We start from the raw sequence: 56,444 nt of genomic DNA on the forward strand, positions 1-56,444 counted from the left end.
CGAACGCGCCGCCCACCACATCTCGGACTACGTCTGAGATGTGGTGGAACCCCGGCGAGTCCCCACTTCGGGACCCGCGAGTTCCCAAAACGGGCCGGTACTCAGACCTGGTTCAGGTTGCCGTTCTTGGCGGCGTTCACCAGTGCGGCACCGTCGATCCGCAGGGTTGGCCCGGTTGGGTTTTTCGAGTCGCGCACAGCGTCGAGGGTGTGGGCCAGTTCGACGCAGCCGTTTGCGCTCGCGCCGCTCCGGCTGGATTTGCGCCACCTGGTCTGATTGATCATTTCCTCTTCTCCAGATCCCTTACCCCTGAGGCGATGAGTGCTGCGGAATCCTCCGGGGTCAGCGCCAAGTCGGTTACCTCGTCGAACATGGCGGCAAATTGCCCGACGTCGTTCTCATTCTCCACCCACACACCGCCAGCCGCGTCTTCCACGAACACAACGGGTAGGTCGTCAGCCGCGTACCCGATGATCATGAACGCTCCTTCCATCGTCGCGTACGCTCCGGCGCGGAATGCCACGACTTGGATGGTCACGTTGTCATGCTTGCCCATCTGCACCAGATGGTTGAGCTGGTCGATCATTACCGACGTGTCGCCGATGACGCGGCGGATCACCGCCTCGTCGATGAGCGCGTGCAGTTTCAGCGGATTGGCCTCGGTGAGCCGCACCTGTCGGTTCATGCGTGCGGTCACATAGCGCTCAGTCCGCTCAGAGACGTGGAACTGCCGGCCCGACGCGTTGATCGCTCGCGCATAGGCGACGGTCTGGAGGAGTCCCGGGACGACCAGCGGTGAGAGGGCGCGCTCGGTGTCCGCCTCGGCTTCCGCCCGAAGGAATGCGCGGAAGGCTCGCGAACTGCCGGCCGGTGTGACCACTCTCGTCGCGGGTTCGCCAGCGTCCTCCCACAGGACCGCTGCCTCGGCACGTTTCGCCTCATCGGCGCCGTAGAGACCAAGCAAGGCCTGGAGAGCAGGCCAGCCGGGACGGATCTGCCCTGTCTCGTAACGACTCGCCGTCGGTTCCCTGACCCGGAGCAGCTCGGCCGCGTCGCGCAGGTTGAGCCCGGCGTCGAGCCGGAGGCGTTCAAGGAGCTGGCCGAGTCGTCGCTTACGCCGGGTGGGGGTGGTCGGCACGCGCAGAGACTAGCGTGTGCTCACCGTGACTGTGGTGGCACTTAGAGTTGCTAGGCGTACTTGCGCCCCATATATTGCGTATCTGCCGTCCAGCCCCGTGGGCGGTCAGCGATGCGGAGGTCGATCCGAAATGAGCGTGGATTCCCTCGGGATCAGCGTGTGCGCAACGGATTCGCTCTACCTGGTGGTCAGCCGGGCGGAGGAGATGGCCGCCCTGGTGATCAAGACCGAGGGGACGCACTGCGAGATCCAGATGGACCGCGCGACCGTGCACGCGCTGCGAGACCAGCTTCCGGCAGTCCTCGCCGGTCTGAACGGGTGGGCGGCCGAGACCGAGCGGTGCCTCGCGGTCGGCGCCGCTCGGCGTCAGGCGGTCGACGTGGCGGCGCGGGCCCGGGAGGTCGCGTTGGCGGTCGAGCAGGCCGGCGAACCGACGTTGGCCGCGTCGCTGCGCCGGTTGGCCAACGATGCGAGCGCGAAAACGACGGCGGTGGAGGTGGCGGTGACCGCATTCGAGGACGCGGCGGTGGAGGTGGACGGTGCCGCGCACCGGCTGATCCATCTCACCGGGGAGGCCGAGGATTTCCTGCGGGGCCTGCGCGGAACCCGACCGGCGCACCGGTGAACGTGTGTGGCCAGGACCGGGTTGCCGGTTACGGCTGTGTGTCGATGATGGTGATCGGGTCGAGGTCGTCGGCGACGGTGCGGAGGGCTCGGGCCAGGTCGCGGCGGTCGGGGTTGGCGAGGCGGCCGGCGAGCAGGTCGTCGACGACGGGGCAGAGGTGGTCGCGGAGCACGATCAGGGCCGCCACCAGGCGGCGGTCCGGGTCCATCTGCGGAGCACCTCCGGCAGTTGAGGTTAGGTGCGCCGCGGGCCGATGCCTTGCCACCCAGGCAAAGCGACCGGGCCGGGAGGGGGTAGGGGGCGGGCAACTCGGCGGGAGCGTGAAAAGGGTGCCGCGGCGCGCGCCGCGGCACCCCGGTTCGACCTAGATGGCGAAGCAGTTGAGCGTGATCGGGGCGCCGCGCAGTGCGTCGGTGATGCCGGTGTAGGTGGTGCCGTCGAGTGGCAGGCCGATGTGGTCGACCACGCGCAGCGGACACCGGGACTGGATGAGCACGTTGGTGGCGCCGTCCCGGAGGGTGGCGTTGTCGATCGGCCGGACCAACTCGTCGAGGACGGTGTAGAGGTTGGTGTAGCGGACGGCGCCGATGGTGTCGTCGCCGGCGTTGAGGTTGTTCAGGAACGCCGAGCCGGCGGCCATCTGGTTGCAGGCCACGATGCCGAGGCAGTTGCCGAGGCCGAAGAACGCGGCCAGGTTGGCGATCACGGTGCCGTAGTGCGGTGCGGCCATGCTGACCAGGCTGTCCACTTCGGACGAACCGCCGAGGAACTTCACGTACTGCCGGGCGACCAGGCCGCCCTGCGAGTGGGCCACCAGGTCCACCCGGGCCGCGCCGGTCTGGGCGCGCACCCGGTCGGCGAAGGCGTCCAGGGCCCGCGCGGTGGCGGCGATGTCGCCGGTGCCCAGGTTCGGCAGCTCGAAGATGGACACCCGGTACCCGTCGTGCCGCAGTCGTGCGGCGAGCGGTTCGTAGAAGAACGCGGGACCGAAGGTGCCGTTCACGATGATCACGGGATCGGGCCCGGCGGCGGCCGCCGGAGCTGCTGGAATGACGAAGAGTGTTGTAGAAATAACGGAGAGTAGTGAGATGCCGATACGACGGATCACGGATGCCTCCATGTGCAGGACGTCGCTGGCCTGTGGTGATCCTCACAGTAAGACGCACCCGAAAGTTACTCAATAGTAACGAGGCAGAAAGTTACTGAACGGTAGCTGGACATCCTCACCGCCGGCCCCGCCGCGCTGCGCAGCCAAGTTCGCGCTCCCGAAACACGCAGGCATCCCCGGGTAACAACCCCTTCCTACGGTCGAGCCCGACCCGGAGGGAGGTGGTGCATGGCCGACACCCACTGCCCGTACTGCGCTCTGCAGTGCGGCATGCGCCTGACCGGTGCCGAGGTGGCGCCGCGCGAGTTCCCCACCAACCGCGGCGGCCTGTGCCAGAAGGGCTGGACCGCGGGCACCCTGCTCACCTCCGCCGCCCGGCTGACCACCCCGCTGGTCCGTACCGGCGGCGAACTGCGGCCGGCCAGCTGGGCCGCGGCCCTCGACCTGGTCGCCGGCACGATCACCCGGCTGCGCGCCGAGCACGGACCGGACTCGGTCGCGGTGTTCGGCGGCGGCGGGCTGACCAACGAGAAGGCCTACCTGCTCGGCAAGTTCGCCCGGGTCGCGCTGGGCACCGCGCAGATCGACTACAACGGCCGGTTCTGCATGTCCTCGGCCGCCGCCGCCGGGTTGCGCGCCTTCGGCGTCGACCGCGGGCTGCCGTTCCCGGTCACCGACCTGGCCGACGCCGACGCGGTGCTGCTGGTCGGGGCGAACCCGGCCGAGACCATGCCGCCGTTCATGCAGCACCTGACCGCCGCCCGGGACGCCGGCGGGCTGATCGTGGTCGACCCGCGCCGCACTCCGACCGCGGAGCAGGCCACCCTGCACCTGCAACCCGCACCCGGCACCGATCTGGCGCTGGCCCTCGGCATCCTGCATGCCGCGGTGGCCGGCGGGCACCTGCGCACGGACTACCTCGCCGCGCGCACCACCGGGTTCGACGCCGCCTGGCGGATTGCTGCCGGTGCCTGGCCCGAGCGGGTCGAGCGGATCACCGGGGTCAGCGCCGCCGACCAGCGCGCCGCCGCCGAGCTGCTGGCCCGGGCCGACCGGGCCTACGTGCTGACCGCGCGCGGCGCCGAGCAGCACGCCACCGGAACCGACACCGTGGGCGCCTGGATCAACCTGGCGCTCGCGCTCGGCCTGCCCGGCCGGGCCGGCTCCGGTTACGGCTGCCTGACCGGGCAGGGCAACGGACAGGGCGGCCGCGAGCACGGTCAGAAGGCCGACCAGCTCCCCGGCTACCGGCGGATCGACGACCCGGCCGCGCGGGCGCACGTGGCCGGGGTGTGGGGGGTGGCGCCGGAGTCGCTGCCCGGCCCCGGCCGCTCGGCCTACGAACTGCTGGACGCGCTCGGCACCGAAACCGGCCCGCGCGCCCTGCTGGTCTTCGGCAGCAACGTGGGCGTGTCCGCACCGGCCGCCGCCCGAGTCGCCGACCGATTGTCCACAGTGGATCTGCTGGTGGTCGCCGACGTGGTCCTTTCGGAGACCGCGGCCCGGGCCGACGTCGTGCTGCCGGTGACCCAGTGGGCAGAGGAGGACGGCACCATGACCAACCTGGAGGGCCGGATCCTGTTGCGCCGCAAGGCCATCGACCCACCGGAGGGGGTGCGCACCGACCTGGCCGTGCTGCACGACCTCGCCGTGCGGCTCGGTCAGCCCCCGGACCGGTTCCCGGCCGAGGCCGAGCCGGTCTTCGACGAGCTGCGCCGGGCCTCCGCCGGTGGCCCGGCCGACTACGCCGGGATCAGCTACCACCGGCTGCGCGCCGGCGAAGCCCTGCACTGGCCGGTGCCCACCGCAGAACATCCCGGCACGCCGAGGATGTTCCTGAGCTCCTTCGCCCACCCGGACGGCCGGGCCCGGTTCGTCCCGGTGGACCACACCGGACCGGCCGAGCCGCCCGACGCCGATTTCCCCTTGCAGGCCACCACCGGCCGGGTCCTGCAGCACTACCAGTCCGGCGCGCAGACCCGGCTGGTGGCCGAGCTGACCGCGGCGGTCGGCGAGGCGTTCGTCGAGGTGCACCCGGACACCGCGCGGCGGGCCGGGCTGGCCGACGGCGACGCCGCGCTGGTCAGCTCGCGGCGCGGCACCGTCCGTGCCCGGGTGCGGCACGTGCCGACCCTGCGGCCGGATCTGGTGTTCGTGCCATTCCACTTCCCGGACGAGCAGCGCGCCAACCTGATCACCAACACCGCGCTCGACCCGACCAGCCGGATGCCGGAGTTCAAGGTGTGCGCCGTGCGCATCGACCGGGCGGAGGCCCGGACATGACCCGGCGGGTGGTGGTCGTCGGCTACGGCATGGCCGGCGCCCGGCTGGTCGAGGAGATCCGCAGGCGCGACCCGGCCGGTGCGCGGGTGCACGTCACGGTGCTCGGCGAGGAACGGCATCCCGCCTACAACCGGGTGTTGCTCTCCGCGGTGGTCGGCGGGTCGATGACCCCGGACGCGGTGCGACTGCCGCGCCCGGCCGGCGTGGCGCCGCGGCTGGGCACCGCGGTGCGGGCCGTCGACCGCGCCGCCCGGCGGGTGCTGCTCGCCGACGGGTCCACCGTGGACTACGACGTGCTGGTGCTGGCCACGGGCAGCCGGCCATGGGTTCCGCCGACCGAGGGGTTGACCGGGGACGACGGGGAGCTTTCCGCCGGCGTTGCCGCGTTCCGCACGCTGGACGACTGCGAACGGATCCTGGCGCAGGCCCGCCCGGGCGCCCCGGTCGCGGTGCTCGGCGGCGGGCTGCTTGGCTTGGAGGCCGCGCGCGGGCTGGCGACCCGGGGCTGTCGGGTCACCGTGATCCACCCGGTCGGAAACCTGATGGAGCGCCAACTCGACCCGGCCGCCGGCCGGGTGCTCGCCCGGATCCTGACCGGGTTCGGCATCGAGCTGCGGCTCGGCGTGCTCGCCGCCGGCTACCTGCGCGGCGACGGGCTCAAGCTGGACGACGGCAGCCTGGTCCCGGCCGAGCTGGTCGTGGTCTCCGCCGGGGTGCTGCCGCGCACGGAACTGGCCGAGGCCGCCGGGCTCGCCGTCGACCGCGGCGTGCTGGTGGACGACGAGTTGTGCACCAACGATCCCCGGGTGCACGCGATCGGCGACTGCGCGCGGCATCCGGGGACCGTGGCCGGGCTGGTCCAGCCGGCCTGGGAGCAGGCGGCCGTGCTCGCCGACCTGGTCACCGGCGCCGACCCGGCGGCGCGCTACCTCGGCACCCCGGTGGTCACCCGGCTCAAGGCCCGCGACGTCGACCTGGCCGCACTCGGCGAGGTGCACACCGGCCCGGACGACACCGAGGCCGAGGTGCTCTGCCTGCAGGACACCGTTGGCGGCCGGTACGGGAAGTTGGTGATCCGGGACGGGCAGATCACCGGCGCGATCATGCTCGGCCTGCCGGACGCGGCGGCCACCGTCACCCAGCTCTACGACCGGGGCGTGCCGGCGCCGTCCGACCGGATCGCCCTGCTGCTCGGCCGGTCCGGGGCGCCCACCGCGCACAGCCCGGCCGACCTGCCGGCGTCGGCGTTGATCTGTCGGTGCAACACCGTCACCAAGGGACAGCTCGTCACGGCCTGGCGCGCCGGCAAACGCGACGTGGCCGGGCTGGCCGAATCCACCAGGGCCACCACGGGCTGCGGAAGCTGCCGGGACACCGTCCGCGGCATCGCCGAGTGGCTCGCCGCCACCAGCTGAGAAGGAGAACCCCGAGTATGAGTGCCACTCTGGAGGCCCCCGCGGCATCACCGGTCCGCCGTGGCGGCCGGTGGATCGACCACTGGGACCCGGACAACGAGGAGTTCTGGGCCAGCACCGGACGCCGGGTCGCCCGCAAGAACCTGATCTTCTCGATCTTCGCCGAGCACCTGGGGTTCGCCATCTGGGTGCTCTGGTCGGTGGTCGTGATCAATCTGGCCAACGCCGGGCTGCCGATGAGCCTGGCCGAGATGTTCTGGCTGACCGCGGTGCCGAACCTGATCGGGTCCACGCTGCGCATCCCGTACACGTTCGCGGTGCCCCGGTTCGGCGGCCGGCTCTGGACCGGGATCAGCGCCACGCTGCTGCTCATTCCGGCGCTGCTGCTGGCCGTCGTGGTGCCCAGCGGTTGGCTCGCGGCGGCGCCGCACGACACCCAGTTCTGGGTGCTGCTGGCCTGCGCGGCGACGGCCGGCTTCGGCGGCGGCAACTTCTCCTCGTCCATGGCCAACATCTCGTTCTTCTACCCGGAGAAGAAGAAGGGCTTCGCGCTCGGCCTGAACGCGGCCGGCGGCAACCTCGGGGTCGCGGTGGTGCAGCTGGTGGTGCCGCTGGTGGTGATCGTCGGGGTGCCGGTGGCCGCGGCCAAGCTGCCCAAGCACGAGGTGCACCTGGCCTACGCCGGCCTGTTCTGGGTTCCGTTCATCGTGGTCGCCGCGATCTGCGCGTGGCTGTTCATGGACAGCATCAGCGACGCGAAGGCGGACACCCGGTCCTACGCGAGCGCGTTGCGGCACAGCCAGACCTGGATCATGTCGATCCTCTACATCGGTACGTTCGGTTCGTTCATCGGCTACTCGTTCGCGCTGCCACTGGTGATCAAGAACACCTTCCCGGAGTTCCTGGCCGCCAACCCGTTCATCGCCACCTATCTGGCCGGTCTCGGCTTCATGGGCGCGCTGATCGGCTCGGTGGCCCGGCCGTTCGGCGGCTGGCTGTCCGACCGGATCGGCGGCTCGACGGTGACCTTCTGGTGCTTCGTCGGCATGGGACTGCTCACCGCGCTTGCCATCGCCGGGGTCAAGGCGCACAGCTTCGGGCTGTTCTTCAGCTCCTACATGGTGATCTTCATGCTGTCCGGCGCGGCCAACGGATCCACCTACCGGATGATCCCGCTGATCTTCAGCGCGCTCGGCCGCAAGGAGGTCGCCGAGAAGGGCGGTGATCCGGCCGCCACGGCGCTGCGGTTCAAACGGGAGGCGGCCGCGGTGATCGGGATCGCCGGTGCGATCGGAGCGTTCGGCGGCTTCCTGATCCAGGTCATGTTCCGCCAGGCCAGCCTGGACGTGACCGCGAAGGTCGCCGCCGCCAGCGCCGCGGAGAAGTCCGCCGTGGCCGCGGCCAACGCCGACTGGTCCACCTCGGCTCTGTGGGTCTTCCTGGCCGGCTACGTCGTGTTCGCCGGCATGACCTGGTTCTACTACCTGCGCAGGTCCTTCGCCGTCAACCGGGTGCCGAGCCTTGCCTACGCCCGGGTGTAGCTCAGAAACCGCCGCCCCCGTCGCCGTCGCCGCCGCCACCACCACCGTTATCCCAACCGCCGAAGTCCGGGACGTGGATTCCGATCACGGCGCCCAGGCTGGCAACCAGGCCGAGGGCCGCGGCATCGACCGGCGCGCCGTGGCCGGGCACCAGCGCGACGCCGGCCGCCGGGGCTGGGTCGTCGTCCGGCGTGCCGGACCACCGGCGGGTGTAGTCGCGGCGCAACCTGCGCAGCAGGCGGTGCCCGGCAATCGTGCGGCGGGACAGCCGCCACAGCACGACCGCGCCGGCGATGAGCGCGAGCAGGGCCTCGCCCGCGCCGCTGCGGGCGGCCAGCCGAACGATCGCCAGCACCACCGCCGCGGCCAGCACGGTCCGTCCGGCCAACAGCCGGAACCGGCCGGGTACCAGCCCGGCGTCGGCCAGCCGGGCGGCCAGCGCGGCCAGGCCGCGGCGCACCGCCGGGCGGCTGGGCAGCGCGCCCGGCCGGGCCTGGACGTGAATGTCGGTGTACACCGCCCGGACGAACGGCTCCAGCTCGGACCGGGACGGCAACGGCTTGTCCGACCGCTCGACCGTGCTCCGGTACCGGATCTCGAGCAGATCGGCGGTGTACAGCACGGTGAGCGCGGTCGCCACGGCTCCCCGGCCGCCGCGGTTCAGGTACCCGATCTCGGTCGGAAGCAGGTCCACCGACTTGGCCGCCGGCGGCAACAGCAACAGCGCCGCCGCGACGACCAGCAGCGCGGTGATCAGCAGAGCATCCATCGAACACCCCCAGGGCTCGAGGTTTCACCCAGTATGCGGCGATCACCGGTCAAGATCGATGCCAAATGGCACGCACTGCGCGGTGAGCTGCGGCGGGAGGGATCCGTAACAGCGTCGCAACTCGGGTGACCCGGGCCGGACACGGCCGGAACTGACGATGGCAGGTAAGCAGGAGGAGGGAATCGCGGATGGCGCGGACCGTGGTCGTGGTCGGCAACGGCATGGTCGGGCACCGGCTGGTGCAGGCCGTGCGGGACCGGGACGCCGAGGGTGCCTGGCGGGTCGTGGTGCTCGCCGAGGAGTCCCGGCCGGCCTACGACCGGGTCGCCCTCACGTCCTACGTGGACACCTGGGACCCGGGTGCGCTGCAACTGGACGGGGCCGAGCACGCCGGCGACCCGCTGGTCACGCTGCGGCTCGGCGACCCGGTTGCGGCCATCGACCGGTCCGCCCGCACGGTGCGGACCGCCGGTGGGTTCGTCCAGGGCTATGACCGGCTGGTGCTGGCCACCGGCTCCGCCCCGTTCGTGCCGCCGGTGCCCGGTGCCGACCTGCCCGGCTGCCACGTCTACCGGACCATCGACGACCTGGACGCGATCCGGGCCAACGTGCGCGACGCCGCCCGGAGCCGGGGCCGGCGGGCCGCGATGGTGGTCGGCGGCGGACTCCTCGGCCTTGAGGCGGCCAAGGCGTTGCGGGACATGGGACTGTCCCCGCACGTGGTCGAGCTGGGGCCGTGGCTGATGCCGCTGCAGGTGGACGAGGCCGGCGGCGCGCTGCTGCGCCGGCTGATCGAGCGGCTGGACGTCACCGTGCACACCGGAACCTCGGCCACCGCGGTGCGCCGCGACGGCGATCGGATGATCGCCACACTGTCCAGCGGAACCGAGCTGGACTTGGACCTGGTGGTGTTCTCCGCGGGCGTGCGGCCGCGCGACCAACTGGCCCGCGCGGCCGGTCTCCCGGTCGGCGAACGGGGCGGCGTCGTGGTGGATTCCGGTTGCCGCACCGGCGATCCGGACATCTTCGCGATCGGCGAGTGCGCCTGCCTCGACGGCCGGGTGTACGGGCTGGTCGCGCCCGGCTACGCGATGGCCGAGGTGGTCGCCGACCGGCTGCTCGGCGGCGCGGCCACCTTCCCCGGCGCGGACACCTCGACCAAGCTCAAGCTGCTCGGCGTGGACGTGGCCAGCTTCGGCGACGCGCACGGCCGCACCGAGGGCGCGCTCGAGGTGGCGGTCAAGGACGCGGTCTCCGGCTCGTACAAGAAGCTCGTGGTCTCCGACGACGCCCGCACGCTGCTCGGCGGGGTGCTGGTCGGCGACGCGAGCACGTACACCGCGCTGCGCCCGCTGGTCGGCCGGGAGCTGCCGGCCGACCCGGTCACGCTGATCGCACCGGCCGGCGATGGCGTGGCGATCGGGGCCGGCGCGCTGCCGGCGGACGCCCAGGTGTGCTCGTGCCACGCGGTGACCAGGGGCGCGATCGACGACGCGATCGCCGGGGGCTGCGCCGACGTGCCGGCGCTGAAGTCCTGCACCCGGGCCGGCACCGGCTGCGGGTCCTGCGTGCCGATGCTCAAGCAGTTGCTGGCCGCGGCCGGCGTGGCGCAGTCCACCGCGCTGTGTGAGCACTTCACGCACAGCCGCGCCGAGCTGTTCGAGATCGTGTCGTCCACCGGGATCCGCACGTTCAGCGAGCTGATCACCCGGCACGGCACCGGGCGCGGCTGCGACGTGTGCAAGCCCGCGGTGGCCTCGATCCTGGCCTCGCTCGGCAGCGGGCACGTGCTGGACGGCGAGCAGGCCAGCCTGCAGGACACCAACGACCACTTCCTGGCCAACCTGCAGCGAAACGGCACCTACTCGGTGATTCCGCGGATCCCCGGCGGCGAGATCAGCCCGGAGAAGCTGATGGTGATCGCCGAGGTGGCCCGGGACTTCGGGCTGTACACGAAGATCACCGGCGGGCAGCGGATCGACCTGTTCGGCGCCACGGTCGAGCAGCTGCCCCGGATCTGGCGCCGGCTGGTCGATGCCGGGTTCGAGTCCGGGCACGCCTACGGCAAGGCGCTGCGCACCGTGAAGTCCTGCGTGGGCACCACCTGGTGCCGGTACGGCGTGCAGGACTCGGTGACCCTGGCGATCGAGCTGGAGCTGCGGTACCGGGGCCTGCGCGCGCCGCACAAGGTCAAGGCCGCGGTGTCCGGCTGCGCCCGGGAGTGCGCCGAGGCCAGGAGCAAGGACTTCGGCGTGATCGCCACCGAGCACGGCTGGAACCTCTACGTCGGCGGCAACGGCGGGTTCCGGCCCCGGCACGCCGACCTGCTTGTGTCCGATGTGGACACCGAGACGCTGGTCCGGCTGATCGACCGGTTCCTGATGTTCTACGTCCGCACGGCCGACCGGTTACAGCGCACCGCCGGGTGGGTCGAGGCGCTGGACGGCGGCCTGGACCATCTGCGGGACGTGATCGTGCACGACAGCCTGGGCATCTGCGCCGACCTGGAGGCGGCCATGGCCCGGCACGTCGAGTCCTACAGCGACGAGTGGCGGGGTGTGCTCGAGGACCCGGACAAGCTGGCCCGGTTCACCTCGTTCGTCAACGCCCCGGGCACGCCCGATCCGATGATCGCCTTCCGTGCGGAGCGTGGCCAGCGCGTTCCGGTCCAACTCGGTGTTCCGGAGGTGGTGCTATGACGGTGCTGCACGAGGGAACGTGGACCCCGGTGTGCCGGGTGTCCGCGTTGCAGCCCAACCGCGGGGTTGCCGCGCTGCTGCCCGGCGGGGCGCAGGTCGCGGTGTTCCGCACCGTGGACGACGAGGTGTTCGCACTGTCCAATGTGGATCCGTTCAGCGGCGCTGCGGTGCTCTCCCGGGGACTGGTCGGCGACCGCGGCGGGGTGCCGGTGGCGGTGTCCCCGGTGTACAAGCAGGCGTTCGACCTGCGCACCGGGCGGTGTCTCGACGACGGCAACGTGTCGGTCCGGGTGTATCCGGTGCGCCTGTCGGACGACGGCACGGTGCTGGTCGGGGCGCAGTGACGCTGGCGGTGGAGGCACCTGGCGTGGAAATGCTGCCACTGGCCGGATACACCGTCGGCGTGACCGCGGCCCGGCGGGCCGACGAGCTGGGCGCACTGCTCGAACGGCGGGGAGCGAGCGTCCAGCACGGTCCGGCGATCCGGATCATCCCGGTGACCGACGACACCGAGCTGCTGCGGGCCACCCGCAGCCTGCTGGCCGAACCGGTCGACGTGGCGGTGGCGACCACCGGAATCGGTTTCCGCGGCTGGATGGAGGCGGCCGAGGGCTGGGGGCTCGGCGACGAACTGCGCGCGATGCTCGGCGGGGCCCGGGTGCTGGCCCGCGGCCCGAAGGCGAAGGGCGCGATCCGGGCGGCCGGGCTGGTCGAGCACTGGTCGCCGGAGTCCGAGGCCAGCGCCGAACTGCTCGAGTACCTGGTCGCGTCCGGAGTGGACGGTCAGCGGATCACGGTGCAGCTGCATGGCGAGCCGCTGCCGGAGTTCGTCGACACGTTGCGCGCGGCGGGCGCGGACGTGGTGGAGATCGCGGTGTACCGGTGGACCGGCCCGGCCGACCCGGCTCCGCTCGAGCGGTTGCTGGACGCCGTGCTGGCCGGCCAGGTGGACGCGCTCACGTTCACCAGCGCGCCGGCCGCGGCGAGCCTGCTGCGCGCGGCCGAGCGCGGCGGGCGGCTGGACGAGTTGGTGCGCCGGCTGCGGGACCAGGTGCTGGTCGCCTGCGTCGGCCCGATCACGGCGGGACCGTTGTCCCGCAACGGAATTCCGGTGGTGCAGCCGGCCAGGGCGCGGATCGGCTCGCTGGTCCGGGAGCTGGCGGTGGCACTGCCGGCCCGGGCGGTCCGGGTGCGGGTCGGGCGCAGCGGGCTGGAGCTGCGCGGTCAGGCCGTGGTGCTGGACGGTTCGCTGCGCCCGGTGCCGCCGGCCCCGATGGCGGTGCTGCGCGCGCTGGCCGGCGCGCCCGGTCACGTGCTGTCCCGGCGGGTGCTCTCCGGCGTGCTGCGCCAGCATTCCGGGCGCTCCGAGCCGGTGGACGAGCACGCGGTGGAGTCGGCGATCGGCCGGCTGCGGGCCGCGCTCGGTGAGCCGCGGCTGGTGCAGACCGTGGTCAAGCGCGGCTACCGGCTCGCCGTCGACGAGCGATGACCCTGGTCCTGGTGGCGCACGGCACCCGCGACCCGGCCGGCGCCGTGGTGATTCACGAGGTGGCCCGCCAGGTCCGCACCCGCCTGCCCGGCGTCCCGGTCCGGGTGGCCTACGCCGACGTCCGCCCGCCCTCCCTGCGTTCCGTCCTGCGCTCACTGTCCGGTCCCGCGGTCGTGGTCCCGGCCTTCCTCGCCTCGGGCTACCACGTCCGGGTCGACGTCCCCGCCCAGGCCGGCCCCGGCGTCACCATCACCCCGCCGCTCGGCCCCGCTCCCGCCCTGGTCGCCGCCGCCCACGACCGCCTGATCGCCGCCGGCTGGACCCCGCGGGACACCCTCGTCCTCGCCGCCGCCGGCTCCTCCGACCCCCGTGCCCTCGCCGACGTCCACCGCGCCGCGGTTCTCCTGGCCGCCCGCACCGGCACCCCGGTCCGGATCGGCTACGCCGCCACCGCCCACCCCCACATCACCGACGTCGTGTCGTCCGCCCCCGGCCGCGTGGCCGTGTGCTCCTGGCTCCTCGCCCCCGGCCGCTTCCACTCCGTCCTCACCACCACCGGCGCCCCCGTCATCTCCGCCCCCATCGGCCCGCACCCCAAGCTCGCCGACCTCATCACCCGCCGCTACCTCGAATCCCGCTGCTACTCCAACGCCGCCTGATCACCCAGCGCAACTCCATCGGTGCGCACTGTTACGGTGCCGCCATCCGCGCTGGCAGGGCGCATCGGCGCGATGGAGCGGTACGGTTGACCCGTGGAAGGAGTTCACATGACGGCCCTGCCCGACGACTGGCCGCATCTCCTACCAACTGAGGGTTGGACTCTGGCAGACATCGAAAGCCTGCCGGAGGGCTCCCCGATGGAGGTCATCGACGGAGTCCTCATCGTGAACCCAAGCCCGCTGCCCTTCCATCAGCGGATCAGCCGCCGTATCTCCAACCTGCTCGAAGCCTCGCTGCCGGCGGACTGGCAGGTGGAAATGGATGTCGACGTCCTGCTGGCCAAGGAGCCATTGACGTACCTGACACCCGATGTCGTCGTCTTCGACGGAACTCTCCCGCTGACGACTCATCCGATCCCGTGCGAGGCGATATTGCTCGTCGTCGAGGTGGTCTCGAAGGGGTCGCGGGTCCAGGATCGCGCCACCAAGCCGTTCGCCTATGCCGAAGCGGGTATCCCGCACTACTGGCGGGTGGAGACCAGGCAGAGTGGTGCGCTGGCCACCACGGTCCACACCTATCGCCTGGGCGCCGAAGGCTATGAGCGGACCGGTGAGCACACCGGGCGGCTCGTGACGGACTCGCCGTTCGCGGTGGACATCGCCCTGGATCGCCTCACCGACTGAGCTGATCGGGCCGTCTCTCCTCGACTGGCCGCCGCTCCTACCAGCGGTTACCTTCACGGCGGGGTCTCGGGAATAATTGAGCTCGCAACTACCTTGCACCAGCTGCACGGGTCGTCAGCCTGGCGGCCCACGAGAAGCGAGGAGGCCGGTCATGCCCGCCGTCACCGCCGACACGCTGACCCTGCCGCGGCTGCCCGAACTGCCCGAGGCCGGTACCGCCTGGCGCGGAGTGCGCCGGATCATCCAGGCCCGCAAGTTCCTCGAGGGCGAGGGCTTCCAGGTGCGCCGCCCGTTCCCCGGCGTCGACCTCTCCCTTGCCGACCCGTTCCTGCTGCTCGACCACATGGGTGCGGTCGAGTACGGCCCGGGCGAGGCCAAGGGTGCGCCGTGGCATCCGCACCGCGGCTTCGAGACCGTCACCTACATCATCGACGGCGCCTTCGAGCACACCGACTCGATCGGCGGCGGCGGCCTGATCACCGACGGGGCCACCCAGTGGATGACCGCGGGCGCCGGCATCCTGCACAACGAGATGCCACCGCAGGACATGATCGCCAAGGGCGGCCTGTTCCACGGCGTGCAGCTGTGGGTGAACCTGCCCAAGGCGCTGAAGATGGTGCAGCCGCGCTACCAGGACATCAAGGCCCGGGACGCGAAGCTGCTGTCCAGCGCGGACGGCGGCGCGTTGGTCCGGGTGATCGCCGGGACGCTGGCCGGGCACGACGGCCCGGGTGTGACCTACTCGCCGATCACCTACCTGCACGCCACGGTGAGCCCGGGCGCGCGGCTGGCGATGCCGTGGCCGGAGGACTTCAACGCGATGGTCTACGTCCTCTCCGGCCGGGGCACGATCGCCGAGGAGGGCCGCCCGCTCGAGGAGGGCCAGCTCGGCGTGTTCGGCCCCGGCTCCGCGCTGACCATGCGGGCCGCCGCCGGCCAGCCGGGCAACTCCGCCGCAGGCTGGGAGATCCTGGTGCTCGGCGGCCTGCCGATCAACGAGCCGATCTCCCGGTACGGGCCGTTCGTGATGAACACCCGCCAGGAGATCGTCCAGGCGATGGAGGACTTCCAGGCGGGACGGCTCGGCCAGATCCCGGCCGAGCACCTGGCCCACCGCAGCTCCGCCGACGAGAAACTGTGATGAGCGAGTCCGCGAGCGAATCCATGGGAAAATGAAGGAAGACATCAAGGAGTTGCTCGACCGCGGCCGGTTGTTCCGGATGTCCGGTGACCCGAGCAACGCGGTGCGGTACCTGTCCGAGGCGGCCGAGGCCGCCCCGGACGACCGCACCGTGCTCACCGAGCTGGCTCTGGCGCATTTCCAGGCCGCGGCGCTCGGCCCGGCCGAGGACGTGGCCCGCCGGCTGGTCGAGCTGGACCCGTCCGACGCCTACGCCCGCCTGCTGCTCGGCCGGGCGCTGGCCCGGCAGAGCCGGCACGCCGAGGCCGTGCCGCACCTGCGGATGGCCGCGGCGATGACCGACGATGCCTACGTGCACGACCTGCTCGCCCGCAGCGAGAAGCGAAGCTGACCGGGGCCGGCCGCGACCCGGACCGGTCAGTCGAACAGGTTCGGTTCCTCGAGCACGTCGACGGCGTCCCACCGGTACCGGCGCATGTTCACCCGCTGCCCGTCCGCCAGCACGCCTTCGGCGCGTAGCAGCTCCAGCTGCCGGTGCGCCAGGTGGTGCGCCGGTGTGCCGTCCGCCCGCAGCACCCGGTGCCAGGGCAGATCGGATCCGTCCTCGGCGAGGATCCGCCCGACCAGCCGCGGCGACGGCGCACCGGACAGCTCGGCGATGTCCCCATAGGACGCGACCGATCCCGGCGGGATGGCGGCGATTATGGTGCGCACCCGCTCGTGCAGCTGCTCGTCCATGCCGTGCACCTTCTCAGTTCGGTCCGACATGCCCAGCGGAGGTCCCGGATCCGGGCCGCCCGCCGTGTTTCCATCCTTGCGTGGCCACCGCGAAGGCACCGCGGCTCGTCCGTCGAGCCGGGACCGCCCGGCCTCGACCACACTGGGACGAGGCGGGCCGTAGGGTGCTCGCCGGCACCGAAGGGTTCCTGCGCGTGCTCGGCGGCCCGGGCACCGGCAAGACGACGCTGCTGGCCGAGGTGGCCGCGGACCGGATCCGTACCGGCGGCGTGGACCCGGAGCAGTTGCTGGTGCTGACCGCGAGCCGGCGCGCCGCCGCCGACCTGCGCGCCCGGATCGCGGCGCGGCTGACGGCCGGGGACGGCGCCGAGCAGGACGCCGTGCCGAGGACCGTGCGCGAGCCGATGGTGCGCAGCGTGCACTCCTACGCGTTCTCCGTGCTGCGCCTGCAGTCCGTGCTGCACGACCTGCCCAGCCCGCGGCTGCTGTCCGGTCCGGAGCAGGACGCGGTGATCCGTGAGCTGCTGGCCGGCGACGTCGAGAGCGGTGCCTGGAGCTGGCCGGCGCAGTTACGCCCGGCGCTGACCATGCCGGGTTTCGCCGAGGAGCTGCGCGACCTGATGCTGCGCGCGGCCGAGCGCGGGCTCGGGCCGGAGGATCTGATCGCGCTCGGCCGGCGGCACAAGCGCGCGGAGTGGGTGGCGGCCGGTCGGTTCGCCCAGCAGTACGAGCAGGTCACCCTGCTGCACGGGGCGGCGGACAGCGCGACGGTGCAGGCCAGCGCGCCCGCCCTGGACGCCGCCGAGCTGGTGGCGGCCGCGCTGCTGGCCTTCGAGACCGACGCCGAGCTGCTCGCCGCCGAGCGGGCCCGGGTGCGCTACCTGCTGGTGGACGACGCCCAGCACCTTGACCCGATGCAGTTCCGGCTGCTGCGCAAGCTCGGCCGCTCGGCAAAGGAGTTCGTGCTGGCCGGCGACCCGGACCAGGCCGTGTTCTCGTTCCGGGGCGCGGATCTGCGCCTGCTGGAGGGTGCCGACGAGCACGCAGGCGCGGCGACCGTCGTGCTGGACACCTCGCACCGGATGGCCCCGGCGATCGCCGCGGCCGTCGACCGGCTGGCCGCCCGGCTGCCCGGCCCGCGGCGCCGGGCCCGGCCCGCATCGGACACCGATCCGGGCGCGGTGGAGATTCGGCTGCACGCGACCGCGGCCGCGGAGGCGAACTGGGTGGCCGATCAGCTGCGCCGGGCCCGGCTGATCGACGGGGTGCCGTGGTCGGAGATGGCCGTGCTGGTCCGGTCGGCCACCCGGTCCATTCCGGTGCTGCACCGGGCGCTGGCCGCGGCCGGGGTGCCGGTGGCCACCTCGGGCGACGAGCTGCCGCTGGCCGAGCAGCCGGCGGTGCGGCCGTTGCTGACCCTGCTGCGGTGCGCGGCGGTGCCGGCCGCGCTGACCGCCGAGTCCGCCGTGCTGCTGCTCACCTCGCCGCTTGGCGGGGCGGACCCGTTGGCACTGCGCCGGCTGCGCCGCGGGCTGCGCCGGCTGGAACTGGCCGCGGGCGGCGAGCGGCCCAGCGACGACCTGCTGGTCGAGGTGCTGGCCGGGGACGACCGGCTGGCCGCGCTGTCCGACACCGAGGCCGCGCCGGTGCGCCGGGTGGCCGGCCTGCTCGACCTGGCCAGGCAGGCCATCGAGGAAGGTGCCACGGTCGAGCAGGTGCTGTGGAACGTGTGGCAGCGCAGCGGGCTGGAGCAGCGCCTGGCCGGCGCCGCCGCGCGCGGCGGAACCATTGGCGCGCAAGCGGATCGTGACCTCGACTCGATCGTCGCGCTGTTCCACGCGGCCGAGCGGCACGCCGACCGGCTACCCGGGTCCGGCGTCGCCGGGTTCGCCGATCACCTTGCCGCACAACGGATCGCCGGGGACAGTCTGGCGCCGTCCGCGGTGCGGGACGACGCGGTCGCGGTGCTCACCGCGCACGCCGCGGCCGGCCGGGAGTGGACCGTGGTCGCCGTGCCGGGCGTGCAGGAGGGCAGCTGGCCGGACCTGCGGCTGCGCGGATCGCTGCTCGGCGTTGAGCGACTGGTCGACCTGCTGTCCGGAGTGGACAGTGTGGCGAGCGTGTCGCTGACCGCGCCGCTGCTGGCCGAGGAGCGCCGGCTGCTGCTGGTCGCGGCCAGCCGGGCCCGGCGCAAGCTGTTCGTCAGCGCGATCCGCGGTGAGGACGAGCAGCCGTCCCGGTTCCTGGCCGAGCTGGCCGGGGCCGATGCCGCGGACGCCGCTGAGGCGGTCGTGCCGCTCGCCGCCCCGCAGCGCGCCCTCGCCATCGCCGATCTGGTCGGCGAGCTGCGCCGGGCGGCCTGTGACGAGCACGTGCCGGCCACCCGGCGCCGGCTGGCCGCGGCGCAGCTGGCCCGGCTGATGGCCGCCGGGGTGCCCGGCGCCGACCCGGACGGCTGGTACGGCGCGGCCGCGCTGTCCAGCTCGGCTGCCCTGCGCGGTACCGACGAGCCGGTCGCGGTGTCTCCGTCGGTCGTGGAGCAGCTGGACCGGTGCCCGCTGCGCTGGCTGGTCGAACGGCACGGCGGCGCCGACCCGGCCGAACTGGCCGCGGTCACCGGGATCCTGGTGCACGCGCTGGCTGAGGCCGTCGCGTCCGGCAAGGACGAGACCGAGGTGCGCGCCGAGCTGGACCGGGCCTGGGACGCGGTGGACGCCGGCGCGCCCTGGTTCTCCCGCCGGGAGCGCACCCGGGTGCACGCCATGCTGGACACCTTCCTGGACTGGCTGCGCGCCAGCCGCACCGAGCTGACCCAGGTGGCCGTCGAGCGCGACATCAGCATCGACCTGCCGGCCGAGCCCGGCGCCCCCCGGGTCCGGCTGCGCGGCCGGGTCGACCGCCTGGAGTCCGACCCGGACGGCCGCCCGGTGGTGGTGGACATCAAGACCGGCAAGGTCCCGGTCTCCGACGCCGAAGCCCGCGAGCACCCGCAGCTCGCCCTCTACCAGCTCGCCGCCGCCCACGGCGCGTTCACCCAGGACGGCCTGACCGAGGCGCCCGGCGGCGCGCGCCTGCTCTACGTCGCCAAGCGGCACCGCAGCACCGTGGCCGCCGAGCGCACCCAACCCCCGCTCGACCCCGACACCACCCGCCAGTGGCTCACCCTGGTCAGCAAGGCCGCCGCCGCCAGCACCGGCCCCACCTACACCGCGACCGAGAACCCCGACTGCCCCCGCTGTCCCGCCCGCACCACCTGCCCCATCCACCCCAGCGGCCGCCAGGTCCCATGATCGGTCCGGGCGAGCTGGCCGCCGCGTTGGGGTTGGTGCGGCCGACGGAGGAGCAGGCGGCGGTGATCGCGGCGGCGACGGAGCCGGCGCTGGTGGTGGCCGGGGCGGGGGCGGGGAAGACCGAGACCATGGCCGCCCGGGTGGTGTGGTTGGTGGCCAACGGGTTCGTGACGCCGGATCGGGTACTGGGGTTGACGTTCACCCGCAAGGCGGCGCGACAGCTGGCCGACCGGGTGCGGTCGCGGTTGCGCCGGCTGGCCGGATCGGGGCTGCTGGACCGGCTGGATCCGAGCGGGGTGCGCACGACCGCGGTGCTGGCCGGGGAGCCGACCGTGTTGACGTATCACGCGTACGCGGGGCGGCTGGTGGCCGAGCACGGGCTGCGGCTGCCGACCGAGCCGGGGGCGCGGCTGCTCACCGAGACCGCGTGCTGGCAGTTGGCGCACCAGGTGGTGGCCGGCTGGTCGGCGGATCTGGACACCGACTGGGTTCCGGTGACGGTGACCCGCTACCTGCTGGCGCTGGCCGGGGAGCTGGCCGAGCACCTGGTGGACCAGCGGCGGCTGGCCGAACATGCCGAGCGGCTGTGCGTCCTGATCGAGAGCGCGCCGCGGGCGCCGCGGCAGCGCGCCGAGTTGGCCAAGGAGCTGCGCGACATCGTTGCCGCGCAACGGTTCCGCGTGGCGATGCTGCCGCTGGTGGCGGCCTACGCCGAGCGCAAGCGCCGGGCCGGCGCGCTGGACTTCGCCGACCAGATGTCCCTGGCCGCGCGGCTGGCCAGCGAGCATCCGGAGGTGGCGCACGGCGAGCGGGAGCGCTACGGCGTGGTGCTGCTCGACGAGTACCAGGACACCGGGCACGCGCAACGGGTCCTGTTGCGCTCGCTGTTCGGCGGCGCGGCGGCGATGCCGGTCACCGCGGTCGGCGACCCGGCGCAGGCGATCTACGGCTGGCGCGGGGCGAGCGCGGCCAACCTGCCCCGGTTCGCCACCGACTTTCCGGCCGCCACCGGGCGCCCCGCGAGCCGGTACGGCCTGCTGACCAGCTTCCGTAACCCGGCCGAGGTGCTGGCCATGGCCAACGCCACGGCCGCGCCGCTGCGTGCCGCCGGGCTCGCGGTCGACGAACTGCGTGCCCGGGACGGCATGGTGCCGGCGGACATCCGGTACGCGCTGCTGTCCGATGTGGACACCGAGGTCGGCTGGCTGGCGGACGCCGTCGCGCACCGTTGGAAGTCCACTGTGGACGATGAGGGCCACCCGCCGACGACGGCGGTGCTGGTCCGGCGCCGGGCCGACATGGCCGGCCTGGCCGCGGCACTGCGCGAGCGCGGGCTGCCGGTCGAGGTGGTCGGGCTCGGTGGCCTGCTGGACGAGCCCGAGGTCCGGGATCTGGTCAGCACGCTGCGGGTGCTGATCGACCCGCTGGCCGGCACCGCGGCCGCCCGGCTGCTCACCGGCGCCCGGTGGCGGATCGGCGCCGCGGATCTGGCCGCGCTGCACCGCCGCGCCGTGCAGCTGGGCAAGGCGTACGAGCCGGAGCCGCAGACCCCCGCGCCGGGCGGTGTTCCGGCATCGCTGTTCCGCGAGGGCGCCGAGCAGGCCGGCCTGGTCGACGCGCTGGACGACCCCGGCGAGCCGGACGGCTACACGGCCGAGGGATACCGGCGGATCCGGCGGCTCGGCGCCGAGTTGACCGCGCTGCGTCGCCGGCTCGGCGCGCCGCTGCCCGAGCTGGTGGCCGATGTCGAGCGCACCATGCTGCTGGACATCGAGGCCACCGCCCGGCCCGGGGTGGTCGGCCGGGCGCACCTGGACGCGTTCGCCGACGTGGTCGCCGACTATGCCGCGACCAGCCCGTCGGCCAGCCTGCCGGCGCTGCTCGACTACCTGGCCGCCGCGGAGAGCGCCGAGGACGGGTTGGAGCCCGGCGAGGTCGAGGTGGCCGAGAACCGGGTGCAGATCCTCACCGTGCACTCGGCCAAGGGCCTGGAGTGGGACATCGTCGCCGTGCCGCACGTGGTGAACGAGACCTTCCCGAGCCGCAGGCGAACCTCGTGCTGGCTGCGCAACGTCACCGAGCTGCCCGCGGAGCTGCGCGGCGACGCGGCGGACCTGCCGCGCCTTGACCTGTCCGGAGCCACCGACCGCAAACAGGTGGAACAAGCCCTGACCGGGCATGCCGACGACTTCGCCGCCCGCGAGCTGCTCGAGGAGCGGCGGCTGTTCTACGTCGCCCTGACCAGGTCGGCGCGCACCCTGCTGCTGTCCGCGCACTGGTGGGGTCGCACCGGCGCCAAGCCGCGCGGGCCGTCCGACTTCTTCACCGAGCTGCTGTCCACAGCGGACGAGTCGGTGATCGACCAGCGGGCGGACGCCCCGGAACCGGGCGTCGAGAACCCGCTGTTGGCCGTCGAGCGGACCGCGTCGTGGCCGCTGGATCCGCTGCGGGACCGGCGCGGCGGCGTCGAGGAGGGGGCCGGCCTTGTGCGTGCGGAGCTGGCCGCGCTGGACGGCACGGCCGAGCAGCTCACGCTCACCGACGACCCGGACGGGTGGGTGCGCGACACCGACGTGCTGATCGCCGAGCGGGCCGCGGTGTCCGCCCGCCGCGAACGGGTGGCGCTGCCGGACCAGCTCTCGGTGAGCCAGCTGGTCGAGCTGGCCGCGGACCCGGACGCCCTGGCCCGCCGGCTGCGCCGGCCGCTGCCGTTCCCGCCCAACCCGGTCGCCCGGCGCGGCACCGCGTTCCACGTGTGGCTGGAGCGGTGGTTCGGCTCGCGCGCCCTGCTCGACGTGGACGAGCTGCCCGGCGCGGCGGACGGCGGCGCCGCGCCGGACGCCGACCTCGAGGAGCTCAAGGCGGCGTTCCTGGCCAGCGGCTGGGCGAACCGGGTGCCGCACGAGGTGGAGGTGCCGTTCGTCTGCGAGCTGGACGGGGTCTCGTTGCGCGGCCGGATGGACGCGGTGTTCGCCGACCCGGACGGCGGCTGGACCGTGGTCGACTGGAAGACCGGCGCACCACCGGACGCCGCGCACCTGCCGGCGGCGACCGTCCAGCTCGCCGCCTACCGGCTGGCCTGGGCGGGGCTGTCCGGCCTGCCGGTGGACCGGGTGCGCGCGGCGTTCCACTACGTGCGGCACGACCACACGCTGCGTCCGGCTGACCTGCTGGACCTGCGCGGGCTGCGTGGCCTGCTCCGTTCGGTTCCGACGCGGTGATCGGGGGTTGCTAACCTCCGCCTGGTGAAGAGGTTGCCGCGGCTGACCGACCGGCTCACCGACCGCCCGGACCACTCGCTGGTCGGCGTGATCAGGATGCCGGAGAACCTGGTCAACCCGTTCGCCTCGATCATGCGCCGGGTGATCTGGGCGCTGCTCGCGCTGTTCGCCGCGGTCATGATCGTCTACATCGACCGGGACGGCTACCGCGACGTCAACGAGGACGGCCTGTCGTTCCTGGACTGCATCTACTACGCGACGGTGTCGCTGTCCACCACCGGGTACGGCGACATCACGCCGGTCTCCCCGACCGCCCGGCTGGTGAACGTCCTGGTGATCACCCCGTTGCGGGTGCTGTTCCTGATCGTGCTGGTCGGTACCACCCTGGCGGTGCTCACCGAGCGGTCCCGGCAGGTATTCAAGATCCAACGGTGGAGGTCGAAGGTGCGGGACCATGTGGTGGTCGTCGGGTACGGCACCAAGGGGCGCTCCGCGGTCAGCGCGGTGCTGTCCGACGGCACCCCGGCGGAGCACATCGTGGTGGTCGACACCGACCAGTCGGTGCTCGACGCCGCGTCTTCACTGGGTCTGGTGACCGTGCACGGCTCGGCGACCCGCTCGGACGTGCTCCGGGTGGCCGGCGTCCCGCTGGCCCGGGCGGTGGTGGTGGCCACCAACCGGGACGACGCGGCGGTCCTGGTCACCCTGACCGCGCGGGAGCTCGCGCCGCGGGCGCAGATCGTGGCCGCGGTGCGCGAGGCGGAGAACGTGCACCTGGTCCGCCAGTCCGGCGCCAACCAGGTGGTGGTGTCCAGCGAGACCGCCGGCCGGCTGCTCGGCCTGGCCACCCAGACCCCCACCGTGGTGGAGATGGTCGAGGACCTGATCACGCCGGGGGAGGGGCTGGCGATCGCCGAGCGGGACGTGGAGACGCAGGAGATCGGCGGATCCCCGCGGCATCTGCCGGACATCGTGCTCGGCGTGGTCCGGGACGGGAAGCTCTACCGGATCGACCACCCCGCCGCCGACGCCTTGGAGAACGGCGACCGCCTGCTCTACGTCAAGAAGGTCACCCCCGCCGAAGAAGACTGACCGGCGCCGGGCCGCCTCGGGTGCGGGTGGGTTGCGGGTGCTGGGCCGGTCGGTTGCGGTTCGGGACAGGGTGTTGGGGTCGGCGCGGGGGTCTGCGACGATCCGAGGGTGCGGATACCCCGCGTGCCCTCCAGCTTCCGGCTGCCGCCCGGTAACGCGCGCTGGGGTGCCCTTTCGGCGGGAATTCTGTTACTCAGTGTGATACTGGCGGTGCTGGCCAGCACATTCGGGCTGATGGGAGCGGCTTCGGGGGAGAGCGCACACCGGCAGGTGGACGCCCGGGTGGTGCGCGGCGAGCCGTGTGCCGGGGCGGGCCGGATGGAGATCATCCGGTACACGATGGACGGCCGGGAACGGCTGGGCCGGCTCGACGGGTGCGGGCACGAGGCCGACGAGACGCTGCAGGTGACGGTGGGCACCGACGAGGAGGTCGCGACCGGGCATCTGGCCGAGGCGGCGGCGGGCCAGGGCCGGTACGGGCAGCGGCTGGGCGAGGTCATGCTGGTGCTGGCCGCGATTGCCGGGGCGGGGTACGGCCTGCTACTCCGCCGGACTAGTCCGCCTCCTAGTCCGCCTCCTAGTCCGCCTCTCCGGAATTAACTGCTGTTGTTGCGTTCCAGCCGGTGGTGCGGTTGGCGGATCGATTGTGGCTGGGTGTCGTCACGGTGCCCCTGAGGTTGGCGTTGGTTGGGCCAAGACTTGCGTCGGTGATCCACTGTGACTGGCTTTATGCCACTTGGGCTGAGGCGACCAACCAGGTGTTGCACTCGAAGGTGCGGTTCTTCTGGGCGCCCTGTTCCCACCAGGCAATCGCGTGCGCGTCGGTGCCGTGGTCGCGGGGCTCGCCCGGGGTGTGGTCGCCCCGGTCCTGCGTGGTGCGCGCCTCGGTGAGGATCGTGTTGTTCACCGAGCCACGCGGCCAGGCCGCGGCCAGGAACATCCCGGAGAAGCACTGGGCCTGCAACTCGGTGCGCCGGGACAGTTCGAGCCCGGCCTCGGTGTCCGGGCCGGCCTCGTACTGCGCCCGGTAGAACGCCTCGAGCACGCCGGACTGCGCCTGCACGTGGTGACCGAACTCGTGCGCGAACAGGGCGAGGTACACCCCCGGCCGGGCGCCGTACAGGTCGGTCTGCAGCGTCCCGAACGGCATGTAGATCGTCTTGTTGCTGGGGCAGTAGAACGCCGCGAAGCTGCGCCCGGAGTTTCCGGTGCACGGGCTGCTGGTCGCCGTGCCGGCCGGCACCTCGAGGTTGGGCCGGGAGTACGGCAGCCCGGCGCGCTGCAGGATCGGCGCCCAGGCCGCTTCCAGGCAGGGGATGGCGCTGGCGAAGAACTCGGCGGCCGCCTGCGGGTTGGTTGCCCACCGGGACAGCGTGCAGGTCACCGGCCCGGCGCCGAATTCCCCGGCGAACAGCGGGTTGTCGCCGAGCGCGAGCACCGGCCGCGGCCCGGCCGGGGTGGTCCGGGTCGTCGTCGTCCTGGCGGTGGTCGTCGCCCGGGTGGTGGTCGTGGTCCGCCGGGCCGCCGTGGCCCGCGTCGTGGTGGTGCGGGTGTCGTCCGCGGCGCCTGCGCGCGGCCGTTCGCTGGTGTACGGGTAGTCGTAGCCGGTGTCCGCGACCGGGGTCCGCTTGCCGCTCATGGCGACCAGGCCGATCAACCCGGCGCTCACCACGAACGCGGCGACCAGGAGCGCGGCCACCACGGCACCGGCGTTCGACCGGCGCGGCGCGTAGCCGCCCGGCCGGGGCGGCAGGGCCCACGGCGGCACGGTGGACACCGGCGGGCGCCATCCGGGCGGCGGTGGGTAGCCGGGTCGTGGCGGCAGCGGCCGGGCCAACGGCGGTGGCATCACCGGCCGCGGCGGGGGGTACGGTCCGCGCCCCGGTGGGTACGGCCCCCGCGGCGGGACCGGGCCCTGTGGCGGGTACGGCCCCCACGGCGGCGGCTGGTTCATCCTCGTCCCCCCAAGTCTTTCGGAACCGCCGGTGAGCATAAGGGCGCTCGGCTATCGTCCGCAGGCGTGTCCGCAAACTGGGGGATTCCCGCCGCCGCGCTGGTCGCCGTCGCGGCATTCGGTGCGGCGCAGCCGTCGATTCCGCCACCGCCGGAGGGCGGACCGTCCATCGACCTGCCGGTGCGGCCGAAACCGTCCGGCGGAACCGGCTTGCTGGAACCGACCCGGCCCCCCACACCGTCCACACCGGACAGTGGGCGGTCGCGCCCGCTGCTGCCGCAGAGCCTCAACATCGCGCTGAAGATCGAGCGGGACGGCGCGCTGACGGTGACCGAGCAGGTGTTCGTGCAGGCCCGGTCCACCATGACCCGTCGGGCGCCGCTGCGGATCCGGGCCGGGGCGGACCGCGAGCGGGTGTTCGCCGTGCGCGACGTCCGGCTCGACGGCAACGGCAGCACCGAGGTCACCGCCGACGAGTTGGTGCTGCGGCTCGGCGAGGGCGCCAGCACGGTGACCTACACGGTGGACGGTGCGGTGACCGATCTCGGCGACCGGCTGGAGGCGCGCTGGCAGGTCGCCAGCGGTTGGGACGTCCCGATCCGGACGCTGCGGGCGTCGTTCATCGCACCGGACCCGCCGCAGGGGTTCGTCTGCCTTGCCGGCGCGACCGGGTCGGACACGCCGTGCGAGTCCGCGGGCACCGACCATCGTCAGGTGTTGCGGGTGGTGCAGCAGAACCTGGCGCCGGGCAACCGGATCGACCTCGCGGTGGATCTGCCGGCGCAGACCGTGCCGGCGGGCGCGCGGTTCGACGCCGGCTCGATCGCGCCGAGCGCGTTCGCCATGACCACCCCGGGTGGGATCGGCCTCGGCGCGCTGTTCCTGTTGGTGCTGGCCGGTTTCCTGGTGCTGTGGCGGTTCCGCGGCCGGGATGCCAGGGCGCTGGCCACCGAGGTGGGACCGGTGGACCTGGTGTTGCGGGACGGCGAGCGGGTCGCGTTCGCCTCGCCGGACGGCCTGCTCCCGGGCCAGATCGGCACCGTGGTCGACGAACGGGTCGATCCGGCCGACCTGGCCGCGACGGTCGTCGACCTGGCGGTGCGCAACTACCTGTGGATCGCCGAGGCCGGCGCCGGGGACTGGCGGCTCGTCCGGCGCAACCCGCCGGACGAGGCGCTCACCGGCTACGAGCGGGCAGTGCTCGACGCGCTGCTGCCGGCCGGCGCCGAGCAGGTGACCGTCGCCGCGCTGTCCACGGTGGACCTGTCGGCGGCCAGGTCGGCGCTCTACGCCGACGTGGTGGCCCGCGGCTGGCTGCGGCGCCGGCCGGATCGCGAGCAGCTCGACCGGCTGGCGCTGGCCGGGGCGGCGACGGTGCTGGCCGGGATCGCCCTGACCCTGGTGCTGGCCCTGACCGTGGGGCACGCCCTTGTCGGGCTCGCGGTCCTGATCGGCGGCGTCGCGGTGTTGCTCGGCACGCGCTGGCTGCCCGGCCGGACCCGCCGGGGCAGCGTGCTGGTGCAGCAGATCCGCGGCGTGCGTGGCTACCTGGCCACGGCCGCCCCCGACTCGGTTCCGGAGCCGGACCGGGCGTCGGTGGGGTCCCGTTCGCTGCCCTACGCCGTGGTGCTCGGCGATGCCGGGCGCTGGCTGTCGATGGCCGGACCGGGCCTGTACTGGTACGAGGGCCAACCCGGCAACGTGCCCAAGCTGCTCGGCGCGCTGACCGACGCGCTGAACCGAGGCCGCTGAGATCACCCAGGGTGACGTCCGATAACCTTTGGTGAGGACATAAGTTACTCGTCAGTAGGTTTCCGGCCGATTTAATCCGTTCGGCCATGTTCCACGTATCTGCTGTTGCGACGGTTCTATCAAAGCTGAGGAGCAACGTTGGCCAGACGGTTCAGGCTGGGTGCCGCGGTTGCCGGCATCGCGGTCGTCGGGATGCTTGCGGCCGCGCCGGCCAGTGCGGAAGGGGTCAGTGGGACGGCGCCGGGCACCGGCACCGAGGGTTTCCGGGTCAACGTCGGCGGGGTGGGGGACAACCCCGAGACGATGCTGATCGACCTCAAGCTGGCCAACGGGGCGAACCTCAAGGTCTACTGCGTGCAGATCCGCACCGATCTCGACAACAGCCGGGAAGCCATGGTCGAGGTGCCGTGGGAGCAGTTCCCGGACACCGGCTCGCCGTTCGCGCGAAACAGCGACCGGCTCAACGGGGTGCTGCACAACGGTTTCCCGGTCAAGTCGCTGGCTGAGCTGACCAAGGCGCTTACCGCCGCGGGTGTGCGGCTCTCCGACGGGCTCTCCGCGGAGGAGGCGATCACCGCCACCCAGGCCGCGGTCTGGCACTTCAGCGACGGCACCGACCTCAACGAGGCCGATCCGCTCGTCGACCTGGACAACCGGGCCATCGAGCAGGATGTCCTCGCCCTGTACCGGTTCCTACTTGACGACAAGAACACCGGCGGCGCGGTGGCGCCGAAGGCGACCCTGGAGTTCAGCCCGGCGCAGAGCGCCGGCGACCCGGGCACCAAGATCGGGCCGTTCACCGTGGCGACCAACGGGAAGATCACCGAGCTGGCCGCGGACGTCCCGGACGGCGTGCGGATCATCGACAAGGCCGGCAACCCGGTCGACGCCAAGGCGATCAAGAACGGCAGTGAGATCTTCTTCGAGGTGCCGGCCGACGCCGCACCCGGAGCGGGCTCCGTCGAGCTCACCGCCGAGGCCCAGGTGGCCACCGGGCGGCTGTTCATCGGCAAGGGCGGGCGAGCCGCGCAGGCGCTGATCGTCGCGGCGTCGGACGACTCGGTGGTGACCGCGACGGCGACCGCGACCTTCGGCCAGGACGACGTGGCGGCGGGACAGGTCGACGAGAACCCGGAACCGCAGGCCGCGGCCAACCAGGACGATCTGGCCACGACCGGTGCGTCCACGCTGATCCCGATCTCGCTCGGGGTGGGCCTGCTCGCCGGTGGCACCCTGCTGCTCCTGCTGCGCCGCAGGCGGATCTGAGGCTCGGGGCGTCCGCCCGGCCCCGGGACCGGGCGGACGCCACCGTCAGTCGAGTCAGCACCCGGACCCCGATGCTGTGGTCGTGCGCAACGCCGTCCGGCTCGCACGTTGGGTCCGGTCGGCCCGGTTCCGGACAGCTCTCCAGCGCGGCGGCGATCTCCGGCTCGGGCAGCGGATCGGCCGCGGCGGTCAGCCCCCGGCCGGTGCTCGTCGATGATCTTCCGGACGATCTTCCGCAGATCCGATTCGTATCGTCCTCGGTGGCTCGCTTGTTACCCGGTTGAGCAGGAAAAACCTACTTCCGTGGGTCGTCGCGGAGATCTTTGCCACGCGCGGTAGCGTGCACTCCTTCATACGAACGAGTGACACCCTATTGGGGAGCGCGCATGGTCGACCGGCGGCTGCTGAGAACTCTCGTGCCCACGCTCCTGACCGCGCTGTGCCTCGCCGGTGGCGCTCTTGCCGGCCACGCCCAGGACGAGGATCCGCCGCAGGTCGAGCCGCCGGTGCTGGCCGAGGCCGCGGCCGACTGCCACGACGGCACGGCCAGGGTGAAGGTCTGGGTGGACGACGCCCCCGAGCCGTGGAACGTGTCGCTCGCCGCCCTGTCCGGGGACTTCGTCCGGGAGCTGACCAGCGTCCTGGACGAGGACAAGGGCATGTACGTCGCGGTGTTCGACGACGTCCCGGTCGGCGAGTACGCGGTCGCCATCGTCGGCGCCGACCGCCCGTCCGACGGCCTGCGGGTCGTGGTCAGGGCCTGCACGGACCCCGGGCCCGGGCAGGGCGCGCTGGACGTGGCGGTCGAGTGCCGGGGCGGCTGGGGCATCGCCACGTTCCAGGTCACCAACCCGGAGACCGGCACCAGGTCCAGTTTCACCCTCGCCATCCGGGCGCCGGAGGACTACCGGATCCCGACGCTGGATCCGGGACTGTTCGTCCGGATCACCCAGAACCTGTTCGACGACGGCAGCTATGTCGCCCGGTTGGAGGACGAGAACGGCCGGGAGGTGGCCAGGAAGGACTTCACCGTCGCCTGCGCCGAGGGCAACGCGCCCGCCCTCGAAGTCACCTCAACGTGTGAAGGCGCCACCGCCCGGGTGATTGTCGGCGTGTCCAACCCGAACCGGATCCAGATCGCGTACACCGTCCGGCTCAAGGACCAGACCCAGACCGTCACGGTCGGCGGCGGGCAGCGCGGCACGGTGACCTTCCCGAAGATCGCCGACGGCCGGTACCTGATCAAGGTCACCGGCGGGGACACCCGGGCGGACGCCCCGCTCACCGTCGACTGCGTGCGGGAGACGACCACGACGCCGCCGACCACCACGACGGTTCCGGTCAGCACCACGCCGCCCGGCACCACCACCGCGCCGCCGCCCCAGGGCAGTTCCGGCGGCGGGTTGGCCAGCACCGGCGCGGCGGTCGGCGGACTGGTCGGGCTCGGCGCACTCGTCCTCGGGCTCGGCGGCGCCCTGCTGGTGATCGCGCGCCGGCGGCGAGCGCACCAGGACTGAGCACAGCGTGAACACGTAGGCTGCGACAGTGACCCAGACCCATTTCGAACGGTTCCGGCTGCCCAACGGCCTTCGGGTCGTACTCGCCCCGGACGACACGTCACCGGTCGTCAGCGTGAGCGTCCACTACGACGTGGGTTTCCGGTCGGAACCGGAAGGCCGGACCGGCTTCGCGCACCTCTTCGAGCATCTGATGTTCCAGGGCAGCGAGAGCCTGGAGAAGCTCGCGCACTTCCGGCATGTGCAGTCCTCCGGCGGCACCTTCAACGGATCCACCCACCCGGACTTCACCGACTACTTCATGGTGCTGCCCTCCGCCGGGCTGGAGCGCGCGCTGTTCCTCGAGGCCGACCGGATGCGCGCGCCCAAGCTCACCGAGGAGAACCTGCGCAACCAGATCGACGTGGTCAAGGAGGAGATCCGGCTCAACGTGCTGAACCGGCCGTACGGCGGGTTCCCGTGGATCCTGCTGCCGCCGGTGCTGTACCAGACGTTTCCCAACGCGCACAACGGTTACGGTGACTTCACCGATCTCGAGCAGGCCAGCCTGGCCGACTGCGCGGCGTTCTTCGACACGTTCTACGCGCCGGCCAACGCCGTGCTCACGGTGTGCGGGGACTTCGCCATCGAGCGGGCCAAGGAGTTGGTGGACAAGCATTTCGGTGACGTCACCGCCCGTCCGGCACCGGACCGCCCGTCGTTCGCCGAGCCGCCGCCGGCCGGCGAACTGCGCTCGACGCACGCCGACCCGCACGCCCCGCTGCCCGCGCTCGCGGTCGGCTACCGGCTGCCCGACCCGATCCACGACGTGGACGGCTACATCGCCGCCCTTGTGCTTGCCGGTGTGCTGGCCGACGGCGACGGCGCCCGGCTCAAGCAGCGCCTGGTGCATCGCGAGCCACTGGTCACCGACGTGAACGCCGGCTGCGGCCTGTTCGGTCCGTTCGAGGCCCGCGACCCGGACACGTTCACCATCACCGCGATGCACACTCCGGCGGTGAGCGAGGACCGGTTGCTCGGCGCGATCGACGAGGAACTGGAACGGCTGGCCGTCGACGGGCCGAGCGACGAGGAGTTGGCCAAGGTGACCGCCCGGTGGGTGGCCAGCCTGCACCGGGAGCACGACCGGGTGGTGTCCCGAACCCTTGCGCTCGGCTCGTTCGAACTGCTCTACGGCGATCCCGCGATCGTGTACCAGATTCCCGAGCGGATCTCGGCGGTGAGCCGGGAGTCCGTTGCGGCAGCGGCGAAGGCGCTGCGCCCGGATTCCCGCGCGGTGCTCGCCGTGCGCCCCGCTGGAGGTGACGCATGACCCGGACCGCCGAGGAGATCGGCCGCACCGCGCTCGGCCCACGCCCGCTGCCGCCGCTCGGCGACCAGCGGGTCGCCGCCGACATCGCCAGCGTGGACACCGTGCTGTCCAACGGGTTGCGGGTGATCGTCGTGCACCAGCCGACCGTGCCGATGGTCGAGTTGCGGCTGCGCATTCCGTTCGCCGGAACGGATCCGCTGCACTCGGCCCGGGCCGAGGTGCTGGCCGCCACGCTGCTCACCGGCACGGCGCGCCGGGACCGGGTCGGGATCGACACGGACCTGGCCCTGGTCGGCGCCGACCTGACCGCCGCGGTGGACCCGGAGCGGCTCGGGATCAGCGGCAACGCCCTGGCCACCGGCTTCGACACGCTGCTCGACGTGCTCACCGACGCGCTGACCGCGGCGACCTACGCCGACGACGAGGTGCTGCGCGAGCGGGCGCGGCTGGTCGAGCGGATCACCGTCGCACGGTCCCAACCCGGCACGATCGCGCGGGAGGCGCTGCAGAAGCAGCGTTACGGCGATCATCCGTTCACCCGGGAGATGCCCGATGCGGCGGACGTGGAAACGGTCAGCCCGGAAGAGGTCCGCGAGCTGCACCGGGCGGCTGTGCTGCCGCGCGGATCCGTGCTCGTCGTGGTCGGCGACGTCGGCCTCGATGCGGCCGTGCGGCAGATCGAGGCGGCAACGGCCGGCTGGTCGGCCGCGGCGAGCGCGGTGGAGCTGCCCGACCTTCCGGACGTGACCGGCGGCGAACTGCTGCTGGTGCACCGGCCCGGCGCGGTGCAGTCCCAACTGCGGATGTCCGCGCAGGCGGTGTCCCGCACCGATCCGCGGTATGCCGCGCTGCAGTTGGCCAACCTGGCGTTCGGCGGGTTCTTCTCCTCCCGGCTGGTGGAGAACATCCGCGAGGACAAGGGATACACCTACCATGCCCGGTCCGCGCTCGAGTTCACCCCGAGCGGGGCCACGCTGCTGATCGACACCGACACGGCCAGTGAGGTCACCGCCGCGGCGCTGCTGGAGATCCGGTACGAGTTGGGGCGGCTGGGCCTGGTTCCGCCCAGTTCGTCCGAAGTGGACACCGTGCGGGAGTACGCGATCGGCTCGCTGCTGATCTCGACCTCGTCGCAGAGCGGGCTGGCCAGCCAGCTCGGCGCGCTGGCCGCGCTCGGACTCGGGGTGGACTGGCTGGTCGACCATCCGAGGCGGCTGGCCGAGGTGACCGCGGCCGAGGTGGCCGACGCGGCGCTGGAGTTCTTCGCCCCCTCGCACTACACCGGTGTGATCGTCGGCGACGCGGGCAAGCTGGAGGCGCTGCGGGCCCTCGGGGGCGTTTTGATGCCATGACCCCGTTTTCGCTCGACGCGGTGCCGATGCTCGCGCGGTCCACTGTGGACAGAAACGACGAGTCCCGGGTGGATCCGGCCCGGCTGGCCGGGTTGTGGCGGAGCGGCCGGGTGATCGTGGTGGATCGCAAGGGCCGCTCGCCGGTGCGGCCGGACGGCAGCGGCCTGCGCGATCGGCCCGCGACGAGCGTGGCCGACGTCCCGCCGGCCGAGGCTGTGCTGCTCGGCGAGGACGACGGCGTCGGGTACTGGGCGGTTCCGGTCGAGGCCGAGCTGACCGAGGGCACCCGCCCGCCGCCCAACTCCTGGGGTGTGTGGCCCGGCGCGACGTCCAGCGACGGCGAGCAGTGGCACGACCTGCGCGCGATCGGTTCGCTGCTGGACGACCGGTCGGCCGGGCTGCTCACCACCGCGGTGGCGCTGTTCAACTGGCACGCCCGGGCCCGGTTCTGCGCGAAGTGCGGCGCCGAGGCCGGGATCGCCAACGCCGGCTGGGCATCGCGCTGCGCGGGCTGCGGGCGGGAGGAGTACCCGCGCACCGACCCGGCGGTGATCTGTCTGGTGCACGATGTGGCCGGCGAGCATGTTCTGCTTGCCCGGCAACCGATCTGGCCGCCCGACCGGTACTCGGTGCTCGCCGGTTTCGTGGAGGCGGGCGAGTCGCTCGAGGCGTGCGTGCGGCGCGAGGTCTGCGAGGAGGTCGGGGTGGACGTGCGGGACGTGCGCTACCTCGGCAGCCAGCCGTGGCCGTTCCCGCGCTCGATCATGATCGGCTTCGCCGCGGTCGCCGACCGCTCGGTTCCGCTCACCATCGCCGACGGCGAGATCGAGGAGGCCCGCTGGGTCCCGCGCGTCGACGTGCGCGCCGCCCTGGCCGCCGGCGGCGCGATCGACGGCCTGATCCTCCCCGGCCCCACCTCGATCGCCCGCCACATGCTAGCCGCCTGGGCGGTTCCGCATCTCCGGGATTAACTGCTGTTGTTGCGTTGCAGGGAACGTGCGGTTCACGGGTTGATGGTGGCTGGGTTTCGTTATGGTGCCCCCCTGAATTTGCGTTGGGGGACCATGGCATTCGGCGATGGTTCGAGGGGAGCGGGCTAAGCCAAGTCGGCGGCGATGGTGGTGGCGATCTGTTCGGGTGTCTGGGTGACGTCGATGACCGTGCCGGGCTCGTCTGGGGCGAGCGGTTCGAGGGCGGCGAACTGGGAGTCGAGTAGGGACGGCGGCATGAAGTGGCCTTTTCGGGCGCCGATCCGGGCCGCGATCAACTCCTGGCTGCCGGCCAGGTGTAGGAAATGGACGCCGGGCGCGGCCGCCTTGAGCCGGTCGCGGTAGCGTCGCTTGAGCGCGGAGCAGGTGATCACGCCGCCGCGCCGGCCGGCCTGCTCGGTGATCCACGCGGCGATGGCGGTCAGCCACGGCCCGCGGTCGGCGTCGTCCAGCGCTATCCCGGCCGACATCTTGGCGATGTTGGCCGGCGGGTGGAACTCGTCGGCCTCGGCGAACGGCACGCCGAGGCGGTCGGCGAGTGCCTGCCCGACCGTGGTCTTGCCGGAGCCGGAGACGCCCATCACGACGACGATCGGGTGCATGGTTCGATTCTCTTCCATAAGGGGCACACGGCGGTCGAGGGTGAGGACTGTGGTGAGCGCTGCGCGCGCGATCGGTCTGCTGTTGGGTGTCGCCGCGGACGGCGCGTTCGGTGATCCGAAACGCTGGCATCCGGTGGCCGGGTTCGGCAAGGCGTCGCAACGGTTGGAGCGGGCGCTCTACCGCGATCACCGGGTGGCCGGCATGGCCTACACCGGGTTGCTCGCCGGGAGCACCGTGCTGCTCGGCGTTGCGGTGGAGCGGGCCGGCCGGGGCCGGCCGGTGCTCCAGGCACTGGGCACCGCGGTGGCCACCTGGGCCGTGCTCGGCGGGCGATCGCTGGCCGCGGAGGGCACGGCGATCGGACGCGAGCTGGACGCCGGGGAGCTGGCCGCGGCCCGGGACCGGCTACCGCACCTGTGCGGCCGGGATCCCGCGACGCTGGACGCCGGCGGGCTGGCCAGGGCGGCGGTGGAGTCGGTGGCCGAGAACACCTCGGACGCCGTGGTCGCGCCGCTGGTCTGGGGCGCGGTCGCCGGGGTGCCCGGCCTGCTCGGCTACCGCGCGGTGAACACGCTGGACGCGATGGTCGGCTACCGCTCGCCGCGCTACCGCCGGTTCGGCTGGGCCGCCGCGCGCCTGGACGACGTGATCAACCTGGCCCCGGCCCGGCTGGCCGCCGCGCTCACCGTGGCCGGCGCGCCGGTGGTCGGCGGCTCCGCGCGCGGAGCCTGGTCGGCCTGGCGCCGCGACGCCCCCGCGCACCCCAGCCCCAACGCCGGCCAGATCGAGGCGGCCTTCGCCGGGGCGCTCGAGGTCCGGCTCGGCGGGCGCACCGTGTACGAGCACGGCGTCGAGGACCGCCCGGTGCTCGGCGACGGCCGGATGCCCGACGCCGGCCACGTCACCAGGGCGGTCGAGCTGTCCCGCGTGGTCGGCATCTTCACCGCCGCCGTCGCCGTCCTGATCGCCCTGTTCCGCCGCGCGAAGCACTAGGCCGGCCCGGCGGCGGCGCGCTCGGCGGCCTCGTCCTCGGCGATGCGCTGGGCGACGGTGCGGCGCTGCGGGCGTTCGGTGGCCAGCACGCCGCCCGGTTTGATCTCGCGCCAGGTGAAGTACAGCCAGGCCAGCATGGCCATGGTGCCGAAGGCGATCCACTGCAGGGCGTAGGACAGGAACGGGCCAGCGGTCAGCTCGGGCAGCGGGAGCGCGCCGAGCACGCCGGGGCTGCCGGCTTCCAGCTGCACGTAGCCGGGGCGGATCGGCAGACCGGTCGCCGCCGCCACGGTGCGTGAGTCCACGGCGTAGACCTGGCGACGCCCGCCGTTGGTGGCGTCGGCGAAGGCGGGCCGGTGCTCCGGGTCGGTCTCGTCCGCGCGCGCCCGGGCCAGCAGCTCGACCCGGCCGGACGGCGCCGCCGGGTAGCCGGCGACCTGGGACCGCCCGTCCGGGCGCACGAAGCCCCGGTCCACCAGCACCACCGAGCCGTCGGTCAGCCGGAACGGGGTGAGCACCTCGAACGCCGGCTCGCCGAGCACGGTGCGCAGCCGGGCGAGCGTCTCGCCCTCGGGGAGGTAGGTCCCGGTCAGCGTGACCTGGCGCCATTGCCCGTCCGGGCCGAGCGCGCCCACCGGTACCGGAGCTGCGGTGAACGACGCGCGCACCGCGGCGTTGGTGGCGCTGCGCTCGTCGTGCCGGCGGAACTGCCACGGCGCGAGCAGCGTGTAGCAGGCGGTGGCGAAGGTCAGCACGACCAGCGTTACCACCAGCCATCCCGGGTGGAGTAGGAACCTCAACCGCACGGCTCAACCGTAGGCGCCGTCACTAGACTCGCCGCGATGACCCATGACCTGACCGATCCGCTTCGCCATCACGGCGATGTGGACGCCGAGCCCGGGTTGCTCGACTTCGCGGTCAACGTCCGCGACGAGGCGCCGCCACGCTGGCTGCTCGACCGGCTGGCCGCAGCGCTGGACCGGATCGGCAGGTACCCCGGCGCCGCGGACGACGCCAGGGCCAGGGCCGCGGTGGCCGGCCGGCACGGCCGGGCGCCGAGCGAGGTGCTGGTGCTGGCCGGCGCCGCCGAGGGCTTCGCGCTGCTGCCGAGCCTGCGTCCGACGCTGGCCGCGATCGTGCACCCGTCGTTCACCGAGCCGGAGGTCGCGCTGCGCGCTGCCGGCGTGCCGGTGCACCGGGTCGTCCTGACCGGCGAGGACGGTTACCGGCTGCGGCCCGAGCTGATCCCGGCGGCGGCGGACCTGGTCGTCGTCGGCAACCCGACCAACCCGACCTCGGTGCTGCACCCGGCGGCGGTGCTGCGGTCGATCGCCCGGCCGGGCCGGGTGCTGCTGGTGGACGAGGCGTTCATGGACGCCGTCCCCGGCGAGACCGGCTCGCTGGCCGGGGCCGCAGGCGTGCCGGGGCTGATCGTGCTGCGCAGCCTGACCAAGACCTGGGCGCTGCCCGGCCTGCGCGCCGGCTACGCGCTCGGCGACCCCGCGCTGCTGGCCCGGCTGGCCGCGCACCGTCCACAGTGGCCGGTCGGCACCCTGGTGCTGGAGGCGGTGACCGCGTGCAGCGAGCCGCCGGCCGTCGCCGAGGCGGGCCGTGCCGCGACCGAGCTGGCCGGGCACCGCGAGCGACTGGCCGCCGAGCTGACCGTCCTGCCGGGGGTGTCCGTGCACGGCCCGGCCGCCGCGCCGTTCCTGCTGCTGCGCGTTCCGGACGGTGCGCGGGTCCGGGCCGCCCTGCGCCGCCGGGGCATCGCGGTCCGCCGGGCGGACACGTTCCCCGGTCTGACCGCCGACCACATCCGGGTGGCCGTGCGTTCCCCCGGCCGGGCGGCGCCGCTGGTGGCCGCGCTGCGGGCGGCCAGCGCGGTCGAGGTGCTGCTGTGAGGATCGCCGATGCCGTCCAGGCCCTTGAGGCCGCGTACCCGCCACGGCTGGCCGAATCCTGGGACGCGGTCGGCCTGGTCTGCGGCGACCCGGACGAGCCGGTGTCCCGCATCCTGGTCTGCGTCGACCCGGTCGAGTCCACAGTGGACGAAGCGCTCGAGCTGGAGTGCGAGCTGATCGTGGCGCACCACCCGCTGCTGCTGCGCGGGGTGCACGGGGTGCCGGCGGACACCCCGAAGGGCGGCCTGGTGCACCGGATGGTGCGCGGCGGCGTCGCGCTGTTCTGCGCGCACACCAACGCCGACGCCGCCGACCCCGGGGTCTCGGACGCGCTGGCCGGCGCGCTCGGCCTGACCGTGACCGGGCCGCTGAACCCGAACGAGGACGGGCGCACCGGGATCGGGCGGATCGGCACGCTGCCCGCCCCGGAACCGTTGCGGGCGTTCGTCCGGCGGGTCGCCGACGCGCTGCCGGCGACCGCCCAGGGCGTGCGGGCGACCGGCGACCCGGACCGGCCGGTCGCGACGGTCGCGGTGTCCGGCGGGGCCGGCGACTCCTACCTCGACGCGGCGCTGGCGGCCGGCGTCGACGCCTACGTCACCGCCGATCTGCGGCACCATCCGGCCGGCGAGCACCTGGCGAAGGCCGGCGCACCGGCGCTGGTCGACGTGGCGCACTGGGCCAGCGAATGGCCGTGGTGCGAACAGGCGGCCGGCGTCCTGCGCGCCGCGATCGACGGTAACGTCGACATCCACGTTTCCCTTCGTCGCACCGATCCCTGGACGGTGCGCGTGGGACAAGAGCGAGGGAGGGACCCAGCGTGAAAGCCGATCCCGCCGTGCAGCGCCGGCTGCTCGAACTGGCCGAGGTCGACGCCGAGCTGGGCCGGGTCGAGCACCGCCGCCGGACCTTGCCGGAGCTGGCCGAGATCGCCGCCGCCGAACTGGCGGTGCGCACCAGGCGGGATGCCCAGGTGTCCATCCAGACCACGCTGACCGATCTGGACCGCGAGGTGAAGCGGCAGGAGAAGGAGATCGACGCGGTGCGGGCCCGCGAGGACCGGGACCGCGGCCTGCTCACCGGCGGCACCGTGTCCCCCAAGCAGCTCACCGATCTCGAGCACGAGCTGGCCACGCTGGAGCGCCGGCAGACCAGCCTTGAGGACGACCTGCTCGAGCTGATGGAGCGGCGCGAGGCGATCGAGCTGGACACCCAGCACGCCGGGGTCGAACTGGCCAAGGCGGAGGAGGCACTGGCCGACGCGGCCCGCCGCCGGGACGCCGCGCTCGCCGACCTGGACACCATCCAGGCGCGCCGGGACGCCGAGCGGGCCACCCTGCTGCCCAAGCTGCCCGAGCCCGTGCTGGCGCTCTACGACCGGGTCCGCAAGGTCAAGGGGATCGGCGCGGCGCTGTTGCGCGCCCGCCGGTGCGGGGCGTGCCGGCTGGAGCTGGACCGCAGCGCCCTGTCCCGGATCGCCGCCGCCCCCGCGGACGAGGTGGTCACCTGCGAGGAGTGCGGCGCCATCCTGGTGCGTACCGCGGAGTCCGGCCTGTGAGCGAACCATCGAACACTGCCCCGCCGCCGAGCCTGCGAGGCGGCGGGGTCGGCCAGCACCGAGCTTGCGAGGTGTGGCAATGAGCCGAAAAGTGGTCATCGAGGCCGACGGCGGGTCCCGGGGAAACCCGGGGCCGGCCGGATACGGCGCGGTGGTGCGCGACGCCGGGACCGGGGAGGTGCTCGCCGAGCGGGCCGAGGGGATCGGCGTGGCCACCAACAACGTCGCCGAGTACCGGGGACTGGTCGCCGGCCTGCGGGCGGCGGCCGATCTTGGCGCGGACATCGTCGACGTCCGGATGGACTCCAAGCTCGTGGTCGAGCAGATGTCCGGCCGGTGGAAGATCAAGCACGCCGCGCTGCAGCCGCTGGCCCTGGAGGCGCAGAAGATCGCCAGGGGGTTCGGCCGGATCCGCTACGAGTGGATCCCGCGCGAGCAGAACAAGCACGCCGACCGGCTGGCCAACCAGGCCATGGACGCCCAGGCCGGGATCGTGCCGGGAAAAGCCGGCCGGGCTGAGCCGCAGCCCGTCCGCTGGACCGGTGCCAAGGGCACCCCGACCCGGTTCCTGCTGCTCCGGCACGGTCAGACCGCGCTTTCGGTGCAGCGCCGCTATTCCGGCCGCGGCGAGGTGCCGCTGACCGACGCCGGCGAGCGGCAGGCCAAGGCCGCCGCCCTCCGGCTGTCCACAATAGACGGAATCGGTCCGGCAACGCCGATCATGTCCTCGGCGCTGGGCCGCGCGGTGCAGACCGCGCAGGCGGTCGCCGAGGCGGTCGGCGGACACGTGGTCACCCACACCGGTTTACTTGAGACCGATTTCGGCCGCTGGGAAGGGCTCAGCTTCGCCGAGGCTGCCGAGCGCGACCCGGAGCTGCACCGCCGGTGGGTGGCCGACAGTTCGGTGCCGGCACCGGACGGGGAGAGCTTCGATGCGGTGCACCACCGGGTCCGCCGGGTCCGCGACGAGCTGATCGCGGCGCACGGGGGAACGACGATCGTGATTGTCTCGCACGTCACACCGATCAAATCGATCTTGCGCATGGGCCTGGATGCCGGACCATCGTTGCTGTTCCGGCTACATCTGGACCTCGCCTCGCTGTCGGTCGTGGAGTTCTACCCGGACGGCAACGCCTCCGTCCGGCTGGTCAACGACACATCCCACCTGAATCGGCAGGTACCCTTCTGAAGGGCGAGTCGGCAGGGCGGCCGCGGCGGTCGGGGAAACCCGCCGACGAGGAAAGTCCGGACTCCGCAGGGCAGGGTGGTTGTTAACGGCAACCCGGCGTGAGCCGCGGGACAGTGCCACAGAGAACAGACCGCCCGGTGGCAACACCGGGTAAGGGTGAAACGGTGGGGTAAGAGCCCACCAGCATCCCGGGTGACCGGGGTGGCTCGGTAAACCCCACCCGGAGCAAGGCCAAGAGGGAGCGCAAGCTCCTGCGCAGGCGATCGAGGGTGGCCCGCCCGATGCCTGCGGGTAGGCCGCACGAGCCTGCCGGTGACGGCAGGCCTAGATGGATGGCCGCCACCGCTACGCCGAATAGCGTAGTGGAACAGGATCCGGCTTACATGCCGGCTCGCCCCACGTCTCCGGTACCACTGCATCGCACCGTCCTGCGAACGGAGTAAAGAATCTGCGGGACGGAACGCTTTGATACGAGTTATTGGCCACCTAGGGTGAGTGCTGTGCCGCATACGGGTGAAATGGTCACAAGCTGGCCAAACGATCCCGAACGTGACGTACAACGAGAACGCACACCATCCACCCGGATGTGTCGTGTAGGGAGCCCGACCAGGTGGGAGGGAGCGGTTAGGGTGCAATACGGAGCGCGCTATCGCCGCTACCCCTCGTCACATGGTCTACTCGTCAAGGACTGCAGAACCGGCGGCGTAGGAGCATCATGACAAATCCGCTCCACGCACTTGGGAGTCAGACATGATCGCCATGGCCACCCTCGACACCCTCGCACAACAGGGTGAGCTGGGCACCGGAGGTGTCCGGGACTGGATTCTGAACAACATCATTCCGCTGCTGCTGCTCGTGGTCGCGCTTCTGCTCCTGTGGCTGGGCGGCGGAAAAGGCGACAACGCAGGCGTCATGCGGCGGCTCGGTGGCGTGATCGTCGCCCTGGCCATCATCGGCCTGGCCGTGACGACCGACGCCGGCAAGGACATCGGAACGTGGATAGCCGGCCTGTTCACGGGCTAACGTCGAGGGGGACCCCGTGCGTATTCGCACCGACGACGAGGTCTACCGCGTCGACGCAGTGTGGCTCGGCCCGCCGAGGGCAACGTTTCCGTGGCGCGCCCGGTATGTGGCGTGGGGCGTCGGCACCGTTGTCTTCCTGGTCGTACTGACGATCTTCCGGCAGGTCGGGGTCAGCCTGTTCTGGTCGATCGCCTGGGGTCTCGTGGTCACCATCGGGCTCACCATGGTCATCTGTGGGCGGATCAGCCACGAGCGGCCGCTCACCGCGGTGCTGACCATGTGGCTCCGGGAGCTCAACGCACCTCGGGAGGTCGTCTCCGGACGCGGAGGTGCGGTCAGCGCATCCGCGATCCGGGTGCGGACCGAACGGCCACGTCGCAAACCTCGCCGGCGTGGCCGTTCCACACGCGCGGTCGCCGCCCTTCCGCCAGGAACCGGCCTGGCCCGTCCCTCGGAGGTGGGCGGTGTTTGGCCGTAAGAAGCAGCCCAAGTTGCTGACTCACTATCCGGCCGCGAATATGCCGCAGCAGGCGAACTACGGCCGGCACGCCGCCCCCGACCTGTCCGATTCCTACCCGGCGCCCTACTCGACGAAACAACCAGAGCCCAACTCCGTGAACGGTTCCCGCAACGGCAAGAGCAACCGGCGGCTGCCCGGCGAGCAGTCCATTCCCGACTACACCCCGGCGATCGCCGCGCGCAGTATCGACGGCCATCTGCTGCGTACCGGGCACGACGTGTACGCCTGGTACCGGTTGGCGCCGCAGCGCTGGTCGTTTCGCTCGGACTCACAGCGCCAGGATCTGATCGCGGCGATCGCCGGTCAGTACGCCGAGCTGGCCGGGCGCTGGATGCACCTGCGGGTGACCACCCGGCCGTACCCGATCCGGATGTGGGCCGAGGCGCACGTACACAACGCGGTGAACCGGATGCCGGACACGCCGGGCGCGTTGTCCTTCGACGACTACCTGGTCGGCGAGCAGCAGCAGCTGATGGGCCGGTCGATGGCCGAGAAGGAGGTCTACCTCGGCGTCCAGGTGCAGACCCGCAACATGGTCGACCGGGCGGTGGAGCGGGCCGCGCCGTTGCTGCGCAAGGTGTTCCCGGCCGCGGTGGACGCCGAGCTGGCGGCGCTGGACAGCGAGGTGGAGCACCTCGACCAGGTGCTCGGCGGCGCCGGGCTGGAGGGTCGCCCGGCGCGTGCGGAGGAGATGTCCTGGCTGATGCACCGGTCCTGCTCGCTGGGCCTGCCGGCGCCGCGCAACCTGCCGGCGGTGCCGGGCGCGGCGTGGGAGCCGGAGGACCTGGCCAGCTTCACCGACGCGGCCGACTATCACCAGGAGCCCTACGCCCCGACGCTGACCGTGCGCGGCCGCACCGGATCCAACGCCGGGGTGGAGCGGCACGTCACGGTGCTCACCGTCGGGCTGATGCACGGCCTGCAGATTCCCGAGGTGGACGACCCGTGGGTGCAGCGTGCGGACCGGCTGCCGGCCTCGGTCGAGTGGTCGGCGCGGATCTACGTGCGCAAGCCGGAGGATGTCTCCGGTGAATTGCAGCGGCAGATGAACAAGGTCCGCTCGCAGGTCAAGCACTACACCGACGAGCACGAGCTGGAGCCGCCGCAGTCGCTGGCCCGGCAGGCGTCCCGGGTGCTGGAGATCGACGACGAGATGACCTCGGGGTTCACCTCGCTGGCCACCCGGGTGCGCTCGTGGTGGCGGCTGGCGGTGTCCGGGCCGACCGAGCGGGACGTGCTGCGGCTGGCCCAGCAGCTGTTGGACCTGTACAAGCCGAAGGTCGCGATCGAGCACCCGGAGGCGCAGTACGCGCTGGCCCGGGAGTTCATCCCGGGTGAGTCGCTGGCCGCCGCCGCGTACCTGCGCCGGGGTTCGGTGATCTGGGCGGCCTCGGCGGTGCCGACGGCGACCGCCGAGGTGGGTGACCGGCGCGGGATCCTGCTCGGCGAGACGTGCACCGCGACCCGTCGGCCGGTGGCCTGGGATCCGTGGATGGCGCAGGAGATCCGGGACGGATCCGGGTTGACCGCGATGGTGGCCGGGCTGGGCGGCGGCAAGTCGTTCCTGGGTGGCGGCGTGGTCTACAAGACGTTGCGGGCCGGGGCGTACTGGACGGTGCTGGACCCGTCCGGCCCGCTTGCCCGGCTGTGCGACCTGCCCGAGCTGCGGCCCTATGCCCGGCCGATCAACCTGCTCAACGCCCAGCCCGGGATCCTCAACCCGTACCGGGTGGTGGCCGAGCCGGAGTACGAGCACTTCCTGGACGAGGAGCACCCGGAACGGGCCTGGCGCCGGGAGAAGGCGCTGACCGCGGCCACCCGCAGGCGGCTGGTGCTCGACGTGCTCACCGGCGTGCTGCCCTACGACGTGGCCCGGATGCCGCAGACCCGGATCGTGCTGCTGCGCGCGGTCCGCACGGTCGGCGGCCGGCCGGACGCCGACCCCAGCCTGGTGTTCGAGGCGCTGCGCCGGGACGCGAGCGAGCACCGCGAGCACGCCGTCGTGGTCGCCGACTTCCTCGACGAGATGCGCGAACGGATGTCGCTGCTCATCCCCGAGCACGACGCCGACCCGTACAGCGAGGCCCGCGACGACCGGCTCACCGTGCTCACCATGGCCGGGCTGACCCTGCCCAAGGACGGCGTGGGCCGCGAGCACTGGACCGACGCCGAGGCGCTCGGGGTCGAGATGCTCAACCTGGCCGCCTGGCTCACCCAGCGCTCGATCTACGAGCGGCCCAAGGACACCCGCAAGGGCGTCTGGATCGACGAGGCGTTCTTCCTGTCCGAGGTGCCCACCGGCCGGGTGCTGATGAACCGGTTCGCCCGCGACTCCCGGAAATGGAACGTCCGGGTGCTGCTGTCCAGCCAGATCCCGGCGGACTTCCTGAAGATCCAGGGCTTCGTCGCGCTGCTGGACTCGGTGTTCGTCGGCCGGCTCGACGACGACCAGGCCCAGGCCGACGCGCTGCGGCTGCTCAAGGTCCCGGTCGGAGCCGGCTACGAACAGGTGGTGGCCAGCCTCGGCCGGCGCCCCGGCGCCGACCGCGGGGTGGAGCGGGACATGTCGCCGCGCCAGTTCATCTTCGGCGACGGCGCCGGCGGTGTTGAGCGGATCCGGATCGACCTGTCCGGCCCGCACCTGGACCACCTGCGCACCGTGCTGGACACCACCCCGGACGCCAAGCGGGACACCGCCGTGGTGCCCTCCGCCGAGGCGCGCCCGGCGCAGCCGCAACCGCGGCGCGAGCCCGAGCCGCCGCCGGCCGTGCCGCCCGCCGAACCGACCGACCTCGAGTTCGAGATGGCCGCCGACTTCGAGCTCGGGCTGACCGACGACGAGATCGAGGCGGTCGTGGTCGAGCCGTCCGGCCAGGAGACCAACGGACATCAGGCATCGAACGGCAGCCGGGAGGACACCGCGCTGAGCGGAAGCCGAGCGGGACCCAACCAGGAGACGGCATGACACTGACCGTGCTGGCGCTTGTCGCCGCGCTGCTGATCGCGGTGCGGCGGCACAGGCGTGCCCCGCGCACGCCGGCGTCGCGCGGCCGTAGCCGGGCGCTGCTGCTGGTGATCGCGGTGCTCGGGTTCAACCTGGCGATCGGCGGGCCGGCCATGGCGCAGGACAGCTGCGCCGAGGCCCCCAACCCGGAACGGCCCGGCTCGGGCATGGTCGGCGCGCTCGACCCGCCGCAGGGCCAGGGCGAGGCGAACAGCCCGTACCTCAACTACGGCTACGCCGGCATGATCTGGCACGTCTACGAGGACAACTGCGGGCCGCTGTCCACGACGGTGACCGATCCCAGCACCACGATCGACACCTGGGCCGGCAACGAGCTGTTCAACGTCGGCAAGAACATCGTCGGCGCCACCAACTCGCTGCACTACACGCTGCTCAACGGCGGCGTGCTCGGCGGCCTGAACGAGCAGATCGGCAAGGCGGCCAGCGCCGTCTTCGACAACATCTTCACCCAGCTGTTCAGCCTGTTCATGCTGGTGCTCGCGGTGCTGCTGTTCCGCCAGATCTGGCGCGGCGACCTGGCCACGGTGAGCCGGCGGACGCTGTTCGCGCTCGGCGGCATGTGGCTCGCGGCCTCGACCCTGGTCCTGGTGAACAACTACGGCCGGATCGACGACCTGATCGTCAACACCACCACCGGGATCCAGGCCGGGTTCGTCGACCCGGACGAGGACCGGATCACCCGCGACGTGCTGCCCACCGACCTGCACACCAAGGTGGTCTACGAGAACTGGCTGCGCGGCGAGTTCGGTAACCCGGACGACCCCAAGGCGGCCGACTTCGGGCCCCGGCTGCTCAATGCCCAGGCCTGGACCTGGGAGGACGTCCGGCAGGGCAAGGACGCCGACAACGCCGCGGAGAACGCGAAGAAAGAGGACTACAAGAAGGTCGCCACCGAGCTCGGCCCGGCGACCGGCTACTTCAAGGGCACCGACGGCAGCCGGGTCGGCTCCGGGTTCCTGGCCATGCTGCAGTCCATCGTCTACTCGCTGTTCCAGCTGTTCGCCAAGCTGTCGGTGCTGCTGGCCCAGCTGTTGCTGCGCATCCTCACGCTGACCGCGCCGATCATCGGCCTGGTCGCGCTGCTGCACCACGACATCCTGCGCCGGGTCGGCAAGGCGGTCGGCGCGGTCATCCTCAACGTGCTGGTCCTGGCCATGCTGGCCGGTGTGCACTTCCGGTTCCTCCAGCTGATCTTCTCCGAGCAGGCCAAGCTCTCGCTGCTCACCCAGATGCTGCTTGCGGCCATCGTGACCGTCATCTTCCTGGCGGTGGGCCGGCCGATGCGGCGGATGTGGCAGATGGTCGAGCTGTCCGTCGGCGCGGCCGGTGCGGCGATGCCGGGAGCGCGCGGCGGGCTGTTCTCCAAGTTCCGCGGCCGCAAGTCCACCGAGCCCACCCCGCAGGACGTGTTCTGGCAGAACCTGCGGGGCAGCGACGTCGGCGACGACCCGGTCCCGGCCAGCTCCGGCGTGCCGGGCACCCGCCGGCCGCGACCGGAGGCCAGCAACCCGGTCACCGCCACCGCGCAGCGGCTGGACACCAGGACCGCGATCACCGAGGGGACGACAAGGGCGCTGCCCGCGGCCGGACCGCAGTACCACCTGGAGCCGGCCGGGTCGCCCGGGTCCCCGCCGCGGGACCGGCAAGCGGTCGTGGCGCGCGCCAGCGTGCCGAGCCGGGTGGTGGACACCGCGCCGGTGACCGATCGCGGCTGGGACCGGGCCGAGGACGCCGTGGTGGTGCCGTCCCGGGTCAGCCGGCGTGGCGAGGCGGAGTTCTACGACGTGACCTCCGGTGCGACCGCACCGCGCCCGGCCGACATCGAAGAGGTCGCCGGCCGGCCGGTGCACGTGGTCTACCGGCCCTCCCGCGGCATCGAAATGGCCGCCCCCACCCCGCGCCCACCCCGGCGCCTGCCGATGTACGACGCTCCGCGGTACACCGACACGGTGGTGAGATGACATGCCGATCAGGACCAACCGCGGGCGCGCCGCGGTCTACCGGAGACTGTGGGGCTGGCCGATGCGCTCGCCCCGGCATCTGATCGCCACGGTCCTCATCGTCTTCGCGGCCATGCTCACCATCGGGTTGCTGATGCCCCGGCTGCTCGGCTCGGCCGACCAGCCCGCCGCCGGCACCGCAGGCGCCGGTTCCACCGCGGCGGCCCCGGCCACCACCGGTCCGGCCGCGCCGCCGACCACCACGGTGCCGCAGACGTCGTTACCGACCCGGATCAGCACCCCCACCCAGGCGCCCACCCCGGCCCCGCCCGCTCCCAAGGCGCTCGAAGTCGCCACCCAGTGGGCCACGGCGTGGGTGAACCACGAGGGCGTGAGCACCGAGCAGTGGCTCGAGGGCCTGCGCGCGTACACCACCGAGGAGCAGTTGGCCGTGATGTCCAGCGTGGACCCGCGCAACATCGCGGCCACCGCGGTCACCGGCAAGGCCGTGGCCACCGACTCCTACACCTCGTCCGTTGACGTGAACGTGCCGACGAACGGCGGCACGGTGTCGATCCTGGTCATCGCCACGCCGCAGGGCTGGCGGGTCGCACACTACGAGCAGGCATGACATGCGCGCGGCACTGGCGGTCGGGACCCTGCTCATAGCGGCAGTCACGGCGGTGGTGAGCACCGGCGCGATCAACACCGTCGTCGAGGAGGACCGGCAGAACGACATCGCCCGCGCCATGTCGCTGACCTGCAACGCCGCGCTGGGCCCGGTGACCAGCGGCCCGGTCGGCAGCGGCGCGCTGGACGCGGGCAAGCTCACCGAGGAGCAGCGCGGCAACGTCGCCCTGATCATCTCGATCGGCCGGCAGCGCGAGCTGCCGCCACTGGCCTGGCAGGTGGCGATCCAGGCCGGGATGACCGAGTCCGGGCTGCGCAGCCTGAACTACGGTGACCGCGACTCGCTCGGCATCTTCCAGATGCGTCCGTCGATGGGATGGGGGACCCCGGCGCAGGTCACCGACCCGATGTACGCGATCAACAAGTTCTACGACGTGCTCGAGGCGGTGCCGAACTGGCGCGACCAGCGGCCCGGCGACTCCGCGCAGGACGTGGAGCGCTCGGCGTTTCCGGACCGCTACCACCGCTGGGAGCCGATGGCCGCGCATCTGATCGGCGCGATCGGCGCGGTGGCCGACCCGACCGGCTGCGGCGAGGGCGTCGGCAACCTGTTGCCGGCGCCGACCGCTCAGGCCGGCTCGGCCATCCAGTTCGCGTTGAGCCAGCAGGGCAAGCCCTACCAGTGGGGCGCGGCGATCACGCACCAGAACTCCTTCGACTGCTCCAGCCTGATGCTGCAGTCCTACCGGGCCGCCGGGATCATGCTGCCGCGCACCTCCCGGGAGCAGTGGAAAGCGGGCGCCTGGCTGCCTGTCGACCAGGCGCAGCCCGGTGACCTGCTGTTTTGGGCGTACGATCCGAGTAATCCAGCGACCATCCACCACGTCGCGATGTACCTGGGCGACGGGAAGATCGTGGAAGCACAGCAGACCGGTGTCCCGGTCCACATTCGTCCGGTGCGGTGGACCGAGGCCGAGTTGATGCCCCAGGCCGTCCGGCCCGGGGTGTAGTGAGGGGGCCTGGAGACCCGTGACCATGTACACCTCCGATCCGATTCCTCGTCCGGTCGGCCCGCCGGCTTCCAGCACGCCGCTGCGTGACTTCCTGGCCCACGGCGGCCCGGGGATCACGCATTCCTACGCGGTGCTGCCAAGGGCCCTGCTCGAGGAGATGCCGCTGCCCTGGCAGAACGCGCTGGTGCAGATCATGGCTGAGCTGCACCAGGCCTACGCGCACCTGCCGTGGCCGGCCTATCGGGTGGTGCCGTCCCGTCGTGAGCGCCTGGTCAACCTGGACGAGGAGCAACTCGCCGAGGCCGGCTACCTGGTCGAGATCGACGCCGACGGTGAGGTCGTCTACCGGGGACGCGGCGGCGGGCCACCGATCGCCGACCCGGATTCGGTGGAGGTGCTCATCTCCTGCCCCGACCCGCTGCTCACCGACCAGAGCTACGCCAACCAGGACACCCCACCGCGTGGCTTCCCCGCGCCGCCGGTCCAGCAGCAGACCAACTGGTCCTGAGGTTGAATTCCGGATCACAAGTTGCAGATGTCCGGAGGAACTTCCGAATCCAACCCGGCCAGCGGGGCCGATAGGGTGCGCACGTGGCATTCATGGCGGCGGCGGGCCCTGACGGCGATGGTTTCGCCGGCATCCGCAGCGAGTTCGGCCTCCCGTCGCAGTTTCCGGATCCGGTCCTGGCCGAGGCCGAGAAGGCGGTGGCCGGGTGGGAGCGGGGCGACTCCCACGACCGGGAGGACGCCACCGACCTGCCGCTGGTGACCATCGACCCGCCCGGCTCGAAGGACCTCGACCAGGCCGTGCTGGTGGCGACCCGGCCCGGCGGCTTCCGGGTGCAGTACGCGATCGCCGATCTCGGCGGGTTCGTCAGCCCGGGCGGTCCACTGGACGCCGAGGTGCGCAGGCGCGGCCAGACCATGTACCTGCCGGATGGCAACGTTCCCCTGCACCCGACCGTGCTCAGCGAGGACGCGGCCAGCCTGCTGCCCGGCCAGGTGCGCCCGGCCGCGCTGTGGACGATCGACTGCGACGGTGACGGCGAGCCGGTGTCCGCCCGGGTACGCCGGGCGCTGGTCCGCTCGGTGCGGCAGTTCGACTACGAGACCGTGCGGGCCGACGTGCGCTCGGGCAACCCGCACCCGTCGATCGCCGCGCTGCCCGCGCTCGGCCGGCTGCGCCGGGAACGCGCCGTGCAGCGCGGCGCGGTCGAGCTGCAACTGCCCGAACAGGAGGTCTCGCCGGACGGCCGAGGCGGCTGGCGGCTGGCGCTTCGGCCGCGCACCGAGGTGGACGCCTGGAACGCCGAGATCTCCCTGCTCACCGGCATGTCCGCGGCGGCGATGATGCTCGAGGCCGGGGTCGGGGTGCTGCGCACGCTGCCCGACCCGGAGAACGGCGCGGTGCAGTGGCTGCGTCGCTCGGCCCGGTCGCTGGGCATCGACTGGCCGCGCGAGATGGAAGCGGCGGGGTTGCTGGCCGGCCTGGACCCGCGGCGTCCGGAGGCGCTGGCGCTGTTCATGGACGCGACCCGGCTGCTGCGCGGTGCCGGCTACACGGTGTTCGACGGCACCACCCCGGGGCTGGTCACGCACGCCGGGCTGGGCGCGCCGTACGCGCACGTGACCGCCCCGCTGCGGCGCCTGGTCGACCGGTTCGGCGCCGAGATCTGCCTGAGCCTGTCGGCCGGGCGCGCGGTGCCGGACTGGGTCCGGGAAGCTTTACCTCACCTGCCGCGGTTGATGGAACTGTCCGATGCGCTGGCGTCCCGAGTGGACCGGGCGTGTCTCGACCAGGTGGAGGCGTGGGTGCTCGGCGACCAGATCGGCCGCGAGTTCGACGCCATGGTGCTGCGCTCCGACGGCGGCACCGCCGAGGTCTTCCTCACCGACCCGCCGGTGATCGCCAAGTGTGACGGCGACGGGTTGCCGGAAGGCGAACGCATCCGGGTCCGGCTGGTCGAGGCGGACGCGCGGATCCGCAGGGTGCGGTTCGAGCGGGTGGAGAGGGGTTGACGTGTCCCAGGTGACCGGTCTGACGGTCGGGGTGCTCGGTGGGACCGGTCCGCAGGGCAAGGGCCTGGCGCTGCGCTGGATAACGGCGGGCCTGGCCGTGGTGATCGGATCGCGCAAGGCCGAGCGGGCGCAGGCCACGGCCGAGGAGCTGCGCGCCCTGGTCGGCGGGACCGTGTCCGGCCTGGACAACGCGGGCTGCGCGGCGGCGGCCGACGTCGTGCTGGTGGCGGTGCCCTGGGAGGGCCACCGCGAACTGCTCGAGTCGCTGCGCGACGAGCTGGCCGGCAAGATCGTCATCGACTGCGTGAACCCGCTCGGCTTCGACAAGCAGGGCCCGTACGCGCTGCACGTGCCAGAGGGCAGCGCCGCCCAGCAGGCCGAGAAGCTGCTGCCGGACTCCCGGGTGACCGCGGCGTTCCACCACGTCTCCGCGGTGCACCTGGTCGACCCGGCGATCGCCGAGGTGGCCACCGACGTGCTGGTGCTCGGCGACGACCGGGAGGCGACCGACCTGGTGCGCGCGCTCGCCGACGTGATCCCCGGAGTGCGCGGCATCTACGGCGGGCGGCTGCGCAACGCGGGTCAGATCGAGGCGCTGACCGCCAACCTGATCGCGATCAACCGGCGGTACAAGGCGCACGCCGGGATCCGGATCACCGACGTATGACCCGGTTACCGCCGGAATCCGGTGGCTGGAGCCGGGCCGAGCGGTCGCTCGGCTACGCGGTGCTCGACGGCCGGACGGTGGTGGTCAACGTGCGCCGCGGCGGCCCGCACAAGCACCTGGTGCCGTGGCTGGTCGAGGCGGATCTGCTCAGCTACGTCGGGCACGCCGGTCCCCGGCACGAGTGGCCGGAGTCGGACTTCGCCAACCCGTTCCTGCGCCAGGCGGCGACCGACCGGCCGGGCATGGTCCGCCGGTACCGGGAATGGCTGGCCGGCCGGGCCGACCTTGCGGACCGGCTGCGCGCCGGGGAGTCGACCGGGCGGGCGCTCGGCTGCTGGTGCGCGCCGGCCGGCTGCCACGCCGACGTGCTGGCCGAGGAGGTGAACCGCGCTGCTGAGCGACGATCTGGGTGAGCCGGTCCCGCTGCGCGGTCCGCCGGCCCGGGTGGTCAGCCTGGTGCCGTCGCTGACCGACGCCATCGCGACCACCGCACCCGGACTGCTGGTCGGGGCGACCGACTACTGCAGCCATCCGCCGGAGCTGTCCGTGCCGCGGGTCGGCGGGTCGAAGTACCCCACCGTGGACGCCGTCCTGGACCTCCGCCCGGATCTGGTGGTAGCCAACGCCGAGGAGAACCGGCCGGAGGACGTGGCCCGCATCCGGGCCGACGGCGTCCCGGTCTGGGTCACCGCGGCCGCCGCCACCGTTCCGGCCGGTCTCGGCTCGGTGCGCCGCCTGCTCACCCAGGGCCTCGGCCGCACCGAACCGGACTGGCTGGTCCGCGCCGAGGACCTCTGGCGACCCGTGCCCCCGATCCGCGCCACCGCGATCGTCCCGGTCTGGCGCCGTCCGTGGATCGTGCTCGGCCGGGACACCTTCGCCGGCGACGTGCTGCGCCGCCTCGGCATCGACAACGCCTACGCCGGCCACCCCGACCGCTACCCCCGGCCCCCGCTCGACGAGCTGACCGCCCGCCTGCGGGCCGGCTCCGCCGACCTGGTCGTCCTCCCCGACGAGCCCTACGAGTTCACCGCGACCGACGGCCCCGAAGCGTTCCCCGGCTCCCGCCACGCCCTGGTCGACGGCCGCTACCTGACCTGGTGCGGCCCCTCCCTGGTGCCCGCGCACTCCGCGCTCTCGGCCGCCCTGCCCTGATCCCGCCGCGGCCGGTTCTCCCAGTTGATGACCACCCGCACCACGAATGTCACGGCCACCGCCGCAACCGCCAACCACTGCAACACCACGATCCGCTCCCCACACCGATCCGAATCCGCCCGCACCCCGAATTCGTTCCCCAACCCGATTCCGGTTGCCGTTCCTTCGCCGGGGTGCCGGTCAGCGTGCGCGGAAGTCGTCGGTGGCGCTGACCAGGGCGTCGAGCATGCCGGGGTCGGTGACCGCGTGGCCGGCCTGGGGGAGTAGCTGAAGCTCGGAGCCGGGCCAGGCGCGGTGCAGGTCGTAGGCGGTGCGCGCCGGGGTCACGGCGTCGTAGCGGCCCTGCACGATCCGGCCGGGGATCCCGGCGAGCTTGCCGGCGTCCCGGATCAGCTGGTCCGGGTCCAGCCACCCGGCGTTGACGAAGTAGTGCAGGGCGATCCGGGCGAACGGCACGGCGAACGCCGGGTCGGCGTACACGGCGGTCATCTGCGGGTTGGGCACCAGCGAGACCGCCGCGCCCTCCCAGGTGCTCCAGGCCAGGGCGGCCGCCGCGCGCACCTGCGGGTCCGGGTCGTCGATCAGCCGGTGGTAGCCGGTCAGCAGGTCGCCGCGGTGCTCGGCCGGCACCGCGCCGGCGAACTCGGCCCACGCCTCCGGAAAGAGCATTCCGGCGCCCCCGGCGTACATCCAGTCCAGCTCGACCTGCCGGAGCAGGAACACGCCGCGCAGCACGATCTCGGTGACCCGCTCGGGGTGCGTCTGCGCGTACGCCACCGCGAGCGTCGCGCCCCACGATCCGCCGAACAGTTGCCAGCGCTCGATGCCGAGGTGTGCCCGCAGCCGCTCCATGTCGGCCACCAGGTGCCAGGTGGTGTTGTGGGTCAGCTCGGTTCCGGCGTCGCGCACGTGCGGCCGGCTGCGCCCGCAGCCGCGCTGGTCGAACAGCACGATCCGGTACGCACTCGGGTCGAACATCCGGCGCTGCAACGGATGTGAGCCGCTGCCCGGCCCGCCGTGCAGGAACACGACCGGCTTGCCGTCCGGGTTTCCGCTGACCTCCCAGTACATCTGGTGGCCGTCGCCGACCTCGAGGAGGCCGCTGTCCAGCGCGTTGATCGCGGGGTAGAAACCGGGCATGGGTGTCATGCTGCCGGACTTCTGGCCTCGGCGTACGACGACCGCGCAGTTCGGCGCCGAAACGTCGACCGGGCCGAGTTCGCCCGCCGGCCCAACCGGTACCGGCTGGTGGTCAGCCTGGCCCGCCCGTGGGCGCACCGCGCGGCCATCGTGCGCCGGCTGTTCGGGCCCCGACCCGGCCGCGTGGCCGATGCCACCCGGCCGGGCCGGGTTCCCGGTCAGCCGGTGAAGCTTCAGTGGAAGACGTGCTCCGGGGCGGGGAACTCCCGCCCGCGCACGTCGGCGGCGAACTGCTGGGCCGCGCCGAGCAGCACCCCGGCCACGTCGGCGTAGCGCTTGACGAACCGCGGCGCCTTGCCGCGGCGCAGCCCCGCCATGTCCTGCCAGACCAGCACCTGCGCGTCGCAGTCCGGACCGGCGCCGATGCCGACCGTGGGAATGTGCAGCTCGTGGGTCACCCGCTTGGCGACCTCGGCCGGCACCATCTCCATGACCACGGCGAAGGCTCCGGCCTCCTGCAGGGCCAGTGCGTCGGCCAGGACGTCCTCGCCGGCGTCGCCGCGGCCCTGCACCCGATAACCGCCCAGGTTGTGTTCACTCTGCGGGGTGAATCCGATGTGCCCCATAACGGGCACGCCGGCCGTGGTGATCGCCTTGACGTGCGCGGCGAACGCCCGGCCGCCCTCGAGCTTCACCGCGTGCGCCCGGCCCTCCTTCATGAACCGGACGGCGGTCGCCAGGGCCTGCTCGGGGGAGAGCTGGTAGGAGCCGAACGGCAGGTCGGCCACCACGAGCGAGCGCTTCACCGCCCGGGTCACGGCCCGGACCAGCGGAACCAACTCGTCCACCGTCACCGGCAGCGAGGTGTCGTAGCCGTAGACGTTGTTCGACGCCGAGTCGCCGACCAGCAGGACCGGGATGCCGGCCTCGTCGAACAGCTCGGCGGTGTACATGTCGTAGGCGGTGAGCATGGGCCACGGCTCGCCGCGCTCCTTGAGCTCCCGCAGGTGGTGGATGCGTACCCGCTTGGCGGGCTTGGCCGGATCGGCGGCCGAAGGTCCGGTGCCGTACGGCGCGACCATCTCGTGTGACATCGTCGTCGACCATCCTTCCCCTCGAAGCCCGCTGCGTCGCGGGTCCCCGGGGTTCGCCTGGAGGGTTTACCGGACCAGCGTGGCACCGCGTGGTCGCGCGGCGGATGACGTTGCGATGAGGCTCACACGCTCGATCAGGTGGTTTCCGGCACAGTGCCGTCCTGGCCCTCCCGCCAGGCGTTGGTGATCGGCAGCCGGCGGTCCCGGCCGAACGCCTTGAAGGTGATCTTCGTGCCCGGCGGGTACTGCCGGCGCTTGAACTCGGCGCGGTCCACCATCCGCAGCACCCGCTGGACCAGCTCCGGCTCGAACCCGGCCGCCAGCAGGTCCTCGTAGCCCCGGTCGCCCTCGACGTAGTCGTCAAGGACGTCGTCGAGCAGCTTGTAGTCGGGCAGCGAGTCGGTGTCCAGCTGCCCGGGCCGCAGCTCCGCGGACGGTGGCTTGCTGATCGAGCTCTCCGGGATCGGCGGGGTCTCGCCGCGCCATTCGGCCGCCGCGTTGCGCCAGCGGGCCAGCTCCCAGACCCGGGTCTTGAGCACGTCCTTGATCGGCGCGAACCCGCCGACCGCGTCGCCGTAGATCGTCGAGTACCCGACCGCCAGCTCGGTCTTGTTTCCGGTGGCCAGCACCAGGTGCCCGTGCTGATTGGACAGCCCCATCAGGGTCATGCCACGGCAGCGGGCCTGCACGTTCTCCTCGGCCAGCCCGGTCAGCCCCAGCTGGCCGACGAACGCCGCCACCATCGTCTCGATCGGCTGCACCTCGTAGTGCACGCCGGTCCGCCGGGCCAGCTCGGCGGCGTCGGACCGGGAGTGCTCCGAGGAGTACACCGACGGCATGGACACCCCGTACACCGCGTCCGCCCCCAGCGCGTCCACGGCCAGCGCGGCGCACACCGCCGAGTCGATCCCGCCGGACAGGCCCAGCACCACCGACCGGAACCCGTTCTTGTGCACGTAGTCCCGCAGGCAGGTGACCAGCGCGGCCCACTCCTCGGCCTCGTCGGACAGCGGCTCGGCGATGTTCCGCGGGTACTCGGGGGGATATCCGGGCACCGGCTCCGCGGACAGCGTCCGCCGGGTCACGGTGAACTCGCTCGGCTCGCCACGCGGCGCACCGCCCGGCAGGTCCAGATCCACCAGCAGCAGGTGCTCCACGAACTGCGGCGCCCTGGCCAACAGCGTGCCGTCCGCGGCGACCACGATCGAGTCGCCGTCGAACACCAGCTCGTCCTGCCCGCCGACCAGGTTCGCGTAGAGCAGCGGCGCCCCGGCCTCCCGCGCCCGCTTGGCCACCAACTCCAGCCGCACGTCGTCTTTTTTCCGCTCATACGGCGAGGCGTTCGGCGAGACGACCAGATCGACCCCGATCCGGCCCAACTCGGTGACCGGCCCGCCGTCCTGCCAGATGTCCTCGCAGATCACCATTCCGACCTCCACACCCCGGATGGTGAGTACCGCCAAGCCCGCCCCCGCGGTGAAGTGCCGCCGCTCGTCGAACACCCCGTAGTTCGGCAGATGGTGCTTGAACTGCCGCGCCACCACCTCCCCCCGGTACAGCACCGCCGCCGCGTCCCGCGCCCCCTGCCCATCAAGATCCAGATACCCCACGCAACAGGCCACCTCCCCGCACCCTGCGTCAGCAAGCCGCCCCGCCAGCCGCACCAGCGCCGCCTTCGACGCCTCGGCGAACGACTCCCGCAGCGCAAGGTCCTCGATCGGATACCCGGTCAGCGCCATCTCCGGAAACACCAAAAGATGCGCCCCCGCCTCGGCCCCCCGCCGCACCCACCGCACGATGACGTCGGCGTTCCCCGCAAGATCCCCCACCGTCACGTTCACCTGCGCCAACCCGACCCGCAACTGCACCATGCCCCCATCCTCCCACGAGGTTTCCGCCTGCAAGTCTAAAACTAGACCGACTTCACCCCACGCTCCCCA

The 56,444-nt window shown here is 72.7% G+C and carries 49 protein-coding genes and 1 other RNA gene; 38 read left to right on the top strand and 12 right to left on the bottom strand.

Annotated features, from left to right (window positions below):
* Window positions 1-101: 101 nt before the first annotated feature.
* Both VFV67_RS10715 and VFV67_RS10720 read right to left on the bottom strand, forming a co-directional pair.
* Window positions 102-284 carry a DUF397 domain-containing protein gene (locus tag VFV67_RS10715; protein ID WP_326469221.1) on the bottom strand — a complete coding sequence of 61 codons (183 nt, stop codon included), beginning with the start codon at window positions 282-284 and terminating at the stop codon, window positions 102-104.
* Window positions 281-1,138 (bottom strand): helix-turn-helix domain-containing protein, encoded by an 858-nt coding sequence (locus VFV67_RS10720; protein ID WP_414636222.1) that lies wholly within the window; start codon window positions 1,136-1,138, stop codon window positions 281-283. Before VFV67_RS10720 ends, VFV67_RS10715 begins: the two co-directional genes overlap by 4 nt.
* Before the next feature lie 130 nt (window positions 1,139-1,268).
* On the opposite strand from VFV67_RS10720, the gene VFV67_RS10725 reads away from it, so the two are divergent.
* Window positions 1,269-1,763: a hypothetical protein gene (locus VFV67_RS10725; RefSeq protein ID WP_326469222.1), complete on the top strand. Its 495-nt coding sequence runs from the start codon at window positions 1,269-1,271 to the stop codon at window positions 1,761-1,763.
* Window positions 1,764-1,791: 28 nt separating this feature from the next.
* Here the strand turns inward: VFV67_RS10725 and VFV67_RS10730 are convergent, their stop codons facing one another.
* A complete protein-coding gene (locus VFV67_RS10730; RefSeq protein ID WP_326469224.1) occupies window positions 1,792-1,971 on the bottom strand; it encodes a hypothetical protein in 180 nt (59 codons plus the stop codon).
* Between the two features lie 156 nt (window positions 1,972-2,127).
* Entirely contained in the window at window positions 2,128-2,871 is a 744-nt protein-coding gene (locus VFV67_RS10735) for an esterase/lipase family protein (protein ID WP_326469225.1), read from the bottom strand.
* A 228-nt stretch (window positions 2,872-3,099) separates the two neighbouring features.
* Between VFV67_RS10735 and VFV67_RS10740 the strand changes: the two genes are divergently transcribed.
* The 3 genes from VFV67_RS10740 to VFV67_RS10750 are packed head-to-tail and all read left to right on the top strand — an operon-like array spanning window position 3,100 to window position 8,110.
* Window positions 3,100-5,154, top strand: a complete 2,055-nt coding sequence (locus VFV67_RS10740; RefSeq protein ID WP_326469226.1) for a molybdopterin oxidoreductase family protein — start codon at window positions 3,100-3,102, stop codon at window positions 5,152-5,154.
* Window positions 5,151-6,569, top strand: coding sequence for an FAD-dependent oxidoreductase (locus VFV67_RS10745; RefSeq protein ID WP_326469227.1), 1,419 nt, complete (start codon window positions 5,151-5,153; stop codon window positions 6,567-6,569). Before VFV67_RS10740 ends, VFV67_RS10745 begins: the two co-directional genes overlap by 4 nt.
* Window positions 6,570-6,586: 17 nt before the next feature.
* The gene (locus VFV67_RS10750) at window positions 6,587-8,110 is read left to right on the top strand and encodes an MFS transporter (RefSeq protein ID WP_326469228.1); all 1,524 of its coding nucleotides are present in this window, start codon (window positions 6,587-6,589) and stop codon (window positions 8,108-8,110) included.
* 1 nt (window position 8,111) lies between these two features.
* Here the strand turns inward: VFV67_RS10750 and VFV67_RS10755 are convergent, their stop codons facing one another.
* Window positions 8,112-8,879, bottom strand: coding sequence for a TIGR04222 domain-containing membrane protein (locus tag VFV67_RS10755; protein WP_326469230.1), 768 nt, complete (start codon window positions 8,877-8,879; stop codon window positions 8,112-8,114).
* Window positions 8,880-9,067: 188 nt separating this feature from the next.
* On the opposite strand from VFV67_RS10755, the gene nirB reads away from it, so the two are divergent.
* From nirB to VFV67_RS10790, 7 genes are all read left to right on the top strand, one after another.
* Window positions 9,068-11,578: a nitrite reductase large subunit NirB gene (gene nirB / locus VFV67_RS10760; RefSeq protein ID WP_326469231.1), complete on the top strand. Its 2,511-nt coding sequence runs from the start codon at window positions 9,068-9,070 to the stop codon at window positions 11,576-11,578.
* Entirely contained in the window at window positions 11,575-11,922 is a 348-nt protein-coding gene (nirD, locus tag VFV67_RS10765; RefSeq protein WP_326469232.1) for a nitrite reductase small subunit NirD, read from the top strand. Before nirB ends, nirD begins: the two co-directional genes overlap by 4 nt.
* Window positions 11,923-11,951: 29 nt before the next feature.
* Window positions 11,952-13,067: a uroporphyrinogen-III synthase gene (locus tag VFV67_RS10770; RefSeq protein WP_326469291.1), complete on the top strand. Its 1,116-nt coding sequence runs from the start codon at window positions 11,952-11,954 to the stop codon at window positions 13,065-13,067.
* Window positions 13,064-13,726 (top strand): sirohydrochlorin chelatase, encoded by a 663-nt coding sequence (locus VFV67_RS10775; protein WP_326469233.1) that lies wholly within the window; start codon window positions 13,064-13,066, stop codon window positions 13,724-13,726. The genes VFV67_RS10770 and VFV67_RS10775 overlap by 4 nt, the downstream gene beginning before the upstream one ends.
* A gap of 108 nt (window positions 13,727-13,834) precedes the next feature.
* Window positions 13,835-14,410: a Uma2 family endonuclease gene (locus VFV67_RS10780; RefSeq protein WP_326469234.1), complete on the top strand. Its 576-nt coding sequence runs from the start codon at window positions 13,835-13,837 to the stop codon at window positions 14,408-14,410.
* Window positions 14,411-14,561: 151 nt separating this feature from the next.
* Window positions 14,562-15,551, top strand: coding sequence for a pirin family protein (locus VFV67_RS10785; RefSeq protein WP_326469235.1), 990 nt, complete (start codon window positions 14,562-14,564; stop codon window positions 15,549-15,551).
* Between the two features lie 31 nt (window positions 15,552-15,582).
* Window positions 15,583-15,942, top strand: coding sequence for a tetratricopeptide repeat protein (locus tag VFV67_RS10790; RefSeq protein WP_326469237.1), 360 nt, complete (start codon window positions 15,583-15,585; stop codon window positions 15,940-15,942).
* Between the two features lie 26 nt (window positions 15,943-15,968).
* Here VFV67_RS10790 and VFV67_RS10795 read toward each other — a convergent pair whose 3' ends face one another.
* Window positions 15,969-16,289, bottom strand: coding sequence for an MGMT family protein (locus VFV67_RS10795; RefSeq protein WP_326469239.1), 321 nt, complete (start codon window positions 16,287-16,289; stop codon window positions 15,969-15,971).
* A gap of 80 nt (window positions 16,290-16,369) precedes the next feature.
* Between VFV67_RS10795 and VFV67_RS10800 the strand changes: the two genes are divergently transcribed.
* The 4 genes from VFV67_RS10800 to VFV67_RS10815 all read left to right on the top strand — a co-directional run bounded on the left by VFV67_RS10800 (window position 16,370) and on the right by VFV67_RS10815 (window position 24,492).
* Window positions 16,370-19,579, top strand: a complete 3,210-nt coding sequence (locus VFV67_RS10800; RefSeq protein ID WP_326469241.1) for an ATP-dependent DNA helicase — start codon at window positions 16,370-16,372, stop codon at window positions 19,577-19,579.
* Entirely contained in the window at window positions 19,576-22,800 is a 3,225-nt protein-coding gene (locus tag VFV67_RS10805; RefSeq protein ID WP_326469243.1) for an ATP-dependent DNA helicase, read from the top strand. The genes VFV67_RS10800 and VFV67_RS10805 overlap by 4 nt, the downstream gene beginning before the upstream one ends.
* A gap of 24 nt (window positions 22,801-22,824) precedes the next feature.
* Window positions 22,825-23,892: a potassium channel family protein gene (locus VFV67_RS10810; RefSeq protein WP_414636224.1), complete on the top strand. Its 1,068-nt coding sequence runs from the start codon at window positions 22,825-22,827 to the stop codon at window positions 23,890-23,892.
* Between the two features lie 234 nt (window positions 23,893-24,126).
* A complete protein-coding gene (locus VFV67_RS10815) occupies window positions 24,127-24,492 on the top strand; it encodes a hypothetical protein (RefSeq protein WP_326469245.1) in 366 nt (121 codons plus the stop codon).
* A 127-nt stretch (window positions 24,493-24,619) separates the two neighbouring features.
* Here the strand turns inward: VFV67_RS10815 and VFV67_RS10820 are convergent, their stop codons facing one another.
* On the bottom strand, window positions 24,620-25,669 hold the full coding sequence (locus tag VFV67_RS10820; protein WP_326469246.1) for a neutral zinc metallopeptidase: 1,050 nt from the start codon (window positions 25,667-25,669) through the stop codon (window positions 24,620-24,622).
* 243 nt (window positions 25,670-25,912) lie between these two features.
* Here VFV67_RS10820 and VFV67_RS10825 point away from each other — a divergent pair, with 243 nt between their 5' ends.
* The 6 genes from VFV67_RS10825 to nudC all read left to right on the top strand — a co-directional run bounded on the left by VFV67_RS10825 (window position 25,913) and on the right by nudC (window position 34,016).
* Window positions 25,913-27,598 carry a DUF2207 domain-containing protein gene (locus VFV67_RS10825; RefSeq protein WP_326469247.1) on the top strand — a complete coding sequence of 562 codons (1,686 nt, stop codon included), beginning with the start codon at window positions 25,913-25,915 and terminating at the stop codon, window positions 27,596-27,598.
* 138 nt (window positions 27,599-27,736) lie between these two features.
* Window positions 27,737-28,864 carry a thioester domain-containing protein gene (locus tag VFV67_RS10830; RefSeq protein WP_326469248.1) on the top strand — a complete coding sequence of 376 codons (1,128 nt, stop codon included), beginning with the start codon at window positions 27,737-27,739 and terminating at the stop codon, window positions 28,862-28,864.
* 386 nt (window positions 28,865-29,250) lie between these two features.
* Window positions 29,251-30,381, top strand: coding sequence for a hypothetical protein (locus tag VFV67_RS10835; protein WP_326469249.1), 1,131 nt, complete (start codon window positions 29,251-29,253; stop codon window positions 30,379-30,381).
* Between the two features lie 28 nt (window positions 30,382-30,409).
* Window positions 30,410-31,693, top strand: coding sequence for a pitrilysin family protein (locus VFV67_RS10840; RefSeq protein WP_326469251.1), 1,284 nt, complete (start codon window positions 30,410-30,412; stop codon window positions 31,691-31,693).
* Complete coding sequence (locus tag VFV67_RS10845) at window positions 31,690-33,045, top strand: pitrilysin family protein (RefSeq protein ID WP_326469253.1); 1,356 nt, start codon at window positions 31,690-31,692, stop codon at window positions 33,043-33,045. Before VFV67_RS10840 ends, VFV67_RS10845 begins: the two co-directional genes overlap by 4 nt.
* On the top strand, window positions 33,042-34,016 hold the full coding sequence (gene nudC / locus VFV67_RS10850; protein WP_326469254.1) for an NAD(+) diphosphatase: 975 nt from the start codon (window positions 33,042-33,044) through the stop codon (window positions 34,014-34,016). The genes VFV67_RS10845 and nudC overlap by 4 nt, the downstream gene beginning before the upstream one ends.
* Before the next feature lie 125 nt (window positions 34,017-34,141).
* Here nudC and VFV67_RS10855 read toward each other — a convergent pair whose 3' ends face one another.
* Window positions 34,142-34,636, bottom strand: coding sequence for a gluconokinase (locus VFV67_RS10855; RefSeq protein ID WP_326469255.1), 495 nt, complete (start codon window positions 34,634-34,636; stop codon window positions 34,142-34,144).
* Between the two features lie 52 nt (window positions 34,637-34,688).
* Between VFV67_RS10855 and VFV67_RS10860 the strand changes: the two genes are divergently transcribed.
* Window positions 34,689-35,630 carry a cobalamin biosynthesis protein gene (locus VFV67_RS10860; RefSeq protein ID WP_326469257.1) on the top strand — a complete coding sequence of 314 codons (942 nt, stop codon included), beginning with the start codon at window positions 34,689-34,691 and terminating at the stop codon, window positions 35,628-35,630.
* Here VFV67_RS10860 and VFV67_RS10865 read toward each other — a convergent pair.
* Entirely contained in the window at window positions 35,627-36,436 is an 810-nt protein-coding gene (locus VFV67_RS10865) for an SURF1 family protein (RefSeq protein ID WP_326469259.1), read from the bottom strand. The two genes, VFV67_RS10860 and VFV67_RS10865, sit on opposite strands and share 4 nt — an antisense overlap.
* 36 nt (window positions 36,437-36,472) lie before the next feature.
* Between VFV67_RS10865 and cobC the strand changes: the two genes are divergently transcribed.
* The 16 genes from cobC (at window position 36,473) to VFV67_RS10945 (ending at window position 52,270) form a co-directional block, all read left to right on the top strand.
* Window positions 36,473-37,531 carry an Rv2231c family pyridoxal phosphate-dependent protein CobC gene (gene cobC / locus VFV67_RS10870; RefSeq protein ID WP_326469261.1) on the top strand — a complete coding sequence of 353 codons (1,059 nt, stop codon included), beginning with the start codon at window positions 36,473-36,475 and terminating at the stop codon, window positions 37,529-37,531.
* Window positions 37,528-38,355 carry a Nif3-like dinuclear metal center hexameric protein gene (locus VFV67_RS10875; RefSeq protein WP_414636226.1) on the top strand — a complete coding sequence of 276 codons (828 nt, stop codon included), beginning with the start codon at window positions 37,528-37,530 and terminating at the stop codon, window positions 38,353-38,355. The genes cobC and VFV67_RS10875 overlap by 4 nt, the downstream gene beginning before the upstream one ends.
* Entirely contained in the window at window positions 38,352-39,089 is a 738-nt protein-coding gene (locus tag VFV67_RS10880; RefSeq protein WP_326469263.1) for a zinc ribbon domain-containing protein, read from the top strand. Before VFV67_RS10875 ends, VFV67_RS10880 begins: the two co-directional genes overlap by 4 nt.
* 79 nt (window positions 39,090-39,168) lie before the next feature.
* On the top strand, window positions 39,169-40,278 hold the full coding sequence (locus tag VFV67_RS10885; protein WP_326469265.1) for a bifunctional RNase H/acid phosphatase: 1,110 nt from the start codon (window positions 39,169-39,171) through the stop codon (window positions 40,276-40,278).
* Window positions 40,279-40,282: 4 nt separating this feature from the next.
* An RNA gene (gene rnpB, locus VFV67_RS10890) (RNase P RNA component class A) lies at window positions 40,283-40,676 on the top strand.
* A 352-nt stretch (window positions 40,677-41,028) separates the two neighbouring features.
* Window positions 41,029-41,301, top strand: a complete 273-nt coding sequence (locus tag VFV67_RS10895; protein ID WP_326469267.1) for a hypothetical protein — start codon at window positions 41,029-41,031, stop codon at window positions 41,299-41,301.
* Between the two features lie 16 nt (window positions 41,302-41,317).
* Window positions 41,318-41,779 carry a hypothetical protein gene (locus tag VFV67_RS10900; RefSeq protein WP_326469269.1) on the top strand — a complete coding sequence of 154 codons (462 nt, stop codon included), beginning with the start codon at window positions 41,318-41,320 and terminating at the stop codon, window positions 41,777-41,779.
* Window positions 41,780-41,819: 40 nt separating this feature from the next.
* The gene (locus VFV67_RS10905; RefSeq protein WP_414636227.1) at window positions 41,820-44,786 is read left to right on the top strand and encodes an ATP-binding protein; all 2,967 of its coding nucleotides are present in this window, start codon (window positions 41,820-41,822) and stop codon (window positions 44,784-44,786) included.
* A complete protein-coding gene (locus VFV67_RS10910; RefSeq protein ID WP_326469273.1) occupies window positions 44,783-46,807 on the top strand; it encodes a magnesium transporter in 2,025 nt (674 codons plus the stop codon). The genes VFV67_RS10905 and VFV67_RS10910 overlap by 4 nt, the downstream gene beginning before the upstream one ends.
* A 1-nt stretch (window position 46,808) precedes the next feature.
* Complete coding sequence (locus tag VFV67_RS10915) at window positions 46,809-47,417, top strand: hypothetical protein (RefSeq protein ID WP_326469275.1); 609 nt, start codon at window positions 46,809-46,811, stop codon at window positions 47,415-47,417.
* A gap of 1 nt (window position 47,418) precedes the next feature.
* Window positions 47,419-48,426: a C40 family peptidase gene (locus tag VFV67_RS10920; protein WP_326469277.1), complete on the top strand. Its 1,008-nt coding sequence runs from the start codon at window positions 47,419-47,421 to the stop codon at window positions 48,424-48,426.
* Between the two features lie 25 nt (window positions 48,427-48,451).
* Window positions 48,452-48,937, top strand: coding sequence for a hypothetical protein (locus VFV67_RS10925; RefSeq protein ID WP_326469299.1), 486 nt, complete (start codon window positions 48,452-48,454; stop codon window positions 48,935-48,937).
* A 92-nt stretch (window positions 48,938-49,029) separates the two neighbouring features.
* Window positions 49,030-50,448, top strand: coding sequence for an RNB domain-containing ribonuclease (locus VFV67_RS10930; protein ID WP_326469301.1), 1,419 nt, complete (start codon window positions 49,030-49,032; stop codon window positions 50,446-50,448).
* Window position 50,449: 1 nt separating this feature from the next.
* Window positions 50,450-51,115 (top strand): NADPH-dependent F420 reductase, encoded by a 666-nt coding sequence (gene npdG, locus VFV67_RS10935; RefSeq protein WP_326469279.1) that lies wholly within the window; start codon window positions 50,450-50,452, stop codon window positions 51,113-51,115.
* Window positions 51,112-51,528 (top strand): DUF4326 domain-containing protein, encoded by a 417-nt coding sequence (locus VFV67_RS10940; protein WP_326469282.1) that lies wholly within the window; start codon window positions 51,112-51,114, stop codon window positions 51,526-51,528. Before npdG ends, VFV67_RS10940 begins: the two co-directional genes overlap by 4 nt.
* The gene (locus tag VFV67_RS10945) at window positions 51,509-52,270 is read left to right on the top strand and encodes a helical backbone metal receptor (RefSeq protein WP_326469303.1); all 762 of its coding nucleotides are present in this window, start codon (window positions 51,509-51,511) and stop codon (window positions 52,268-52,270) included. Before VFV67_RS10940 ends, VFV67_RS10945 begins: the two co-directional genes overlap by 20 nt.
* Window positions 52,271-52,450: 180 nt before the next feature.
* On the opposite strand, the gene pip is transcribed toward VFV67_RS10945, so the two are convergent.
* The 3 genes from pip to VFV67_RS10960 all read right to left on the bottom strand — a co-directional run bounded on the left by pip (window position 52,451) and on the right by VFV67_RS10960 (window position 56,375).
* Window positions 52,451-53,410: a prolyl aminopeptidase gene (gene pip / locus VFV67_RS10950; RefSeq protein WP_326469284.1), complete on the bottom strand. Its 960-nt coding sequence runs from the start codon at window positions 53,408-53,410 to the stop codon at window positions 52,451-52,453.
* Between the two features lie 233 nt (window positions 53,411-53,643).
* Window positions 53,644-54,504, bottom strand: coding sequence for a 3-methyl-2-oxobutanoate hydroxymethyltransferase (panB, locus tag VFV67_RS10955; protein ID WP_326469287.1), 861 nt, complete (start codon window positions 54,502-54,504; stop codon window positions 53,644-53,646).
* A gap of 134 nt (window positions 54,505-54,638) precedes the next feature.
* A complete protein-coding gene (locus VFV67_RS10960) occupies window positions 54,639-56,375 on the bottom strand; it encodes an NAD+ synthase (RefSeq protein ID WP_326469289.1) in 1,737 nt (578 codons plus the stop codon).
* Window positions 56,376-56,444: the final 69 nt, after the last annotated feature.

The sequence above is a fragment of the Actinophytocola sp. genome (assembly GCF_035762905.1).
Taxonomy (GTDB): Bacteria; Actinomycetota; Actinomycetes; order Mycobacteriales; family Pseudonocardiaceae; genus DASYTH01.

Coding starts and splice junctions, on each gene's coding strand:
- panB (WP_326469287.1), bottom strand. CDS start 54,504: ATGTCACACGAGATGGTCGCGCCGTACGGCACCGGACCTTCGGCCGCC.
- VFV67_RS10805 (WP_326469243.1), top strand. CDS start 19,576: ATGATCGGTCCGGGCGAGCTGGCCGCCGCGTTGGGGTTGGTGCGGCCG.
- VFV67_RS10755 (WP_326469230.1), bottom strand. CDS start 8,879: ATGGATGCTCTGCTGATCACCGCGCTGCTGGTCGTCGCGGCGGCGCTG.
- VFV67_RS10930 (WP_326469301.1), top strand. CDS start 49,030: ATGGCGGCGGCGGGCCCTGACGGCGATGGTTTCGCCGGCATCCGCAGC.
- nudC (WP_326469254.1), top strand. CDS start 33,042: ATGACCCCGTTTTCGCTCGACGCGGTGCCGATGCTCGCGCGGTCCACT.
- VFV67_RS10730 (WP_326469224.1), bottom strand. CDS start 1,971: ATGGACCCGGACCGCCGCCTGGTGGCGGCCCTGATCGTGCTCCGCGAC.
- VFV67_RS10745 (WP_326469227.1), top strand. CDS start 5,151: ATGACCCGGCGGGTGGTGGTCGTCGGCTACGGCATGGCCGGCGCCCGG.
- VFV67_RS10925 (WP_326469299.1), top strand. CDS start 48,452: ATGTACACCTCCGATCCGATTCCTCGTCCGGTCGGCCCGCCGGCTTCC.
- VFV67_RS10845 (WP_326469253.1), top strand. CDS start 31,690: ATGACCCGGACCGCCGAGGAGATCGGCCGCACCGCGCTCGGCCCACGC.
- VFV67_RS10815 (WP_326469245.1), top strand. CDS start 24,127: ATGGGAGCGGCTTCGGGGGAGAGCGCACACCGGCAGGTGGACGCCCGG.
- VFV67_RS10895 (WP_326469267.1), top strand. CDS start 41,029: ATGATCGCCATGGCCACCCTCGACACCCTCGCACAACAGGGTGAGCTG.
- VFV67_RS10885 (WP_326469265.1), top strand. CDS start 39,169: ATGAGCCGAAAAGTGGTCATCGAGGCCGACGGCGGGTCCCGGGGAAAC.
- VFV67_RS10905 (WP_414636227.1), top strand. CDS start 41,820: ATGCCGCAGCAGGCGAACTACGGCCGGCACGCCGCCCCCGACCTGTCC.
- VFV67_RS10835 (WP_326469249.1), top strand. CDS start 29,251: ATGGTCGACCGGCGGCTGCTGAGAACTCTCGTGCCCACGCTCCTGACC.
- nirB (WP_326469231.1), top strand. CDS start 9,068: ATGGCGCGGACCGTGGTCGTGGTCGGCAACGGCATGGTCGGGCACCGG.
- VFV67_RS10940 (WP_326469282.1), top strand. CDS start 51,112: ATGACCCGGTTACCGCCGGAATCCGGTGGCTGGAGCCGGGCCGAGCGG.
- VFV67_RS10770 (WP_326469291.1), top strand. CDS start 11,952: ATGCTGCCACTGGCCGGATACACCGTCGGCGTGACCGCGGCCCGGCGG.
- VFV67_RS10790 (WP_326469237.1), top strand. CDS start 15,583: ATGAAGGAAGACATCAAGGAGTTGCTCGACCGCGGCCGGTTGTTCCGG.
- pip (WP_326469284.1), bottom strand. CDS start 53,410: ATGCCCGGTTTCTACCCCGCGATCAACGCGCTGGACAGCGGCCTCCTC.
- VFV67_RS10725 (WP_326469222.1), top strand. CDS start 1,269: ATGAGCGTGGATTCCCTCGGGATCAGCGTGTGCGCAACGGATTCGCTC.
- VFV67_RS10785 (WP_326469235.1), top strand. CDS start 14,562: ATGCCCGCCGTCACCGCCGACACGCTGACCCTGCCGCGGCTGCCCGAA.
- VFV67_RS10920 (WP_326469277.1), top strand. CDS start 47,419: ATGCGCGCGGCACTGGCGGTCGGGACCCTGCTCATAGCGGCAGTCACG.
- VFV67_RS10910 (WP_326469273.1), top strand. CDS start 44,783: ATGACACTGACCGTGCTGGCGCTTGTCGCCGCGCTGCTGATCGCGGTG.
- nirD (WP_326469232.1), top strand. CDS start 11,575: ATGACGGTGCTGCACGAGGGAACGTGGACCCCGGTGTGCCGGGTGTCC.
- VFV67_RS10855 (WP_326469255.1), bottom strand. CDS start 34,636: ATGCACCCGATCGTCGTCGTGATGGGCGTCTCCGGCTCCGGCAAGACC.
- VFV67_RS10960 (WP_326469289.1), bottom strand. CDS start 56,375: ATGGTGCAGTTGCGGGTCGGGTTGGCGCAGGTGAACGTGACGGTGGGG.
- VFV67_RS10750 (WP_326469228.1), top strand. CDS start 6,587: ATGAGTGCCACTCTGGAGGCCCCCGCGGCATCACCGGTCCGCCGTGGC.
- VFV67_RS10780 (WP_326469234.1), top strand. CDS start 13,835: ATGACGGCCCTGCCCGACGACTGGCCGCATCTCCTACCAACTGAGGGT.
- cobC (WP_326469261.1), top strand. CDS start 36,473: ATGACCCATGACCTGACCGATCCGCTTCGCCATCACGGCGATGTGGAC.
- VFV67_RS10715 (WP_326469221.1), bottom strand. CDS start 284: ATGATCAATCAGACCAGGTGGCGCAAATCCAGCCGGAGCGGCGCGAGC.
- VFV67_RS10740 (WP_326469226.1), top strand. CDS start 3,100: ATGGCCGACACCCACTGCCCGTACTGCGCTCTGCAGTGCGGCATGCGC.
- VFV67_RS10915 (WP_326469275.1), top strand. CDS start 46,809: ATGCCGATCAGGACCAACCGCGGGCGCGCCGCGGTCTACCGGAGACTG.
- VFV67_RS10795 (WP_326469239.1), bottom strand. CDS start 16,289: ATGGACGAGCAGCTGCACGAGCGGGTGCGCACCATAATCGCCGCCATC.
- VFV67_RS10775 (WP_326469233.1), top strand. CDS start 13,064: ATGACCCTGGTCCTGGTGGCGCACGGCACCCGCGACCCGGCCGGCGCC.